This is a genomic window from Lysobacter sp. Root667 (assembly GCF_001427715.1).
GTDB lineage: Bacteria > Pseudomonadota > Gammaproteobacteria > Xanthomonadales > Xanthomonadaceae > Lysobacter.
This window is the reverse complement of record NZ_LMHF01000003.1, coordinates 1-48,413: the sequence shown is the minus strand read 5'-3', so window position 1 is coordinate 48,413 and position 48,413 is coordinate 1. Positions and strand designations below refer to the sequence as shown.

Below are 48,413 nucleotides of genomic sequence, written 5' to 3'. Positions count from 1 at the left end.
GATGGAGCGAGAGCTGCGCCCTCGCCTTGGGGTAGGAGCGGCGTGAGCCGCGACCTGCGCCGTTGCCGGAGTGGCGTGGTCGCGACTCACGTCGCTCCTACCCCACGGCCGCGCTGCGCTCACAATTCCTTCGAGGAATGCGGATCGATCTCGTACGGATACCGCTGGGCCAGATGCCCCGGCTGACTCTGCACGCGATCGACCCAGGCGCGGAACTGCGGGTAGGGCGCCAGCTCGATACCCGCATCCTCGGCGCGACTTGCATAGGCGTACAAAGCGATGTCGGCGATGGTGTACTCCTCGCCGGCCGCGAACGGACGCAGGGCGAATTCCGATTCCAGGATCTTGAGCGCCCGCAAGGCCGCGCCGCGCTTGGCGTCGATCAAGGCCGGGTGGCGCTGCGGCAGCTTGCCGGTCAGGGTCCAGTAGCGCAGCGAGCCGATGACCGGCTCCACGTACTGCTGCTCGAACGACAGCCACTGCCGCACCTTGGCCTGGGCGAAGGCGTCGCCGGGCAGATAGGGCGAGCCCTGGGCGAGGTAGTCGAGGATCGCGTTGGATTCGGCCAGCGCGCGTCCGTCTTCGAGTTCGATCGCCGGCACCGCGCCGGTCGGGTTGATGCGGCGGTAGTCGTCGCGGCGGCCCTCGCCTTCGAAGATGCTGACGATGCGGGTGCGATAGGGCCGCTGCAGGTGCTGCAGCAGCTGGCGGATCTTCCAGCCGTTCTGCGAGGGCAGGTAGTCGTAGAGAGTGAGCATGGTCGGGCTTCCGGGAGGCGATGGGGCCAGTCTCGGCCAGCGCCCACGGCCGCGATATCCGTTTCTTGCCTTGGCGGCGGGCGCTGCGCGACAAGCGGGTAAAATGCCCGCATGACCCAGGAACTCCCTCTCGGCCGCCACGTCGACTACCCGCGCGAGTACGACCCCGCGCTGCTGTTCCCGATCGCGCGCGCGCTCGGCCGCTCGCAGATCGGCCTGTCCGACGGCGCCCTGCCCTTCGTCGGCCTGGACCGCTGGCACGCCTACGAACTGAGCTGGCTGGACGCGCGCGGCAAGCCGCACATGGCCACTGCGACCCTGACCGTGCCGGCCGACTCGCCCCATCTGATCGAGTCCAAGTCGCTCAAGCTCTACCTCAACTCCTACAACGCCTCGCGTTTCGACGCCGCCGAAGCGGTGCGTGCGCGCATCGCCGCCGATCTGAGCCAGGCCGCCGGCGCCGGGGTCGAGGTCGCCTTCGGCCTGCCGCCGATGCGCGACTCCGCGGCCGAATCGCTGGACGGGCTGGAGGTGGCGATCGACGACTACGGCCCGCCCAACGCCGCTCATCTGGCCGCCGACCCGGCCATGGTCGTCGAGGAGACCCTGTCCAGCGCCCTGCTCAAGTCCAACTGCCCGGTCACCGGCCAGCCCGACTGGGCGCGCGTGGACATCGCCTATCGCGGCCCGCGCCTGGACCGCGCCGGGCTGCTGCGCTACTTGGTCTCGTTCCGCGACCACGCCGAGTTCCACGAGCAATGCGTCGAGCGGATCTTCGCCGACCTGCTCCGCGCGGCGGCCCCGCAGGCCCTGTCGGTGGAGGCGCGCTACACCCGCCGCGGCGGCCTGGACATCAATCCCTGGCGGGCCACGGCAGGCTTTTCGCGCCCGGCGGCACAACGCGACGAACGCCAGTAGGCCCCCGCCCCGGCGTTCACACGGGCGCAATATGTTCTTAACAACTGCCGTGTCATCGTGCTTCCGCCAATTCGGCAGGAGCACGCAAACCCATGACTACCCCGGATAAGAAAGCCGATTTCTCCGACGTGCAAAGCAGCGTCGACAGCACCGAGCAGGTAACCCAGCGGGCTGACTTCAGCGACGTCCAATCCTCGGTCAGCTCCACCGAAGACATTACGTCGTCGACGGCGCCCTCGGACCAGACCTACACGGTGGAAAAAGGCGACACGCTGTCGCACATCGCCAAGCAGTTCTACGGCAAGGCGAACAAGTGGAACGCGATCTTCGAAGCCAATCGCGACCAGCTCGACGATCCCGACAAGATCAAGCCCGGACAGGTGCTGAAGATCCCCGCGATCAACGATTGACCCTCAACGATCCGATCCGCCGGAGCCCTCGGGCTCCGGACGCGCCCGAATGCTTGTTCGCACCTATTCCAGGAGAAACACCATGATGATCCGCAATCGCACGCACTACGCTCTGGCCGCCGCCCTGGTGGCCTCGCTGGCCCTGGCCGGCTGCAAGAAGAAGGAAGAACCCGTCGCCGTAACCCCGCCGCCGGCCGCCGAGCCGGTCGCGCCGGCTCCGGCGCCCGTCGCCGCGACCGCCAGCGTCGCCAGCGTCGACCTGGGCAGCGCCGTAGGCGCCGACAAGAAGGTCACCGCGCCGGCGACCACCTTCAAGCCGAAGGACACGATCTACGTCGCGATTTCCACCAACACCTCCGATCCGGCCGCGACCGTGCCGGCGAAGCTGGGCGCGAAGTGGACCTTCCAGGACGGCCAGACCGTGAAGGACGACAGCGCCGACGCGCAGCTGATGGGCCCCGGCGTGACCAACTTCAGCATCAACAGCCCGAAGGGCTTCCCGACCGGCAAGTACAAGGTCGAGGTGTCGCTGGACGGCGCCGTGGTCCAGTCCAAGGACTTCGAAGTCAAGTAACTCTCTCCCCGCCTGATGGGCGGGCAAGCCCGGGCGCGGTTCGATCAGGACCGCGCCCTTTTTTTGTCCGCGGCTTGCGCGATCAACTGCCAGGGAACTCGCCGTCCAGGTAATACCAGCGGCCGTCCTCGCGCAGGAAACGGCTGCGTTCGTGCAATCGCACCGCCGAAGCGCCGCCGACCTTGTAGCGGGCCACGAACTCGACCATGCCGGTATCGCCCTGCGCGCCGTGCCGCTTCACCTCCAGCCCCAGCCAGCGGGTCGCCGCCGGATCGCCCAGTTCCAGCGCCTGCGGTCGCGTGCTCGGGTGCCAGGTCGCCAGCAGATAGTCGTGCAGGCCCAGCACGTAGGCGCTGTAGCGCGAGCGCATCAGCGCCTGCGGATCGGCGGCCGGCGCGCCCGCGTGCAGGGGGCCGCAGCAGTCGGCGTACGGGCGTGCGGGGTCGCAGGGACAGGCGGTCATGGGACGGTTTCCGGGGTGGCGGGGCGGCGAAAACGCCGGCCGGGAAGCGAATTCTCGGCGAGCGCACGCCGCTGCGACTACCATGCGCGTCCCGGACCCCACCGTGCGACCTGCCATGAAACCGCCCGCCTACCTCGACGACGCCCAGATCGAACGCCTCGCCGACCTGCTCGACCAACGCGCCGTTCCGTTCAAGGGCTTCAATCTCGAGGCGCTGGACGGCTTCCTGTCGGCGCTGGTGGTCGCGCCCGAGACCGTGCCGGCGCCCGAATGGCAGCCCGTGGTCTGGGGAGGCAATCCGCCGCGCTGGAGCAACGAGGCCGAAGCGCTGGAGATCGACGCCCTGCTGCTGGGTCACTGGAACATGGCCTCCGCGCGCGTGCGCCACAACGACGACGACCTGCCCGACCACCTCGCGCCGCTGCTGTGGCTGCCCGAGGACGTCGAAGTCGACCAGGGCGACGACCTCGACGTCGGCCGCGACTGGGCTTTCGGCTTCTTCCGCGGCGTCGAATTGCGCGAAGCCGCGTGGGAAGCCTGGCTGGACGAGAACGAGTGGATCGACGAGATCTTCGTGCTGTTCGACCGCCTCGCCAGCGGCGAAGTGCTGGGCGAAGACCCGGAAGCGCCGGGCACGCCGATCAGTTACCGCGAGCGCCTGGAGATCGTTTCCAGCCTGCCCGGCATGCTCGCCGACCTGCACCACCACCGCATCGAAGCGCTGACCCCGCGCGAACCGCTGCGCCGCGTGGAAACGCCGGACCGCAACGCCGCCTGCCCCTGCGGCAGCGGCAAGAAATACAAGAAGTGCTGCGGGGCCGCCGCCTAAGCCGGAGCGAACCCGCCGCATGCGGCCCCATCCCTGCCTGAGCTGCGGCGCCTGCTGCGCCCACTACCGCGTCGCCTTCCACTGGAGCGAGACCGACGCCTGCAGCGCCGACGGCACGCCCGCGGCGCTGACCGAAGCCGTCGATCCGCACCGGGTCGCGATGCGCGGCACCTACGCCGGCGCGATCCGCTGCACCGCGCTGCGCGGCGAGGTCGGCCGCGACGCCCACTGCACGATCTACGCGCAACGGCCCTCGCCCTGCCGCGAACTGCACGCGGCCTGGGAAGACGGACGGCCGAGCCCGCAGTGCGACAAGGCGCGGGCGGCGTATGGATTGGCGCCGTTGGCGCCGGAGACGTGGGCGTCGGCGAGCGAGGCGTGACCTCGCAATCGCCGCATCGCTGCTCCTTTAGAACGACCGCTGCGGGATTCACGCCCAAGCCGTGCTTTGGGGGAACTGCGTGAACCGCGACCGACGTCATCGCCGCAGTCGCGCGATCGCGGCTTACGCCGCTCCCACAGGAGGCGGTGGCGTTCCCGTCACGTGCGCAGCGGCCTTTGCGCGACGAACCGCCCAGCGACCCAAGTCGCGCTGCCTGCGTGCGGGCCTGGAAAACATCATTCCATCTCGACGGCGCCCGATAGCCCGCCGGCCTTTGCCACACCCCGCCCGAACCGCGACAATGGCGGGCCGGATCGCAGCACCGTCGCGACCCGCCAGAACCCTGCTTCGCCCCTGCGCCCGCGCACGGGACTGGCCCCACTGGAGATCGTAATGACCGAGTTCGTAGCGACGCCGCCCGCTGGCGGCGCCAAGATCACCAAGACCCCGACCGGCCTGAACGTGCCGGACCGCCCGATCGTCCCCTTCATCGAAGGCGACGGCACCGGCCCGGACATCTGGCGCGCCTCGGTGCGCGTGCTCGACGCAGCCGTGGCCAAGGCCTACGGCGGCCAGAAGAAGATCGAGTGGCTCGAAGTCTATGCCGGCGAGAAGGCCAACAACACCTACGGCACCTGGCTGCCCGACGGCACCGTGCAGGCCTGCCGCGATTACCTGGTCAGCATCAAGGGCCCGCTGACCACGCCGGTCGGCGGCGGCATCCGCTCGCTCAACGTCGCGCTGCGCCAGATGCTCGACCTGTACGTCTGCCTGCGCCCGGTGCGCTGGTTCGAAGGCGTGCCCTCGCCGGTCAAGAAGCCGGGCGACGTCGACATGGTGATCTTCCGCGAGAACACCGAGGACATCTACGCCGGTATCGAATGGGCCGGCGGCAGCAAGGACGCGCAGAAGGTGCTGGACTTCCTGCAGAAGGAATTCCCGCAGGCCTTCGACAAGATCCGTTTCGGCACCGCCGACAAGAACGGCGCCTGGCTGAAGGAACTCGAAGCCATCGGCGCGCCGGCGCGCGAGCTGCCGGTCGAAGTCGGCCTGGGCATCAAGCCGGTCAGCCGTCTGGGCACCGAGCGCCTGGTCCATAGCGCGATCTCCTACGCGATCGAGAACAAGCGCAAGTCGGTGACCCTGGTCCACAAGGGCAACATCATGAAGTACACCGAAGGTGGCTTCCGTGATTGGGGCTACCAGGTGGCGCGCGACTTCTTCGGCGCGGTCGAGCTCGACGGCGGTCCCTGGCACGTGATTCCGGAAGGCAAGCCGGGCGCGGGCCTGGTCATCAAGGACGCGATCGCCGACGCCTTCCTGCAGCAGATCCTGCTGCGTCCGAAGGAGTACGACGTCTCGGCCACGCTGAACCTCAACGGCGACTACCTGTCCGACGCGCTCGCCGCGCAGGTCGGCGGCATCGGCATCGCGCCGGGCGCCAACATCAACTACGTCACCGGCCATGCCGTGTTCGAGGCGACCCACGGCACCGCGCCGAAGTACGCCGACCTGGACAAGGTCAACCCGGGCTCGGTGATCCTGTCGGGCGAAATGATGCTGCGCTACATGGGTTGGACCGAAGCCGCCGACGCGATCATCGCGGCGATGGACAAGGCCATCGCCAGCAAGCGCGTCACCTACGATTTCGCCCGCCTGATGGACGGCGCGACCGAGGTGAAGTGCTCGGAGTTCGCGGACGAGATCATCAAGCATCTCTGACGCGACGACGTTCGCATCGGTACACGACAAAGGGCGCTTCGGCGCCCTTTGTTTTTGGGGCACTGCCGCGCCGCGCGTTCAGGCAGGTGAAATGCGGAACCCCGCCGGCCTTCACTTGATAGGCCCGTCGAAAGCTGGCAGTTTCGACGCGACGAGCCCCGCCTCGCGCCCGCACAGGAAAGGATTTCCGATGGCCGACCCGACTGCATCCAACCCGGTTTTACCCAGCCCGGTTCTACCCAGCCCGGTTCTACCCAACCCGGTCCTACCCAACCCGATCCTGCCTTACGACGCGTCCCACCCCGACCACGCCCGTTACCAGAAGGTCTTCGACGGCGTGAAAGCCACGGGGCAGTGGAACGACGCCGAATCGCGCAATGTCGCCGCAGGCCTGTACGACCAGCTCAAGCGCAATCCGCAGATGGGCGACTTCGACCGCATCGTGGTCGGCAAGCCCGACGCCGCGGTGCCGTCGGTGTTCGCGATGAAGGGCAGCAGCGGCGATCCGCCCGGCGCCCAGCCCTGGGTCAGCGTGCCCACGGCGATGAGCAAGACCGACGCCGCGCAAACCTTGAGCGCCTATGCGCACACGCCCCAGGTCGGCAAGGACGGTTACCTCACCGATCCCGGCATCACCAAGCAGCCGATCGCGGCGCTGGAAAAGGGCCCGCTCAAGGACATCCACGCGGTGGTCATGCACCGCACCGAGGGCTCGACCGCGCAAAGCGCGCTCAATTCGTTCAAGACCGGCACCGGCGCCCACTTCCTGATCGACAAGGACGGCACGATCTACCAGACCGCCAGCCTAAACGAGCAGACCCAGCACGTCGGCAAGGTCAGGGGCCGCTGCGTGGAGGAAGGCAATTGCTCGGCGCAGGAGCAGGCCTTCTTCGACAAGACCGGCTGGAACCCCAAGGCCATCCACGACCACGAGAAGGCCAAGCCCTACCCCGACCGCTTTCCGGTGAATGCCGACAGCGTCGGCATCGAAGTGGTCGGCAGCTACAACAGCAAGACCAAAACCTGGGACGCGCCGACGCCCGAGCAGACCGCGTCGATCAACAAGCTGGTGGGTACGCTGCAGAAGGAATACGGGCTCAATGACAAAGACGTCTACAAACACGATGCCATCTCGTACAAGACCCTGGGCGAAGGCGCTGACCTGTACGTGCCTGGCAACCGCACTCCCGCTGCTCCTGTCGTGCAGCCATCCGGGCCCAGTCGATAAGTCCGCCGCCGGCACCGCCGCCGGGATCACGGTCACCCGCGTCGACGGCGCGGTGTTCGACGCCGCGTCCGGCAAGGACGCCAATCTCGAACCGACCTGCAAGGCGTGGAACCTGAGCAAGCAGCAGGTCGCGAACTTCTTCGCCGCCAGCCGCGAGTATCCCGACGGCACCCACGATGCGTTCTATTGGTTGCCCTGTTCGATCAAGGGCCGTTTGACCGCGCAAGGCAGGGAGTGGGAGTTCGAGATCAATGCCGCGGCCACGGCAACCTGGAAGAGCGGAGACACGATCCGCCAGTGGGGCTGCGATGCGAAGGCCTGCGAATCGTTGGTGCTGATGATGCCGGATGGCAACGCGTCCTGACCCGATACGCGGCTCGCGAATCTTCTTCGGCAGAGCACTATCGGAGCAGGACGCAAGCTTTGAAGTAACCGACGGTCAGTTCTCGATCACCGACGGATCACCGACATTCACTTTGCCGGAACCTCCGGCGCTGCCACCGCCGCCTCCACCGCCGTTGTAGCCCGGGTTGTAGCCGCCGCCGTTGCCGCCTGTTTCGCAACCCCCGCCGCCACCGCCAGCACTCCCGCCTTCGATGGCGCGACGATTCGAGCCTTCATAATTGCCGCTGACATTGACTACGTAGTCGGCGCACACGGTTGCATTGCACACAACCCACGTGCGATCGATGAATGGTATTTCCAACGGAGCTCTGAGTTTATCGATAAATGCCTTGGTTGCATCATCGATAATTGGGGTTCTAATGGCGCAGGCCGCGCATTCGTATGGCCCATAACGCTGATCAAGATCGATGCCTGCCAAGCAGGTCGCTGCCACAACAAGCGACAATGCACCGACGACCAAAGCTTTCTTAGTTCTTCCGTCCATAGATTCTCTCTGCCAGTTGGTTAGCTGCTGCGATTTCGCTCGGCGACATCTGCGATTCGAGCGCATTGATATTTCTTTCCGAGAACGTAGCGGGGTCGGCCAGACGTGCGGCCTTGTAGTACGCCAACGCATAGGTGAAGTTCTTTTGCGCTATCACCCCATATACGTACACATTGCTCAGCTGGCTCCATGCATCGATGCTGCCCTTTGCCGCATTGGCAGTCAGGTAAGCCATCGATTTCCGCTTGTATTTTTCCAGCTGTTCCGGGTGCCTGACCCACTCTTCGTATGGGCCCACCACACCATTGATGCTGGGCGCATACAGGAACTGCGCCGTCACGTTTCCGGAGTCGGCCGACTTTTCCAGCCATTGAGCGGCTTCCCTGTATGCCTCAGGCGTGAGGCTTCGGCACTCCGGCGGGGCCAACGAAGCGGGATCGGTGTTCGGCGCATTGCGTCTCGCCATTTCTTGCCGTAAACGGCATTCATTGGCTTTGACATAGATCATCAATGCGGCCGCCATATCCCCGGATTCGGCCATTGGACGCAATCGGGAAAACGCTGCGGCCGCGTCTTCCGTCGTGGGCTCGAAACTTTCTATGTTCGAGTAATGCGGTTTGGCGCTTTGCTCGACTCGAATGCCGACCTGAGCTTGTGTGCCGCTGAGTTGCGGACTTGCTTCGTCATGCTCCGCACTCGATGCGACCTGGCGATCCGGCAAGGGCTCGGTCTTTTTCCCGGCTCTTTGAGCGTGCAGGAAAACATACGATGCGATCACGACGGCGACGATCAACGCTGTGACCGCGATTTTCCCTAGCCTCTTCCTGGCTGCACTGCCCTCTTCCATGACTTCCTCAGACGCCGTGTTATCGCTGTGGAAAGTCTCAACACAGGTCGGAATAATATCTAGACGGAAATGCAGTGCATTTTCCACGCCCCCGGGCATGGCATCGTCGCGTCAACTTTTCGCAGGATCGAAAGGGTAGTCGTTGGCGTCGGCTTGGACCAATGCGCAAGCGTCGTACCCAAGCGATTTATGACCGCCGCTGCCAGGACCGTAGGGTGCGGTGAGCCGCAGGCGAACCGCGCCATCGCGTCGGGCCGGACGTTCGCGTCGGTGCGGTTATCACCGCACCCTGCTCGCGCTGCGCCGTATCGGCTGGCCGCAAATACGAAGGGCGCCCATCGGCGCCCTTCGTGTCCTACACGGTGCGGATCGATCCCGCGTTACTTCGCCTTCGCCGGCGCGGCGGACGCCGCCGGCGCCGCCACCGGCGGTGCGCCGGTCAGCACCTGCGCATCGCCATACGGACCGCGGCCGAGCTTGCCGGTCTTGATCCAGTCCAGCTGCATGCGGAAGTAGCCGTCGGCGATGCGGGTTTCGCTGCGCTCGCCGTTGGCGGCGGTTTCGAACTTGAGGATGCCGTGGTCGGTCTCGGGGAAGATCGCCAAGGTCAGCGGGCGGCCTTCGGCGGCGACCGACAGCAGGCGCTCGCGGGTTTCCTCCGGCGGCGCTTCGCGGTCGGCGCCGGCCAGCATCCACAGCTGCGGCTGCTTGAGCTCGCGCAGCACCGGCATCGGGTCGTAGTTCCAGCTGGTGCCCTTGTCGAGTTCGGGCTCCATCGCCTTGAGCTGCTGCGGCGTGTGGCTGACGACCAGGCCGGTGTACTCGCCCTTCATCGCGCCCCACCACTTCTCCTGGCCGTACTTGTTGCGCGCCACGGTCAGCGCGTCCCAGCCGTCCTTGCCGTGCGAGGCGACGATGGTGCCGGTGGCGTCGGTGACTTCGCGCGCCTTGGCGACGACGTCGTCGCCGTAGCCGGCGTTCCTGAGGTCGAGCGCGACCTGGCCGGCGTCCTCGCCCAGCGGGCTGATCGCCATGCCGTAGCCGACCGCGACGAAGGCCGCTTCCGGCGTCTTGCTGGCGGCCAGCGGAGCGATCCAGCCGGCCTGGCTGCCGCCGTGGAAACCGATCCGGCCGGCGCGCTTGCCGGCCATGCGCTTGGCTTCGCGCAGCGCGGCGCGGGCGTCGTCGGCGAGCAGGTAGAAGTCCTGGGTGTACTTGCCGCCGGACTCGCCGGTGCCGCGCTTGTCGTAGACGAACACGCCGATGCCGTTGGCCGGGAACAGGTTCTGGACGTGGTAGCGGTCGACGCCGGAGTAGTCCTCCGAGCCGTGCACGGTGACGATGATCGGCACCGGGCCGTTGCCGGGCGGCAGCACCAGGCGGCCGCGCAGGTTGACGTCGTTGCCTTCGAAGCGGGTCTCGCTGATGTCGAACTTCAGCTTGCGGCCGTTTTTGCCTTCGAACGCGATCTTGCCCTGCTCGCATTCGCCGAAGCTCACCCGCACGTTGTCGGGGCGGCCGGTCCAGCCCAGGGTGCTGGTCCACTGGCCGTCGTTCTCGCTGAGGCGGCCGCTGCGGCCGTCGATCAGGCGCCAGCGCAACGCGCCTTTGTCGGCATTGGCGACGTCGACGATGCTGCCGTCGTCGAGACGGTAGGCGCCGGCGTGGCAGCTGTTGGTGTCGGTGGCGTTGCTGGCGAACGCGGCCGGGCTGATCAGCAGCGCGGCCAGGGCCAGGGCGAGCGGAATGCGGGCATGGGACATGATGCGGTCTCGTTGGGCGGCGCGGGCGCCGGATCGATGTTCGGGATCGACGTTCGATGGGTGGGATGCGATAACGCGGGTGCGGGTTGCATCGCTGTGTCGGAATTGTGTCGCATGCGGCGAAGTCGCGCTGCGCGCGGCGCCTTCAGCGGTCGTCGTGGTCATGCGCCAGTACGGCGCCCGCGGGCGAGCCGGCGCAGCGCGCGGCTACCCAGTCCGTGGCGGTGTTGGATCATGACGGTGCCCTCCCTGTTCCGCGTCGGCGGGCAGCATGCCATAAGCGCCGCCGACCTTAGGCCGCGGCGGGGGACGGTTCGCGCTGCCTAGCGCGTGGCGGCGGTCGGCACGGCGTCCGGCGCGGCCTGGCGCGCGGCGGCGAAGCGGCGCATCTCGCGTTCCATCACCGCCAAGGGCACCGAGCCCAGGTTCAACAACGCGTCGTGGAATTTGGCCTCGTCGAAGCGACCACCCAGTTGCGTCTCCGCCTCGCTGCGCAGCTGGCGGATGCTGCGATAACCCAGGTAGTAGGCCAGGGCCTGGCCGGGCCAGCTGATGTAGCGATCGACCTCGGTGCGGATATCGTGCGGCGCCAGCGCGGTGTGCTGCGACAGGTAGTCGATCGCCTGCTGGCGGGTCCAGCCGTACTCGTGCAGCCCCGTATCGATGACCAGGCGCGCGGCGCGCCACATCTCGAAGCTCAGCCGGCCGAAGTCCTCGTAGGGCGTCTCGTACACGCCCAGTTCGATACCCAGCCATTCGGTGTACAGCCCCCAGCCTTCGCCGTAGCCGGAGAAATAGGTCTGGCGACGGAAGTCCGGGCGGTCCGGGGCCTCCAGCGCCATCGCCGCCTGGTGGCTGTGCCCGGGCACGCATTCGTGCAGGGTCAGCGCGGCCAGGGTGTACAGCGGCCGCGACGGCAGGTCGTAGGTGTTCATCAGACACGAATCCAGCCCGCCGCGCCCAGAGGTATAGACGGGTGCGATATCGTTCGGCACCGGCAGGATCGCGAAACGCTTGCGCGGCAGCTGGGTGAACAGGTCCTCAAGCCGGCCGTCGACCTTCTTGGTCACGTAGGCCGAATACGACAGCAACTCGCGCGGGGTCTTGGCGTAGAACTGCGGGTCGCTGCGCAGGAACACCAGGAACTCCGCGAAGCTGCCTTTGAAGCCGGTCTTGCGCATCACTTCGTGCATCTCGGCGGAGATGCGCGCGACCTCCTGCTTGCCGATCTCGTGGATCTGCGCGGGCGTCAGCGCGGTGGTGGTGTATTCGAGGATCTGGCTGCGGTAGAAGGCCCGGCCGTCGGGCAGCTCGCTCGCGGCGGTGCTGGTGCGCGTGCGCGGCAGGTATTCCTCGCGCATGAAGCGCAGCAGCTTGGCGTAGGCCGGCGCCACCTCGTCGCGGATCGCGCGCTCGCCTTCGGCCTGCAGGGCGCGCCGGGCGTCCTGGCCCAGGTGCGCGGGGATCGCGGCGAACGTGGCCGAGAACGGATTGTCGGGACCGTCCTTGGCATAGGGTTCGATGGTGCGGTCGCGGCCCTCGATCGCGACCCGCGGCACGCTGTAGCCGCGCGCCAGGCCCGCGCGCATGTTGGCGATGTTCTCGTCGAAATAGCGCGGCAGATCGTGCAGGCGACCGAGCAGGCGCCGATATTCTTCGGCCTTCTGGTAAGGGCGGCGCGGGTTCAGGTCGCCCCAGAAGAAGGTGTCGCTGTTGAACGGCGCTTCGTAGGTGCGGTAGCGCGCGTTGTTGAGCAGTGCGGCGACCGAGGTGCGGAACACGGCGGCATTGATCCGCTCCTCGTCCGACAGCTGCGCCTCGGGCACCGTATCGAGCTGGGCCAGGGCCTTTTCCCAGTAGGCCACGCGGCGCTGCCAGGCCTGCGGCGTGACGCTGGGCATGCGGTCGCCGTCCACCCAGCGGCCGTCCGGCTCGCGTACCTGCACGAACTCCTGCTGGCGCCAAAGCCATTCGGCCTCGTACAGGTCGCGCAGGCGGCGCGTGGCCTCGTTGGCGGCGGCCGTGCCTGCGGATTCGGCGGCGCTGGCCGGGGCCACGCTCGCCAGCGACAGCACGGCGAGCAACAGGGACGGACACAGCAGGCGAACGATCATGCGCGGACCCTTGGCGGCAGCGAAAGAAGGCGGAACACGAAGGCGCGCATCGGACCGATTCCGCCGCCTCGTGCGGCGGAGCCGGTATCGGCGATGGTCCCGGTTCCGTGGGTGCAAGCTTGCCTGCCGCCGGGGTTGGCGTCACGCGGTTCGGGTGACGGGCGGCGCTGGCGCAGGCGGTCGCTGCTGCGCGATGCGGCACAGCGACGGATCGCCGCGGGCCTGCCGATCGGGGTGAAGCCGGAGCTGCGCATGTTCGACATGGTCCCGCCGACGGCGCGCGCGGGTCTAGCGGGCTGGCGCCGTCCCGGATGCGGAAATCGGCACAAAATATGGTGCGCGCCGCAGCATCGGAGCATGCCTTCTGCGGCGCGGCCGCGGGTGGGTCCCGCCCCTTGCGCGCTTGTTCGATCGTCGTCCGATCCGGTGTCCTTCATCGCGTTTCTGCCCGGGCGATCCGCATGCGCCTGGCCGCACTGGCACCGCCTTACACTGCGGCCATGCCCATCGATCCCATCGCCCTGGTCGAAGCCGAATCCGTCGCCGCGCAGATCCGCGAGGCGTTCGCCGACTATCACGCGCGCTTCGCCGCGATCACCCGCCGCGCCAAGGGCCGTTTCGAGCGCTGCGACTGGAACGGCGCGCGCGACGATGCGGTGGAACGCATCGCGCTGTACGACCGCTGCGTCGCCGAGGCCAGCGAAGCGCTGGACGCACACCTGGGCGCCCAGGCCCACGACCGCGCATTGTGGTCAGCGGTGCACGCCCGCTACGCCGGCCAGATCGAGCCGCTGCTGGACCGCGAGCTCTACAAGACCTTCTTCAACACCCTCACCCGGCGCTTCTTCAAGACCCGCGGCGTCGACGCGGCGATCGAGTTCGTGGCGCTGGACATCGAACCCACCGACGCCATCACCCACCCGGTCGCGCGCCACAGCTACGCAGTGTCGGAGGATCGGCTCACCGAAACCCTGATGCGGGTGCTGGACGACTACCCGTTCGAGGTGCCCTACGCCCACCGCACGCGCTGCGCGGCCGGCATCGCGGTGCGGCTGCAGGACGATCTGCTCCACTGGGGCCCGAATCCGGTGCGCGCGATCGAGCTGCTGGACGCGGTGTTCTACCGCGAGCGTCGCGCCTACCTGGTCGGACGCGTGTTCGGCGAACGCGCGTTTTCGCCTTGCGTGATCGCGCTGGTCAACGACGGCGGCGCGCTGCGCGTCGACGCGGTGCTGACCCTGCGCGCCGACGTGGTCCAGCTTTTCAGTTATTCGCGCAGCTATTTCCATGCCGACCTGACCACGGTCGGCGATGCGGTGGTGTTCCTGCGCACCTTGCTGCCGGGCAAACCTATCGACGAGCTCTATACCGTGCTCGGCCGTGCCAAACAGGGCAAGACCGAGCGCTACCGTACCTTCTTCCGTCAGTTCGCGGCCCAGGCCGGCGAGCGCCTGGTACGTGCCGACGGCGAGCTCGGCATGGTCATGGCGGTGTTCACCCTGCCCAGCTATCCGCTGGTGTTCAAACTGATCCGCGACCGCTTCGCCTACCCGAAGGACATCGCGCGCGCCGAGGTCGAGGCCAAGTACGCGCTGGTGTTCCACCACGATCGCGTCGGCCGCCTGGTCGATGCGCAGCCGTTCCGCTTCCTGCGCTTCCCGCGCGCGCGCTTCGCGCCGGAGCTGCTGGAAGAACTGCTGGGCACCTGCGCCGGCAGCATCACCCAGGACGGCGACGACCTGGTCCTGCACCTGTGCTACGTCGAACGCCGGCTGCGCCCGCTCAATCTCTATCTGCGCGAGCAACCGCTTGAGACCGCGCGCGCGGCCGCGATCGACTACGGCCAGGCGATCAAGGACCTGGCCCTGGCCAACATCTTCCCCGGCGATCTGCTGCTGAAGAACTTCGGCGTCTCGCGCCACGGCCGCGCGGTGTTCTACGACTACGACGAGCTGTGCCTGGTCACCGATTGCCGTTTTCGCGCCGTGCCCGAGGCGCGCAATCACGAAGACGAGATGGAAGCCGGCGCCTGGTTCTACGCGGCCGGCAACGACGTGTTTCCGGAACAGTTTCCGCGTTTCCTGGGGCTGCCGCCGCCGCTGCTGGGCGCGCTGCTGCACGCGCATCCCGAGATCTTCCAGGTGCAGTGGTGGCAGAACGTGCAAGCCGCGCTGCGCGAAGGCCGCTACACCGATGTCGCGCCGTATCCGCTGGATCGGCGCCTGCCTTAGGGACTCAGCGCCAGCTCGACGGATCGATCGGCAGGTCCATGCGTGGGTCGTGCACCAGCAGGTGATCGTCGGCGCCGAGCAGGTCGGGGTAGATCACCAGGTTCAAACCACCGATGCGGCGCGTGGACGGAAACACCACCGCCGCCAGTCCGGCGGCGCGCACGTCGTCGGCGATCACCCAGCTCGGCGGCTCGATCTCGTCCAGGAACGCCTGCCGCTTCCAGTTGCACGACAGTTCCTGCCACAGCGGCGGCCAGTGCTCGGGGTCGTAGCCGGCGCGGAAATCGGCGGCGCGCGCGATCGTGGCGCGGTAGGCGACCAGGGTGCCGGGGCGCACCAGCGGATCGTCCTGGCGGAATTCCTCGATCGCGGTTTCCGGTTCCAGCGCCAGGTACAGGGCATCGATGCCGGGCCGGTTGAGGCGGCCGCCGGCCATGGCCGCGCCGGCGCCGCTGAGCGGCTGGTACGACCAGCGCGGGGTGTGCATGCGGTACGCCGGGAGATCCGGTCCCAGTGCCGCGACGATCATCCGCTCGCGCCGCCTTCCAGCGTCGCCAGGTAGCGGATCACGGCCTCGGATTTGCCGTCGCGGACCAGGTCGGCCGCGGTCAGATAGCCGAACTCGGCGATCGGGTGGTTGATGAACCAGAACAAGGTGCGTTCGCGGTCGTCGTTGACCCGGTACGCGGCGGCCAGCACTTTGACGATGTCGCGCAAGGCGCCCTGCAGCTGCGCCGATTCCGGGTTGCCGGTGACCGTGTTGCGATGCACGCGGGCGAGCCCGGCAATCTCGCTCACGCCCATGTGCAGGGCCTGGGCCATGCGCACCGGCGACAAGGTCGGGCGCGAGGGCTCGCGCAGGGTTTCCAGGAAGGTGTCGAAGGCGGCGGCGGACACGGGCGGCGCTCCAGGTCGGGACCAGGACCATAGTACGCCTATATTTTGCACAATCAATGCCCCGGATGCGCGGGCCAGGCAAAAAGAAGGCCCGGATCGACCGGGCCTTCAGGGAAAGGGGCTGCGGACTGCTGCTGCCATCAGCTGCAGCCGGCGACGGCGCCCTGGGCGCAGCAGGCCGCGGCGGCGGTGCGGCTGTCGGCGGCCAGGATCGGCTTGGGGGCGACCTGCTTGGCGTCCTTCGCCGGGGCCGGCTCGGATCGGCCGTAGTAGCGGTCGTCGGTCAGGTAGCCCTGCATGAACAGGAGGTCGGTATAGATGCTCATGGCTTGCTCCGGTCAGTTCCAACGCCGGTCCGGAATGGACTGGCTTCTTGAGTAGCTCGCAAGTTACTCTTGGCCTTAGCGTTGAAAAAGCGACATTTCTGCAAGCCAGACTTGAGCAGCATTCAATATGAGCCGCCCCCCTCTGCACGCCCTGCTGGGCTTCGCCGCCGCCGCCCGCAGCAGCAATCTGACCCGCGCCGCGGAGTCCATGCACCTCACCGTGAGTGCGCTGAGCCACCAGATCCGTGCACTCGAGGAGCGCCTGGGCCGGCGCCTGTTCGACCGCGGACCGCGCGGGGTCAAGCTGACCGCCGACGGCGAGCGCTTGATGAACCGCATCGCCCCGCACCTGGAGGCGCTGGATCACGCCCTGCGCCCGTACGCGCCCTGCCGCGACGACGTGCTGACCCTGAGCCTGATGGCCTCGATGGCCTCGGCCTGGCTGGTGCCGCGGCTTGCCGATTTCCTGGCCCTGCACCCGCAGTTGGAACTCAACCTGCAATCCAGCACCCGCCTGGTCGACTTCGAGCGCGAGGCCAACGTCGACGCCGCGCTGCGCGGCGGCTACGGCGGTTGGCCGGGAGTGGTGATCGAGCACCTGTTCGACGAAACCCTGACCCCGGTCGCCAGCCCCAAGCTGATCGAGCGCATGGGCGGACTGCCGGCGCTGGAGGACTTGCAGCGCTGGCCGCTGCTCGGCGATCCGGCCGATCACTGGCGCGACTGGTTCGAGCACTACGGCGGGCGCGAACCGGCCCGCTACGTCGCCCACTTCGACGATTCCGAAACCATGCACCGGGCCGCGGTCGAAGGCATGGGCGTGGCGCTGGCGCGCATGGCGCGCACCCGCTTGCTGATCGAGAACGGCCAACTGGTGTCGTTGCGCCCCGAACGCCTGCGCACCGACTACGCCCACTACCTGGTGTACCCGCAACGTTCGGCCGACCACGCCGGCCTGCTCGCGTTTCGCGGCTGGGTGCACGAACAGGCCCAGGCCTACGTGACGCGCATGGAAGCGACCCTGCCCAGCGACGAGGCCTACACCCGCAAGGTGCGCAAGCACTCGCAGACCTGAGGCGCGCGCCCCGCAGCTGCGCTTGCTGAAGGTGCCGATGTTGAAGGTGCCGATGTTGAAGATACCGATCCTGAAGGTGCCGATCCCGGACCTCCGGCACTGGGCGCAGGCACGCGCTGGGGTAGATTGATCGCCCCACCGCCCCGAGGCCGACGCATGACCGCCCCTACCCTGCACCGTTCCTTGCTGGTCGCCACCATCGCCGCCGCGCTCGGCCTTTGCGCCATGACGGTCGAAGCCAAGCAGCCGCCCGCCGCCAAGACCGCGGCCGCGAAGACCGCCAGCTTCGACAGTGTGCTCGCCGGCGACTGGCGCAGCGAAAAGAACCGCGCCCGCGACGTCTACCGCCACCCGGCCCAGACCCTGGGCTTCTTCGGCGTCAAACCGAACCAGACCGTCATCGAGATCACCCCCGGCGGCGGCTGGTACAGCGAAGTGCTCGCGCCCTACCTCAAGGACGACGGCCGTTACGTCGCCGCGGTGTGGGACGACGCGATTCCGGGCCAGCCCCAGTACCGCTACGGCCTCAACACTTCGCTGCGCGCGCGCTTCGCCGACAACGCCGCGGTCTACGGCAAGCCGGACGTGCGCGTGTTCGACCCCAAGGCCCCGAACTTCGGCCCGGCCGGCGCCGCCGACGTCGTGCTGACCTTCCGCAACGCCCATAACTGGGTCGAGGAAGGCACCGCCGCGGCTTACTTCAAGGCGTTCTTCGATGCGCTCAAGCCCGGCGGCGTGCTCGGCGTGGTCGATCACCGCGCCAAGCCCGGCACCGATCTGGAAACGATGAAGAAGTCCGGCTACCTCACCGAGGCGCTGGTGATCGAACTGGCCCAGGGCGCCGGCTTCGTGCTCGACGAGAAGAGCGAGATCAACGCCAACCCGAAGGACAACACCGGCCACCCCAACGGCGTGTGGACCCTGCCGCCCAGCAACAAGCACGACGCCCAGGACGATGCCAAGTACCAGGCGATCGGCGAAAGCGACCGGATGACGCTGCGCTTCAAGAAGCCGGGCTGAGGACGCGCCGACCCGCGCGCTTGCGGCAGGGCCGCGGGCGCGCTGGCGCGGATCGGCCGTTGGAATCGGGATCGCCTGTCGGGAGCCGGCGATCCCGCTGTCGTTAGCGTCGCCTGCCGCGCAGCCCTCGCACGACGCGTATTGGCTGCGCATGCGCGGCGCATGATCGACCGGCACTCGCGCGCGACATCGCAATGGCCCGCAACGCGCCGCGACGACGGACCTCGCGGCACGACCGCCTTGAAGTACAGTGCGCAAACGGACACAGGGGATGGGCTGGATGGCTGGACGAAGTACGACGCGACTGTTGGTCGCGGGCCTGATAGCCGCACTGGTCCTTGGTGCCGCCTTACTGATCTGGGTACCCAACCTGCGCGACGCCGCGTATTGGAGCGGCCTGCGCGATGCCGTGCTGGGCAGACGGACGGCCGAAGTCGCGGCACCCGAGCGAGCCGCCGAGGTGCCCGCCGAGGCCACCGCTCCCGTTGCCGCTGCCACCGCCGCTGCCGTCGATCCGGAGCCGGAAGCGCAGACCGGCGCGGCCACCGTCCCCGAGGACACCAGCAAGCTCGACGTGCTGCCCGGCCCGTATCGCAATTTGCCGACCGCGGCGCCGCCGTTCGCGCTGCAGCCCGACATTCGCTACCTGGGCCGGCTGGGTCTGGAAGATCTGCCGCCGGACGTGCTGCCGTCTTCGGTGGAGGAAGCGCTGCAACACGCCGTGGATTCGGCGCAAGGCGACGAAAGCCTGGCCGAAGCCGAGGCGGAAGCCGCAGGACCGATGCGGCGCGAAAACAAGATCGGCGCCGAAGTCTGCGCATCCGAAGCCTTGCAGGCCGGCCAGCGCGCGCTGATGCGCCGGCGCCAATTCCTGCTGCCCTGGGTACGCCGCGGCGACCTGGTGATGATCCAGGGCGAGTTTCCGGACAACGCCTTCCAACGCGCGAAGTTGAGCGGCAAGCCGCTGAAGACCAAGGCCGAGGTATCGATGTCGGTGCACGGTCCGCTGGGTGCGTATTTCCATTCCAGTCTCGACGGCAACAACAGCCTGCTGCCCAAGGACAAAGAGCAGCTGTCGCTGGTGTTCAAGGCCGAGCAGGGCGGCGTCTACAAGCTCACCGTCGACCTCGACGATTGCACCGCGGCCGTGTCCGTCCCTTACCGCTTGCAGGTAAGCCGGCGCGGCGCCGCCACGCCGGCGGCGGCGAGCGCGGAAGCCGTGGCGCCCGAGCGCAGCCAGACCCTGCCGATGGCGAGCCTGCCGCAGGTCGATCTGGGCCATACCTACCAGGGCGCGTTGTTGCTGGACGAGCCGCTCAAGGGCGCGTACTCGCCATCGGGCCTCTACTCGACCTTGTTCCAGGACATGCACATCGGGCCCTTGGTCAAAGGCAAGCGCTACCTGATCGAAGTCACCAGCCCGGACGCCGATCCGGCCTTGCAGCTGTTCCAGCGCGGTCCGCTGGTCGGCGACACGGCGCCGCAGCAGGACTCCGACGGCGGCGCGCACGGCAACGCCATGCTGATCTACCAGCCCAAGCTGGACGGTCCCTACATCTTGCGCGTGGTCGGCACCGATCCGCGCGATATCGAGCGTGCGAATGCGCGCTTCGGCTACCAGGTGCGGGTGAGCGAATGGACGCCGTGACCTCGGATCGCACAGGCGCGTACCGCCTTATCGGAATCGCCGCATGAGCCGCGCACGCAAGTTTCTGTGGATCCTGGTCGCCGCGTTGCTGGTGCCGGCGCTGGGCCTGCTCGCGTTGCGGTCGCTGCTGCCGGCGCAGTACCACGCCTTGGGCTACGGCCTGCAGCGCTACTTCGACGCGGACAGCCAGGCAGAAGTGCCCGCAGTCTATTCGTCCGACGACACCCCCGTCGTCGGTGCCGACGGCGCCGTGGCCAGCGCCGCCGACGCTGCGAGCATCGCGGTCGACGCGGCCGCCCGACCGATGCTGGGCCCGAACGCGCAAGCGCTCGTGCACGAGATCGTGCCGGCGCCGCTGCAACCGGGCGTGCAGTACCGCGGCCGCTACAGTCTGTTCGACGCGCCCTGGCAGGGCGCGCCAGCGCCCCGAGCGGTGCGGCCGGATGAAGAGCTCGAAGCGGACGACTCGTCGGAGGAGCAGGCCGACGAGCCATCCGATGACGCGCAGAGCGAGCAACCGCCAGGTGCGTGCAACCCGGGCCTGGCCGCCGCCGGTTTCCAGGCCTTGCAGAAGCGTCGCTACTTCGCCCTGCCCTGGGTCGAAAGCGGCGACCTGGTGCAGATCGAAGCCGAGTACCGCGGCGGCTTGCTGCCGCGCGCGTTCGAGCTGACGGTGAGCGGCCCCAGGCGCGACTCCGGCGAAAGCTCCGACCCCAAGACGCGCGAAGACCATAGCCGCGACGGCAGCCGCCGCTCGCTCGCGTTCCGGGCGCCGCACAGCGGCAACTACCTGCTGACCCTGGACCTGGACGCCTGCGTGCCCAAACAGGATGCGCCGTTCGCGATCCGGGTCGAGCGCAACGGACGCGACGGCAAACCCGCAGCGACAGGCGAGGCGAGCGCACGCGAACTTCCGGCGCCCGCGCTGGATCGATTGCGCTTCGGCCAGGTCTATACCAACCCGCCGCAGCGCCGCAACGACGAGGCGAGCCTGCGCGCGCCCCTGCTGCGCAAGGAAGACGAGTTCCGCCAGTACGCGCTGATCGGCCCGCTGCAGGCCGGCAAGCATTACGTGATCGAAGCCGCGAGTCGCGAGTTCGACCCCTACCTGGAGGTCTACGGCAACGGCCTGTCCTCGCTCGGCCGGCTCGCCAGCGACGACGACGGCGGCGAAGACAACAACGCCCTGCTGGTGTTCGCCCCGCCGCAGGACGGCGATTACGTGATCGGCGTATCCAGCCGGGGTTCGCTCGATCCGGGCCGGGCCCGCAGCATGCGCCTGGAGTTGCGCATAGGCGACTGGAAGTAAGCGCGCCGCGGTCCCGCATCGCCGCGTGCGTTTGGCGCGGCGCGCCGGCCTGCGCGATCATGCACGCATGCTGATCGCGTTCAACAAGCCGTTCGGGGTGCTCTGCCAGTTCACCGACCGCAGCCAGCCGCCGCGGCCGACCCTGGCCGGCTTCGGGCTGCCGCCGCAGGTGTACGCCGCCGGCCGGCTCGACCACGACAGCGAAGGCCTGCTGCTGCTCACCGACGACGGCGGCCTCGCCCACCGGCTCACCGATCCGCGCCATAAGCAGAGCAAGACCTATTGGGTGCAGGTCGAAGGCGAGCCGTCCGAGCAACAACTGCGCGCCTTGCGCGAGGGCGTCGAACTCAACGACGGCCGCACCCGTCCGGCTCAGGCGATGCGCATCGATACGCCGGCGCTGTGGCCGCGCGATCCGCCGGTGCGTTTCCGCAAGACCGTGCCGGATGCCTGGCTGGAGCTGAGCATCGGAGAAGGCCGCAACCGTCAGGTGCGGCGCATGACCGCCGCGGTCGGTCTGCCTACGCTGCGGCTGGTGCGTGTCGCGATCGGCGAGCACCGCGTCGATGGTTTGGCGCCGGGGGAGTGGCGGGTGGTCTAGTGCGGTGAGGGTTCGTCGTGGTTCGCGTTGGCGCGATCGCGGCTTACGCCGCTCCCACAGGCAGCGTGCGGGTTGCGTCGTGTTTGTGGTGGCGTGGTCGCGGCTTACGCCGCTCCTACCCCAAAGCGGCGAAGGGCTTCCTGTAGGAGCGGCGTAAGCCGCGACCGCGACAGCAAAGCCACGACGCAACGATCGAAGCGCGCGCATCAGCCCGGCCGCACCTACCGCAGCCCGCACCGCCCGCTTACTCCCGCGCTGCCACCGGCGGCGCCACCGGCACCGAGTTCGCACCGGGGCGGGTCAGGATCAGCACCCCGCCCAGCACCACCGCGGTGCCGACGATCTGCACCGGCGTGATCGCCTCGCCCAGTACCCAGCCGCCCAAAAACACCAGCGACACCGGCCCCAGCACCGACAGCTGCGCCGCCGTGCCCGCGCCCAGGCGCGCGACCGCGGCCATGGTGAAAGTGACCGGCAGGAAGGTGCAGAACAGCGCGTTGGCCGCGGCCAGGCCGTAGACCTGCCAGGGCAGTTGCAGCAGATGCGCGGGATCGCGCGCGATCAGGTAGTGGATCAAGGTCGCCGCGGTCGACACCACCATCGCGTAGGCGACCAGGCGCAATGAGCCCACGCGCTTGATGACCTGTCCCGACATCGCCAGGTACAGCGCGTAACAGAACGCCGCCATCAGCACGAGCGCGCTGCCCAGCAGCACGTGATCGCCTTCCACGCGCAGATTCTCGGCCATCACCAGGGCCACGCCGGCGTAGCTCACCGCCATCGCGATCCACTCCTTGCGCGCGACCTTGCGTCCGAACGCGAACACGCTCATCAGCAGCACGAAGGTCGGATTGAGGAACAGGATCAGCCGCTCCAGCGACACCGGCACGTACTCCAGGCCCCAGAAATCGAACAGGCTGGACAGGTAATAGCCGAGCACGCCCAGCACCACGATCAGGCCCAGGTCGCGCCGGCTCAGGCCGTCGCCGCGCGCGCGGGCGCGGCCGGTTTCGCGCAGGCCGAGCAGGACGAACAGGGGCAGCGACAGCGACATGCGCAAGGCCATCACGTCCAGCGCGTCGATTCCGTAGCGGTACTGCAGCTTGGCCAGGATCGCCTTGGCGGAAAACAGGATCGCGCCGGCGGCGGCGAGGCTCAGGCCGAGGCGCCGCGCGGCGGGGTCGTGGGTCGGGGTCACGGCGGAATCGCGAAGACGAAGCGCCGCCATGATAGCGGCCGCGGCCCGGGGATTCGGTGCCGGCCGTGGCCGGAGCGCGCCACCGCAGCAGGCACCGCATCCTGCGCCGGTGGGCACATTCGATCCGCCAGGCTCCGGGCCGAAGCCGAGCCGACGGCCCGCCTGGCCGTGCGGGAAGGCGTCGGCCGGGCCGGCGCCCCGGCCCGGCGACCCAGCCGAGCGGCCGAGCCCGCGCCCCGCGGGTCCGGCCTCCGAAAGGCCCCCGAATGCCGCCCAGCGACGCCGCCAGGAGGCTCCCGCCGCCCTTCACAAACCTCCCTGTTCCCCCGCATTGCCAACGCCAATGAATGGTTCAGACTGTGCGGGGACGCGCGTCGCATCGACGCGAAAGATTCTGTTAACTTGCGACCGAAATGCGCATCGAAGACGTGTCAAAGGCGCGGCTGGAATCGCCGCAAACAACGCCGGCTCCGGCCCGCGGCGAGCACCTTTTGTCCGACCTCGCGCAAGCCACGCAAGCCCTGGGGAGCGACACCGGACGTATGACCATCGCCGCCACGTCCATGGGCCGCATCCTGGTCGTCGACGACCAGGCCGCCAATCTGCGCGTGGTCGGCATGCTGCTGCAGCGCCAGGGCTACGAAGTGATCCCGGCCTCCAGCGGCGACGAGGCGCTGGCCCGCTACGCCGAATCCGAACCCGACCTGATCCTGCTCGACGTGATGATGCCGGGCATGGACGGTTTCGACGTCATGAACGCGCTGCGCGCGAACGGGCCGCTGAAGGTGCCGGTGGTGTTCGTCACCGCGGCCCACGACCGCGATCTGCTGCTGCGCGCCTTCGATGCCGGCGTGGTCGACTACGTGACCAAGCCCTTCCTGCCCGAGGAACTGCTGGCGCGGGTCAACGCCCACATCGGCCTCAAGCTCGCCCGCGACCGCCTGGAGCGGGTGGCGCGCGAGCGCGAGGAGCTGGTCAACCTGGTCGCGCACGACCTCAAGAACCCGCTCACCAGCGTGCTGTTCGCCAGCGACCTGCTGCGCGCCGGCGGCTGCCGGCCCGAGCGCGTGCCGCGCTACCTGCAGATGATCCACGAGAGCGCCGACGACGCCCTGGGCTACATCCGCCATTACCTGGAAAGCAGCAGCGCCGGCAAGCGCGAAGCCGGCGGCGACGAGCGCGCCGACCTGGGCCAGACCCTGCAATGGCTGGTGCACCGCTACGAGATGCAACTTGAGGCGCGCGGCATCCGCATCGAGGTCGTGCCGCCGCCGGGTCCGGCCGAAGTCGCGATCGACCCGCGCGTGCTGCGCCAGGTCAGCGAAAACCTGGTCACCAACGCCATGAAGTACGCGCCCGGCAGCGAACTGCTGCTGGCCGCGCGTCCGGGCGCGCCGGGGTTCTGGCAATTGATCGTGGCCGACCGCGGCCCCGGCATCCCCGCGGCGCGTCAGCGCGAACTGTTCAAACCCTTCGTGCGCCTGCACGAGGACGCCGTCGACGACGGCCTGTCCAACGGCCTGGGCCTGTCGCTGGCGCGGCAGATCGTCGCCAACTTCGGCGGCCAGCTCTGGTACGAGGATCGCCGCCACGGCGGCGCGCGCTTCATCGTCGAATTGCCGGAAGCGCCCTGATACCGGCGCGGCGGTCGCCGCGCCCCCGGTTACGGCCCTCCGCCGGGCGGATTACTCGGTCGCCGCGCTTTCGTCGCCCGCCTTGCGGGTGCTGCGGCTGCGCCGGCGCGTGCCGGCTTCGCCGCGACGCGCCTCGATGCGCTTGGCGCTGCCTTCGATCGGCTCGTCGCGGTTGCGCTTGGCCCGGTGCCGCGCGGCCAGCCAGAGCAGGCCGGCGCCGGCCACCGCAGCGACCGCGATCGCCGGATTGCGGCGTACGAAACCGCCGGCCACGCGCGCGCCGGTCTTGACCGCGCCCAGCACGACCCCGGCTTCGAGCAGCTTGCCGGCGCTGCCGGGAACCTGTTTGAGACTCTCGCCGACCGTGGCGACGAGTTCCATTGCGCGGTCGGGCAGCGAATTGAGCTTGCTCATCGGATCGGATCCTGGGGCTGGAATGCGGGGTCCAGTCTCCTGCTCGGATCGTTGACATGGCGTGATCGGGGTCGCGTATTGCCCGCCCGCGGCTGAATGCCGATCATGGCCGCACCCGGTCGCCCGATCCGGGACCGACCCCGATGCGAGCCGCCATGATCCGAGTGCTGCCCAACGTGCTCAACGCCGCCGAACTCCAGGCCGTGCGCGAGCTGCTGCCGCAGGTGCGTTTCGGCGACGGCCGCATCACCAACCCCGACTCCACGGTCAAGCAGAACATGCAGGCGCCGCAGGAGGACCCGGCCAATGCGCGCATCGCCCAGATCGCACGCGACGCCTTCATGCGCCATCCCGACGTGCGCGTGTTCGCGCATCCGCGCCAGATGGCGCGGACCACGGTGGTGCGCTACGAGCCGGGCATGAATTACGGCTGGCACGTCGACGAGGCGCTGTTCCCGTCGACGCCGCCGCTGCGCAGCGACCTGTCGTGCACCATCTTCCTCAATGCCCCGACCGAGTACGACGGCGGCGAGCTGACCATCGAACTGGGCGCCCAGCACCTGGCCTACAAACTCGAAGCCGGCAGCGCGATCCTGTATCCGTCCACCACCATCCACCGCGTCACTCCGGTCACCCGCGGCGTGCGCCTGGCTGCGATCACCTGGCTGCAGAGCTGGGTCGCCGATGTGTCCAAGCGCGAACTGCTGGTGCAGCTGGACGAAGCGCGCGCGATCGTCGCCGCCCGCCCCGGCGGCCCGGAGCCGCGCTTGCAGGTGCTGCTGGAATCGCTGCGGACCAACCTGTTCCGGATGTGGGCGGACACCTGAGCCCGGTTTCGCGCTCGCGCGCTGTCCTCGCCGCCGGCTTGTGCGCGGCCCTGCCCGCGACCGCGTCGGCGGCCGATTTCTCCGGCCTCACGACGATCATGTTCGGCATCCCGTTTATGGGTTTCAGCCTGCTGACGTTCGTCGTGATGCTCCGCCTCGGCCGACCGTCCCACGCCTGGTTCGCCGGCGCCGGCGTGCTGCTGTGCATGCTCTTGCTGATCGGCGTGTTCCTGTTCCGCGACGCCTGGTCGCTGTTGGGCAACCGCCACTCTTTCTTCTTCGGCGTGGTCTATTTCGCGCTGTTCGTCGGCTGCATCGCCAGCTTCTTCGCGCTTGCGCGAAAGAAGGACGGTGACGGCGATAGCCGGGATGGCGGGAACGCCAACGACGGCGCAGCCGAAGAACGCTGACGCCGGCGCTTGCCATAGGGTGCGGTGGCCGCCGCGGCATCGCGATCGATCCATTCCGACGCGGCGATGCGCAAGATAACGAAGCCATCGCAGAACCTCGGAGTTCGCGATCGCGGCTTACGCCGCTCCCACAGGAGGCAGGGGCCGGCCTGGAACGGAACCTCCGCCGGCAGACGGGGTTCGCGGTCGCGGCTTACGCCGCTCCTACCCCAGAGCAAGGCGAGAGCGAAGCGGGCGACCCACGCAGCGTGGGTCAGCCGGCGACGGCCTGAGCCAACGACGGCTCGCGCCGCACGGCGGCCTCGACCCAAGCCACGCCTTCGGCGATCTCGGACGCATGCCGCTGCATCGCCAACGCCAGGTCGTGGGCACGATCGTCGGCGCCGTAACCGTGCGTCTGTGCTTTCGAATAACGTCCCCAGGCAGGCGAAGCCAGCGCGCGCGATACGCCCTGCGCCTCCAGATCCAGATGCGCCGCCACGCGCTGCAAGCTGGCTTCCGGCTGCGCGAGCAAGGTTTCGAAGTCCACGCGCAGCACGCGCGCGGCGTGCTCGCCGTGGGCGTGCGCGGCGAAGCGCACGCGTTCGGCCAGCCAGCCCATCGCGCATTGCTGCGGCAGCGACAAGGCATGCAGCGCCGCATCGGCGGCATGGCCACGCGCCTGCAGATCGCGCAGGCGTTCGCCCGCGGCGCTGGCGGCGTCGAGCACCGAGGCCGGCGATTTCAGCAGTGTCGCCAGGTACGGTCGCAACGGCATGTCCAGCAGCACCGCGCGCGTATCGGCGCAGGCCGCCAACAGCGACGCGATCAGGCCGTTGCAGCCGCTGGTGGCCTTGACCACGCTGCGCGTCTGCGGCGGCAGGGCGCGGCTCCAGTTCGACCACAGCGCGCGCAGCAGTTGCGGCGCTTCGCCGTCGGACAGGCGCGATTCGGGCCGGCCCAGTTGCGGCCAGGCCTCGGCCAGGGTGCGCAGCGGCAGCGGTTCGCGCAGGCCCTGCACTTGCGGCCAGGCGCCGAGCACGCGGCTGAGCAGGGTCGAGCCGCAGTGGCCGATATGGAAGATCGCGTCGGCATGGCGCGCGGCCGGCGCGCCGGCCGGCGGCAACGACACCAAGGGCATCCAGCCGCCCTCGGGATTGGCGGGCAGCGCGCGGTCGTCCAGGAAGGCGGCCTCGGCGCGCTGGTCCGCGCTCAGGCGCAGCCACAGCACGCGGCGGCCGACCAGGTCGAGCTTGAACGGCAGGAACTCGGGCAGGTCGGCGGGACTGGCGCTCATGCGCGGCAAAGGACGGCGAAAGGAAGGTGAGTGTAGGCGATGGCTCGCTGCGCGCTCAGGTGCCGCGCGGCTTGGCGCGATGGGTCGCGGTCGCGGTCCAGGGATCGTCGGGCCAGGGGTGTTTGGGGTAGCGGCCCTTCATTTCCTTCTTCACCTCCGGGTAGGTGCGCTCCCAGAAGCCCTTGAGGTCCTGGGTGACCTGCAGCGGCCGACCCGCCGGCGACAGCAGGTGCAGGGTCAGCGGCACCCGGCCGTCGGCGATGCGCGGGGTGTCGGCCAGGCCGAACAGTTCCTGCAGCTTGACCGCCAGCACCGGTGCGGCGGCGCCGCCTTCCTCGTCGTAGGCGTAGTCGATGCCGCGCTCCATGCCGGAGGGCACGACGATGCGGGTCGGCGCGAGCGCGTCGATGCGCTGCCGCAGCGACCAGTCCAGGCGCGAGCGCAGCGCTTCGCCGAGTTCGCTTTCGCTGAGCGCGTCGAGCCGGGTCTTGCCGCTGAGCGCAGGCTTGAGCCAGTCGTCCAGCGTGGCCGTCAGCGCATCGTCGGACAGGTCCGGCAGCTCGCCGGCGAGCTCGGGCAACCAGGCGCGCAGGCAGCGCACGCGCGCGCGCCATTGCCGGAGCGATTCGGTCCAGGGCAGCGCGTCCAGGCCGAGCTGGCGCACCGCATCGACCAGGGCATCGGCGTAGCGCGAAGGATCCGGTCGCGCCAGCGGCCGGCTGTCGATCACGATGCGGTCGTAGCGGCGCTCGCGCACCGCGGCGATGCCGCGCGCGGCCGCGTCCCAGACCACCCGGTCCTCGCTGACGAAGCGCTGCGGGAATTCGCGCTCCAGGCGCGCTTCGTCCAGCGGCGCGGCGCGCAGCACGCGCGCATCGCGCGGATCGTCGCGCAGCTCGCTGATCACCAGCCAGGGCTCGCCGTAGACCGCGCTGTCGTCGAACAGTTTCGCGCTGCGGCCGTTGGCGAGCTGGTAGCGGTAGGGATCGGACGGATGCTGGCGCGCGATGCGGTCGGGAAACGCATGCAGCAGCAGATCGCCGAGCGCGTGCGCGGGCACCTGCGACGGCGGCGCGCGATCCACGCGCAGGCGCCGGCGCCATTGCTTGCTGGCCTGATCGAGCGCGGCCAAAGCGGAGCGCGACGCCTCGGCCGGCGCGCGGCCGGCGCGGAACGCCGCCAAGGCCTGCCAGCGCGCCGCCAGCGCATCGCCGCCGCTGCGCAGCGGATCGCGCGCTTCGATCAGCGCGGCCAGGTCGCAGGCCAGCGCGCGTTCGCCGGCATCGCTGGGCGCCAGCAGCATCGCCGCCAGACGCGGATGCGTGCCCAGCGCGAGCATGCGCCGGCCGAAGGCGGTGATCGCACGGCCGTCGAGCGCGCCCAGGCGCTGCAGCAGTTCGCGCGCGGCGGCCAGGGCGCCGCCGGGCGGCGGATCGAGGAAGCGCAACGAGGCGTCGCCCCACGCGGCCAGTTCCAGCGCCAGTCCGGCCAGTTCGACCTGGGCGATCTCGGGCCGGCGTTGCGGCTCCAGGCGCTGCGATTCCGGCCATAAGCGGTAGGCCCAGCCTTCAGCGACGCGGCCGGCGCGACCGGCGCGCTGGTCGGCCGAGGCCTGCGCGATCGCCACCACGTCCAGGCGCGCGAAGCCGCTGTTGGGGTCGTAGCGCGGCTCGCGCGCCAGGCCCGCGTCGATCACCACGCGCACGCCGGGCAAGGTCACGCTGGACTCGGCGACGTTGGTCGCCAGCACCACGCGGCGGCGGCCGTCGGGATCGGGCTGCAGCACGCGCGATTGCTGTTCGACCGGCAGTTCGCCGTGCAGCGCCAGCACATCGACGCCGCGCACCGCCTCGCTCGCCTGCAAGGCCGCATCGACGCGCGCGATCTCGCGCTGGCCAGGCAGGAACACCAGCACGTCGCCGGGATGCTGGACCAGCGCCTGTTCGACCGCGCGCCGGGTCTGGTGTTCGAGCTTCTCGTCGCGGCGCGCGGGATGGTGGGCGATGCTCACCGGATAGCTGCGGCCGGCGCTGCTCAGGCGCGGCGCGTCGAGGAACTGGGCCAGGCGTTCGCCGTCCAGGGTCGCCGACATCACCACGATGCGCAGGTCCTCGCGCAGCGCGGCCTGCACGTCCAGAGCCAGGGCCAGGCCGAAGTCGGCGGCGAGGTGGCGTTCGTGGAATTCGTCGAACAGCAGGGCGCCGACGCCGTCCAGGGTCGGGTCGTCCTGGATCATGCGGGTGAGGATGCCCTCGGTGACGACCTCGATCCGGGTCCGCGCCGACACCTGGTTCTCGAAGCGGATGCGGTAGCCGACGGTCTCGCCCGCGGCTTCGCCGCGCTGGCGCGCCATGAACTGCGCGGCCGCGCGCGCCGCGACCCGGCGCGGTTCCAGCATCACGATCTTGCGGCCCTGCAGCCAGGGCGCATCGAGCAGCGCCGGCGGCACCTGGGTGGTCTTGCCCGCCCCCGGCGGCGCTTCCAGCACCAGACGCGGATGGGCGGCGAGGCTGTCGCGGATCTGCGGCAGCAGCGGGTCGATGGGGAAGCCAGGCGCGGTCACGCGCGCAAGGATACGCGGGGGCGGCGCGCTTGCCTGCGGCGGAGCGGCGAACGCCGCGAGGGTTCCACGGCGAGATCGCCCAGAGCGTCCTCCGTCCAACCCAATCGCGGCTCACGCCGCTCCCACAGGGGCGGGTGTGCGCCTGCTTCCTGTGGGAGCGGCGTAAGCCGCGATGGCTCCACGACGAGATCGCCCAGAACGTCCTCCGTCCAACCCAATCGCGGCTCACGCCGCTCCCACAGGGGCGGGTGCGCGCCTGCTTTCTGTGGGAGCGACGTAAGCCGCGATGGCTCTGTCCGCCCGGACCACCCACTGCGTCCCCTATCCAACCCAATCGCGGCTTACGCCGCTCCCACAGAGAGCCGCACGCCCGCATTGCTAAACTGCGCGCTTTGCGAAGACCGCGATCCCCATGCAACTGCTCGACATCGGCGCCAACCTCACCCACGACAGCTTCGATCCCGACCGCGACGCGGTGCTGCAGCGCGCGCGCGACGCCGGGGTCGCTCAGATGGTGGTGACCGGCGCCAGCCGCGAGCATTCGCCCAAGGCCCTGGCGCTGGCGCGCAAGCACCCGGGCGAGCTGTACGCGACCGCCGGCGTGCACCCGCATCACGCCAGCGAATACACCGCCGAATGCGACGCCGAGATGCGCGCCCTGCTCGCCCATGCCGAGGTGGTCGCGGTCGGCGAATGCGGGCTGGACTACTTCCGCGATTTCTCGCCGCGCCCGGCGCAGCGGCGCGCGTTCGAGCAGCAGCTGCAGATCGCGGTCGATACCCGGAAGCCGCTGTTCCTGCACCAGCGCGACGCCCACGCCGATTTCATGGCGACGATGCGCAACTTCGACGGCCGCCTAGGCGCGGCGGTGGTGCATTGCTTTACCGGCACGCGCGAGGAGCTGTTCGACTACCTCGATCAGGACTGGCACATCGGCATCACCGGCTGGCTCTGCGACGAGCGCCGTGGCCAGCATCTGCGCGAGCTGGTCAGGAACATCCCGGCGAATCGCCTGATGATCGAGACCGACGCGCCCTATCTGCTGCCGCGCACGGTCAAGCCCGCGCCCTCGCACCGCCGCAACGAGCCCATGTACCTGGCGCACATCGTCGAAGAACTGGCGCGCGATCGCGGCGAGGAGGTGGCGGTCACCGCCGCCAACAGCACCGCGACCGCACGCGAGTTCTTCCGCCTGTCGCCGGCGTGAGCGGCCGCACGCGACGCTTCCGTCCAAGGCAGAAGCGCACCAATCCCGCTTTGGGGTAGGAGCGGCGTAAGCCGCGACCACGCCACCGGAACCTCAACGCCACCCGCCGCCCGCATCGCCCGCCGACGCGAACAACACCGCCGCCGTTTCCCCGCAAACCCCGGCCTGGGCCGCCGCCGTCGCTTCCATCGCCACACAGTCCACGGCTGTGTCGCGGGCGATCGGGCGCTGGCCGGCGGCGCCCGTCGCCGGCGCCGGAGGCAGGCCCAGGCCGGCGAGCACGAACGCGAGCAGCCCCAGCCATGGGACGCGGCGCCCGCGACCGCGCTCATTGCGCGCTGAAGTCGCCACAGCCGTACCAGTTGGCCGTTTGCGCCGCGCCGACGATCACCGCATAGGGATGCGCCTTGCCGGCGCTATCCAGGCAGCTCTTGCCGACGCCGGCCTTGTTGATCCGCACCACCAGCTCGCGCAGCTGGTTGTTGATGTTGACGCGGCCGACCAGGGCGTAGCGGCCGGGCTGCGACGGCACCTGCGGGTCCTGGATCAGGCTGCCATGGGCGACGCCGGCCAGCTGCGGCACCACCAGGCCGTAACGCAGCGGCTTGGCGCCGCTGTCGAAGATCAGGCCCCAGCCCTGGTTGCCGCCGCGGAACACCGGCGCCGGGAAATGGGGAGTGGCCGGATCGGCCGAGCGCACCGGCGCCGGCCACAGGCTGAGCGCGGCGGCCAAGAGCAGACCGGCGACCGCAACGACGGGGACACGCATGGACGACTCCTGGGACGGCGACGGCGGTCTTGCCGTCTACCGTCTCCAACGTCCGGCGGGGACGCGCGTGAATCCGTGCACGCGCTCAGACGATGGCCGGCGCGTCCAGGGCGGCGAGCTTGTCCGGGTTGCGCATGATGTAGATGCGGGTCGCGCGGCCGTCCTCGTCGTAGGCGAAGGACAGCGAAGCGGCGACGTGGCCCTCGTGTTCCAGGATCACGCCGCGCGCGCCGTTGAGGTCGGACACGGTCCAGCGGTACTCGCCCCAGTACTGGCGCAGCGAGCCGAGCACGAAGTCCAGCACCTGCTCGCGGCCGATCATCACGTCCAGGCGCGTGGGCACCTTGCCGCCGCTGTCGGCGCGCAGCTCGATGTCGTCGGCCAGCAGCGCGGCGAAGGCGTCGGTGCGGCCGCTGACGATGGCGCCCTCGAACGCGGCCAGCAGCTGATCCTGGCGCTGCAAGGGGGTGACGTGGCGCACCCCGCCCTGCTCGACGTGCGCCTTGGCGCGTGAGACCAGCTTGCGGCACGCCGCCTCCTGCAGCTCCAGGGTGCGCGCGATCTGCGGATACGGCACGTCGAAGATCTCGTACAGCAGGTAGGCCGCGCGCTCCTTGGGCGTCAGCCGTTCCAGCAGCAACAGGAAGGCGGTGCTCAAGGACGAGGCCAGCGACAGCGCGGCCTCGGGCTGGTCGTCGCCGGCGCTGTGGATGGGCTCGGGCAGCCAGGAGCCGACGTAGTCCACACGGGTGCGGTGCGCGGCGCGCAGCAGGTCGATGCAGCGGCGGGTGCAGATCGTGGTCAGCCACGAGGCCGGGTTGTCGATCGCGGCGCGGTCGGCGTCCTGCCACTTCAGGTAGGTGTCCTGAACCGCGTCCTCGGCGTCGGCGCGCGTGCCGAGGATGCGGTAGGCCAGGCCGGTCAGCAGGCGGCGATGGGTTTCGAACGCGAGGCCGGCGTCGTCGTTGCGGCTGCCTGCCTGCATCAGTGCCTCGACACCTGGATCCGGTTCCACAGATTGATCATCGCCACGCTCGAGGTCAGCACGCCGATCTCATTGTCGCTGAAGTGCTCGCGCAGCCGCGCGCGCAGCGGTCCCAGTTCGGCGCCGGGTTCGAGCCGGGTCAGGGCCTCCGCCCAGGCCAACGCGGCGCATTCGCGTGCGCTGAAATCAGCGGCCTGGCTCCAGTCGGCGAGGCGCTCCAGGCGCGCGCCGGTTTCGCCGTCCTCCAGCGCCTCGCGGGTGTGCAGCTTGATGCAGTAGTCGCAGCGGTTGATCTGCGACGCGCGCAGTTGCACCAGATGATGCAGGCCGCGCTCCAGGCCGTAGCCGTCCATGGCGCGATGCACGCTGCCCATGGCCTGCAGGACATCGGGGATTTCGCGCTGGTAGTTGATCGGGCGTGCGGCGGCGGTGTCGTTCATGGGGCGCTCCAGGGATGACGGATCATTCCGTCTTAACTGGAACGACGATCCAGCCCCCGGCCCTGTGACATGCCTGTGCGAGCGACCGCGATCAGTACACCGCGAGGTCGCCGCAGCCCTGCATCGGGTCCATGCCCTCGACACGCACGCGTACGCTGTGCTGGTGCGGACGGTCGCCGTCGTCGGTGCAGTCCTGGCGCAAAATCTCGATGGTCATGGGCTTGGCGCCCTGGGCGGTGGCCAGATCGCCGCTGAGCACGATCGGCGAGTCCGGCGCGCCGGCGGTCGGCTTTTGATAGCGCGCGTGGCCGGTCGCGTTATAGCTGCCCGAGCCCCAGGTCAGGGCCACGGTGTGGTCGAAGTCGTCGCCGCTGGCCTGGATGTCGACCGACCAGTGCTCGCCGATACCCTTGAACGCCGGCACCGGGCTGACCTTGCCGACCTGGTCGGCGGCGATCTTGGCGGCCGGGCGCCCGGCGGGCGCGGCGGTCTCCGTCGTGGCCGTGGCCGGTTGCGCCGGTGCCGCGGTCTTGCCGGCGTCGGTGCCGGCGCAACCGGCCAGGGCGGCGCTCAGGGACGCCGCGCCCAGAACAGCGGCGGACAGAAAGGACAGGCGCATGCGGTGGCTCCGGATCATTCGAGGTCGCCAGTAGAACGCATGCGGCGTGCGCGCGGGGTTAACGTTAACGGGCGGCGGCGAACCGGCGCGCATCGCCGGCCTGCGGCGCGAGCACCAGGCGCACCTGCCGCGCGCCGTCGCGGTTGCAGGCGCGACTGGCGTCGGCCATCAGCCGCGCTCGCACCGCGTAGGCCTGACTGAGGTTGTCGATGCCGGTCAGGCGTGCGACCGCCTGCTGGTCGGGCAGTGCCGGACGTTCGCAGTCGATCAGCAACGACGTGGCTTGCGGCGGTGCGGCGGCGGCGGGCACGGCGATGAGCGCGAGCGCGGCGGCCAGGGACAGGGTGGCGAGGTTCATGGCGTGGGGTCCTGAGGCGCCGGACGACCCGGCCCGCACAGGCTCGCGCCGCGCGCCCTCACGGTCTTGAGGGCGGTATGAGGAAGGTCGCTGGGAAGCCTGAGGGCGCGGACCTAAGCTTGGGAAAAGCTTAGGCCGGGTCATCGCCGCCTCCGCGTAAACGTTAATGGCCCGTCCCCCGATGGCCCGCCCGCACTCCATGAGCCCAACCGACCCACCGCCGTCCGACCTGGCCCCGTTGATCTTCGACGACATCGTGATCGACCGCAGCGGCCACCGGCTGTTGCGTGGCGGCGAAGCCCAGGCGCTGGAACCCAAGGCGTTCGCGGTGCTGGCCTTGCTGGCCGGCTCGCCCGGGCGGGTGTACGCGCGCGACGAGATCCTCGACGCCGTCTGGGGCCACCGCCACGTCACCCCGGGCGTGCTGAACCGGGTCATGACCCTGCTGCGCCATGCCCTGGGCGAGGACGCGCAGGCGCCGCGGTACCTGCACACCGTGCACGGCTACGGTTATCGCTTCGATCTGCCGGCGGCGGCTCGCGCTGCCGACACCGGGGTGGTCGCCGTGCCGCCGGTCGAGATCGAGCCCGACGCGGAACCGCGGCTGCGTCGCGCCGGCGATCATCCGCCCGCCGCGCAGCGCCGGCCACCGAGGCGCATCGCCGTACTGGCGGTGATGGCCCTGCTGCTCGCCGCCGGCGCCGGCGTCTGGTGGCGTTACGGCGGCGACCGCGGCGGCGGCGCCCCGCCCACCGACGCCGTCGCCGCCCACCACGAAACCGCGCCGGTACTCGCGGTGCTGCCGTTGCGCGCGTTCGGCGACGACCCGCGCAGCCGCGACTTCGCCGACGGCCTCAGCGAGGAGCTGATCGGCCTGCTCGCGCGCATCGACGGCCTGCGCGTGACCTCGCACACCTCCTCGGTCCAGTTCCGCGACACGCAACTGCCGCTGGCCGAGATCGCGCGCCGCCTGCGCGCCACCCACGTGCTCGAAGGCAGCGTGCGCCAGGACGGCGAACGCCTGCGCATCAGCCTGCGCCTGGTCGAGGCCGCCAGCGACCGCACCCTGTGGACGCAGGACCTGGACCGCGAGTTCCGCGACATCTTCGTGATCCAGCGCAATATCGCCTACGCGATCGGCAACGCGATGCAGCGCCAGCTCAGCCAGAAGCCGCCGGCGCCGCCCAAGGACGAGGACCCGGCGCTGTATCAGCGCTATCTGATCGCGCGCAACGCCTCGCCGGGCGGGCTGCGCAACACCAATTCCGCCGGCCTGCCGTCCGAAGCCGCATTGCGCGAATTGCTGCGCGAACACCCCGGCTACGCGCGCGCCTGGGGGTCGCTGTCGGCCAAGCTGTGGCTGCGCTCGCTGGCGCCGGAGCCCGGCCGCAACGAACTGCGCAGCGAAGCCGAACAAGCCGCCGCCACCGCCCTGAAGCTGGACCCGCAACAACCCGAAGCGCTGGGCGTGCTGGCCAACCGCGCCTGCCGCGAACAGCAGTGGCAGGAATGCCTGTCGCTGTCGCAGCGTTCGATCGCACTGACGCCTTCGGACACCGCATGGCGTGGCGCGCATGCGCAACGCCTGGCGTCGATGGGCTACGTCGACCAGGCCCTGCGCGAGATCGACGACATCCTGCTGATCGCGCCCTACGACCCGGCGCTGCATTTCTGGCGCGGACGGATGCTCGACACCCTGGGCCGTCACGACGAAGCGCAGTCGCATCTGGCGATGGCCGACCCGGTCCAGTCGCAGACCGCGCGCTACTTCAACGCGATCTGGCGCCGCGACTACGCCACCGCCGCGCGCATCGCCAGCGCCCTGCCCTCGGACCAGCCCTGGCGCAACTCCGAAATCGCCGCCGCGGCGGCGCTGCAGGATCCTTCGCGCTGGCCGGCGGTGCTGCCGGCGATCGAGTACTCCGAACGCAATCCGCGCTACGGTCAGGTCCACTACGACTTCACCCGGCTATTGCTGCCGGTGCGCGATTACCCGCGCGACATCGACAGCCTGGATGCGGTGCAGCGCGCGGGCTACGCCTCGTACCAGTGGGTGCTGTGGCAGCCCGAGTCGCGCACGCTGCGCCAGGATCCGGCGTTCCAGGCCTACCTGCGGCGCAGCGGGCTGATCGCCTTGTGGCGCGAACATGGCTGGCCGCAGATGTGCCGTTCCGATGGCGCCGATGGGGCGGTGTGCGATTGAAAGGCCGGTGCGTCGCGGCGGCGGGAAAACGCGGCGACCCGGCTTGGCGCGATGCCGCGCTTGAGCGTCCTTACGGCGTAGCCGGGGCCGTCCCGGCCAGCAGCGCGTCGATCTCGCTGCGCACCTGCGCGCAATGCGTCGCGCGATAGCGCTGCATGTCTTCGACCTGCTCCGACGGCAGTTGCAGCAACTGGCTCATGGCCCGCTGCATGCCGGCATAGAAGCCGGCGTCGTAAGCGCTCTGGTCGAACTCGCGCCCGGCCGCGCGAAAGCGCGCCTCGGCCGCGACGCGCAAAATTTCATTCAAGCGCTCCAGCTCGGGGTCCACGTAACCGCACAACGAGGCCCGGGTCAGGCGCGTGCCGTCGTCCATGGCGCGCTCGTGCAGGGCGCTTTCGCCGGCATCGGACGCCGGTGCGGCAAACGCGGTGGTGCACACGCCCGCGCTCAGGATCGAAGCGAGCGCGATCCTGCGCCAACTCAACTGCGCAGGCCCACGCCACGCTTGAGCAGCCACAGGCCCAGCGTCGCCAGCGCGGCGACGAAGCCCAGCATCAGCGCATACGCCACCCACAGCGGCACGTCGCTGCTGCCGAGCAGGCCGTAGCGGAAGGCATTGACCATGTAGAAGATCGGATTGGCGTGGGTCATGGCTTCGGCCCACGGCGGCAGCAGCTTGACCGAATAGAACACGCCGCCCAGATAGGTCAGCGGGGTCAGGATGAAGGTCGGCACGATCGCGACGTCGTCGAACTTCTTGGCGTACACCGCGTTGATGAAGCCCGCCAGCGAGAAGATGGTCGCGCCCAGCAGCACGGTGGTGAGGGTTACCAACGGATGCGGCACGCTCACCTTGGTGAAGCACATCGCGATCAGCAGCACGATCGTGCCGACCATCAGCCCGCGCAGCACCGCGCCGGCGACGTAGCCGGCCAGGATCACCCAGTTCGGCATCGGGCTGACCAGCAGCTCCTCGACGTGGCGGCCGAACTTGGCGCCGAAGAAGCTGGACGAGATGTTGCCGTAGCTGTTCTGGATCACGCTCATCATCACCAGGCCGGGGACGATGAACTCCATGTAGCTGTAGCCGCCCATGTCGCGGATCTGCGAGCCGATCAGGCCGCCGAAGATCAGGAAGTACAGCGCCATCGTGATCGCCGGCGGCACCAGGGTCTGGCCCCAGATGCGCAGGATGCGCGCGACTTCGCGCCGCACGATGGTGCCCAGCGCGGTCAGGTTGCGCTGCGCGTTGGTGGGCTGGGCGTTCGGAGCCAGGTCGTTCATGCGCTCTGCTCCGGTTGTGCGGGCACGCCGTTGCCGAGCGGGCCCTTGTCGAGGTTGTCGCTGGTCAGGCGCACGAACAGTTCTTCCAGGCGGTTGGACTTGGTGCGCATCGAACGCACGCGGATGCCGGCCCCGCCCAGGGTCGCGAACACGCGGTTGAGGTCCATGGCGCGCGGCATTTCCAGGTCCAGGGTGTGGTCGTCGACCGCGCTCAGGGTCGCGCCTTCGATCTCAGGCAAGGCCGCCGGCAGCACGCCGTCGATGTCGAACAGGAAACCTTCGACGTCGAGCTTGGCCAACAGCGCCTTCATCGGACCCTGCTCGACGATGCGGCCGTGGTCGATGATCGCCAGGTTCCGGCACAGGCTCTCGGCCTCTTCCAGGTAATGCGTGGTCAGGATGATGGTGGTGCCGGAGGCGTTGATCTCGCGCAGCGTCTTCCACATGCCGCGGCGGATCTCGATGTCGACGCCGGCGGTGGGCTCGTCGAGGATCAGCAGCTGCGGCCGGGTCATCATCGCCCGCGCGATCATCAGCCGGCGCTTCATGCCGCCCGACAGGGTCCGGCTCATCATCTGCGCCTTGTCCCACAGCTGGGCGCGCTTGAGTTCCTCTTCGGCGCGCTCGATCGCGATCTGGCGCGGCACGCCGTAGAAGCCGGCGTAGTTGACCAGGATGTCGAGCGGCTTCTCGAACATGTTGAAGTTGAGTTCCTGCGGCACCAGGCCGATCAGGCGCATCGCCGCGCTGCGGTTGCGGGCCAGGTCGGTGCCGAAGATCTCCACCGAGCCCTCGCTGAGGTTGACCAGCGAGCTGACGATGCCGATCAGGGTCGACTTGCCGGCGCCGTTGGGGCCGAGCAGGGCGAAGAAATCGCCGGGGGCGACGTCGAGCGAGACGCCCTTCAGGGCCTCGACGCGGTTGTCGTAGGTCTTGCGCAGCGCGCGCACGGACAGCGCGGGCGCCCCGGGGGCGCCGCCGGCCGCCGTGGACGCGGAGGCCGTACCAGCTTGGTTTTGGGTCATTTCGGGAAGCCTGCACCGCGAGCCGCGCGGCGATAACCGGTAGTATAGGCGCCCCCGTGGTCGCGCTCCGGCCACAGACTGTTGCAGGTTTGTCGGTAGCCGTGGCCATCCAGCATTTCCCCCTCAAGCTCGTCTCGCGCCGCATGCTGGCCCCCACCGTGGGCCACTACACCTTCGTCCGCGACGACGGCCAGCCGCTGGATTACATCCCCGGCCAGTTCATCCAGGTCCACTTCCAGTACGCCGACGGCACCGCGACCAAGCGCAGCTACTCGCTGGCGACCATCCACGACCACGCGCTGGGACCGGGCGAGGCGGTGGAGATCGCGGTGAGCTACGTGCCCGGCGGCGCGGCGACCGCGCTGTTCGAAGGCCTGGACGAAGGCGGCACGATCGACGCCAGCGGTCCGTTCGGGCGCTTCTGCCTGATGCCGGCCGACGCCAACCGGCGTTACCTGCTGATCGCCACCGGCACCGGCGTGACCCCGTACCGGGCGATGCTGCCGCAGCTGGAAACCCTGATCCGCGAACGCGGTATCGAGGTGGTGCTGATGTTCGGCGCGCGCACCCCGGACGAGCTGCTGTACGGCGACGAGTTCGGCGCCTTCGCCGACCGCCAGCCGAACTTCCGCTTCGTGCCCTGCTATTCGCGCGAGCTGCCGGTCGACCGGCATCCGGACACCCGCCACGGTTACGTGCAGCAGTTCCTCGACGAGTTCGCGCCCAACGGCGAGTCCGACATCGCCTACCTGTGCGGCAATCCGAACATGGTCGATACCTGCTTCGAGGCGCTGAAGACGCACGGCCTGCCGATTCCGCACATCCGTCGCGAGAAGTACGTCAGCAGCAAGTAAGCCGACGCGGCCGAACGTCCGCCGCGACTGCCGCCCAGCCAACACCCGGGCTGCACGCCCGACCCGCCACGATGGCCGCCTCTCCCAGCGGAGTCGGTCATGCGCAATCACGGCGGATTCACCAAGATCGCCAAATGGGCGGCCCGGTTCACCGGGCGGCCGCTGTGTTTCGGCCTGGCCGCCGGCCTGATCCTGGTCTGGCTGGTGTCCGGCCCCCTGTTCGGCTTCAGTGACACCTGGCAGCTGGTGATCAACACCAGCACCACCATCATCACCTTCCTGATGGTGTTCCTGATCCAGAACACCCAGAACCGCGACACCGAGGCGATGCAGATCAAGCTCGACGAGCTGATCCGGGCGACCCGCGAAGCCCACAACGCCCTGCTGGATCTGGAAGAACTGGACGAGGCCGCGCTGGACCGCTATCGCAGCCGCTACCAGGAGCTGGCGAAGTCCGCGCGGGCCGGCGGCGAAAGCGACGAGATCGAGGAACGGCGGGCGGGTTCGGCGCCGGCCCCGTAACCGCCGTTGCTTGCTGTGGGAGCGGCGTGAGCCGCGGGGTCGCTGCGGTGCGCGAGGTATCGCCCAGCGATGCTTCGGCTCCGGTGCCGGGTCACACCTGCCGGGTCCACGCCTGCCGGGCCCATGCCTGCTCGGACCACGCCCATGACGCGGCCTGCGCCGGCCGCCCCTGGTCGAAATCGCGGCTTACGCCGCTCCCACAGCTGCGGGCGGGAGCCCGCGTCGGGGCTATCAGTATCGGTTCCGCCGCCGGGCCATCTCTTCGGTCACATTTTTCCGCTGGCGCCAGTCTGTCATTCTGAAGGCGTATCGCCTTAGGACGAGAGGGATCCATGCGTATCACCCATTATCTGACGGCCGCGCTCGCGGCCGCCACGCTGCTGTCCGGCTGCGGCCAGGGTCCGGCCGCGCAGAAGCAGATCCAGGCCGAAGCCGGCCAGCGCCTCTACGGCCGGATCGCGTTCCGGCCCTGCTCGCTGACCAGCCCGTTCACCGCCGACAGCATTGCCGCGCAGTGCGCGCGCTACGCCGTGCCTGAAAACCCGGCGCTGCCCAAGGGCCGCCAGGTCCAGCTCAACATCGCCTGGCTGCCGGCCACCGACGAATCCGACGTCGCCGCCGATCCGGTGTTCTTCCTCGCCGGCGGCCCCGGCCAGGCCGCGACCGAAGTCTGGCCGACGATGGACGCGGCGTTCCGCGAAGTGCGCAAGCACCGCCACGTGGTGTTGGTCGACCAGCGCGGCACCGGCAAGTCGAATCCCCTGATCTGCCGCAACGCCCAGGGCGACAGCGCGGTAATGGAGGACGACAGCGCCGGCGTGCAGGATGCAGTCAAGTTCGCCGGCGACTGCGCGGCCAAGCTGCAGGCCGACCCGCGCTACTACACCACCACCGACGCGGTGCGCGACCTGGACAATGTGCGCGCGGCGCTGGGCGTGGCCAAGATCGACGTGGTCGGCGGTTCCTACGGCACCCGCGTGGCGCAGCAGTACGCGATGCGCCATCCGCAGCACACCCGCGCGGTGGTGATCGACGGCGTGGTGCCGAACGAGCTGGTGCTGGGTTCCGAGCACGCGCGCAATCTGGACGTCTCGCTGGCGCTGCAGTTCGAGCAGTGCCGCAAGACCCCGGCCTGCCGCCAGCGCTTCGGCGACGATCCGCGCGCGCAGCTGCGCGAATTGATGACGCGCCTGAAGGACAAGCCGGTCGAGGTCGAGTACCGCGACCCGACCACCGGCGAGCTCAAGCGCGACCAGGCCACCGCCGGCGCGGTCGCCGGCCTGACCCGCATGTTCGCCTACGCGCCGCAGGCCGCCGCGCTGCTGCCGCTGGTGCTCAACGAGGCCGATCAGGGCCGCTACGCGCCGCTGATGTCGCTGACCCAGATGATCCAGGGCCAGGTCAGCGAGCAGATCATGCACGGCATGCAGCTGTCGGTGATCTGCGCCGAGGATGCGGACCTGCTGAAGGACGATCCGGCCGACGCCGAGACCGTGATGGGCAGCGATCTGTCCACGGTGCTGGTGGCGCAGTGCAAGGTCTGGCCGACCGGCAAGCGTCCGGCCGATTTCCACGCACCGTTCAAGTCTTCGCTGCCGACGCTGTTGCTGTCGGGCGAGTTCGATCCGGTGACGCCGCCGCGCTATGGCGAGCAGGTGCTCAAGGGTCTGCCCAACGGTCGCCACCTGGTGCTGCGCGGCCAGGGCCACGGCAGCTTCGCTTCGGGCTGCATGCCCAAGCTCATGGGCCAGTTCCTGGAAAGCGCCGACGCCAAGCAGCTCGACGCCAAGTGCCTGGACTCGCTGGGCTACGTGCCGCCGTTCGTCTCGTTCAACGGGTGGGAGCCGTAGCGCGCCGCGCGCTGCGATCCACCGCGTTCCCACTTTCCAGGCTCTCATCGATGATCATCGCTAACGATCTGCACAAGAGTTTCAAGACCAAGACCGGCGTGGTCCACGCCGTCGAGGGCGTCGACTTCGAGGCGCGCGACGGCCAGATCACCGGCCTGCTCGGCCCCAACGGCGCCGGCAAGACCACCACCCTGCGCATGCTCTACACCCTGATGCAGCCCGACCGCGGCGACATCCAGGTCGACGGCGTCGACGCGCGCCGCGATCCGGCGACCGTGCGGCGCGCGCTGGGCGTGCTGCCCGATGCGCGCGGCGTGTACAAGCGCCTGACCGCGCGCGAGAACATCGCCTACTTCGGCGAGTTGCACGGTATGTCGCGTTCGGCGATCGCCGAACGCACGCGCACGCTCGCCGCCGCTCTGGACATGGACGATATCCTCGACCGCCAGACCGAAGGCTTCTCGCAGGGCCAGCGCACCAAGACCGCGATCGCGCGCGCCCTGGTCCACGACCCGCGCAACGTGATCCTGGACGAACCCACCAACGGCCTGGACGTGATGACCACGCGCGCGATGCGTGGCTTCCTCAAGCAGCTGCGCGACGAGGGCCGCTGCGTGATCTTCTCCAGCCACATCATGCAGGAGGTGGCCGCGCTGTGCGATCGCATCGTGATCGTGGCCAAGGGCAAGGTGGTCGCGTCCGGCACCGCCGACGAACTGCGCGCGCAGACCGGCGAACCCAATCTCGAAGACGCGTTCGTGCGCGCCATCGGCAGCGACGAGGGCCTGCACGCATGAAGACTTCCTGGTTCTCCGCAACCTCGGCCGTGGTGCGCAAGGAATTGCGCGACATCGGCCGCGACCGCCGCACCCTCGCCCTGGCCCTGCTGCTGGGCCCGCTGCTGTATCCGGTGCTGATGCTGGGTATGGGTTCGCTGGCCGAGAAGCGCGCCAAGACCCAGCTCGACAAGACCCTGGAGGTGCCGGTGCTCGGCGCCGAGCGTGCGCCCAACCTGATCGCGTACCTGGCCACGCGCGGCATCGTCGCGACCAAGCCGCCGGCCGACCTGGACCAGGCGATCGCGCGACAGGACGTGGACGTCGCGCTGCAGATCGGCAGCGAATACGGCAAGCAGTGGAAGGACGGCCAGCCGGCCCTGGTCGAGATCGTGCAGGACAGCACGCGTCGCGACGCCGAGATTCCCAGCGCGCGCCTGCGCAACGCCCTGGAGGGCTACAGCCAACAGGTCGGCGCGCTGCGACTGCTCGCACGCGGCTTGTCGCCGACCATCGCGCGTCCGGTCAACGTCGGCACCCGCGATCTCGCCACGCCGGAAGCCAAGCGCGGCCTGATGCTGTCGTTCATGCTGCCCTATCTGTTGATCTTCTCGTCCTTCATCGGCGGCGCGGCCTTGATCCTGGACGCCACCGCCGGCGAACGCGAACGCCAGTCGCTGGAACCGCTGCTGGCCACGCCTGCTTCGCGCGGCGCCATCGTCAGCGGCAAGATCGCGGCCGCCTGCATCCTGGGCTTCACTTCGCTGCTGCTGACCTTGCTCGCGTTCAAGCTCAGCGCGCAGATGGGCACCGGCAGCACGCGCATGCTCGATGTGAGCTTCATGGCGATCGGCAAGATGCTGTTGATCCTGCTGCCGATGCTGTTCATCGGCACCGCGCTGCTGACCTACCTGGCCGCCGGCGCCAAGAGCATCAAGGAAGCGCAGAGCCACATGACCTGGCTGATGCTGATGCCGATGGTGCCGACGATCATCCTGATGGTGAATCCGCTCAAGACCCAGCTGTGGCAGTTCGCGGTGCCGTTCCTGGCCCAGAACCAGCTGCTGCTGAAGGTGATCCGCGGCGAGTTCATCGCCCCGCAGGTGTGGATGGTCTATCTGGCCGCGGGCTTCGCGCTGGCCGCACTGCTGTGGTTCGCCGCAGTGCATCGTTACCACAACGAGCGCCTGGCGATTTCGGGCTGAGGTTCGCAGCCAAGCGCGCGTGTGCAGGAAGCCCGGCCTTGTGCCGGGCTTTTTGTTTTTCCGCATCCGATGAATGCCGGGCGATCGCGGCGGCGATGCGGTTCGCCTGCGGCTCACCGCATCCTACAAACCACCGTTGTTGCTGTTGTCGTTGCATTGAAATCCATTGACCCGCACCACGACGAACAACCGTAGACCCGAAGGGCGGCGCGCAGGACGCGCGCCGTTTTTCGAGGAACAGGATGTTCCTTCGAAAAATCCCTGCGCCACCTCCGATCTCGCACGGGAGGGTTGTCTAGGCAAGCCCTTCTCTTTGGTTACTTTCTCTTGGGCTAGCAAGAGAAAGTGACCCGCACGCGCAGCGGGCGGAAGCTGTTGCTTAAGAACGAAAGCAACGCAGCAAACGGAATTCGCAATCGCGGCTCACGCCGCTCCCACAGAAAGCAGAAAGCGAAGCCGATCCGAATCGAAGCCAGCGCGGTAGCCGAAGGCCGCGGTCGCGGCTCACGCCGCTCCTACCCCAAGGCGAGTGGCAAGAGAAAGTGACCGGCATGCGCCGCAGGCGGAAGCTGTTGCTTTAGAACGAAACCGGCAAAGCAGCCGGAATTCGCGATCGCGGCTCACGCCGCTCCCACAGAAAGCAGAAAGCGAAGCGAATCCGAATCGAAGCCAGCGCGGTAGCCGAAGGGCGCGGTCGCGGCTTACGCCGCTCCTACCCCAAAGCGAGTGACAAGAGAAAGTGACCCGTATGCGCCGCAAGCGGAAGCTGTTGCTTTAGAACGAAACCGGCAAAGCAGCCGGAATTCGCGATCGCGGCTCGCGCCGCTCCCACAGAAAGCGAAGTCGATCCACATCGGAGCCTGCGCAGTAGCCAGAGGTCGCGGTCGCGGCTCAAGCCGCTTCTGCCCCAGGGCGGAAGGCTGTCTGCGCAGACCGGGTACGCAGACCTCAAACGCGAAAAACAACGCCCGGCCGAAGCCGGGCGTTGCGGGTACTGCGTGCGGGTCTCCCGTGCATTGCCGCACTCCCGCCTTTGGATCGCTTAGCCGCCCGGGTTGAACCCGATCGTGCGACGGGTCGTGACCGGCGCCCCCACCGGCTGGAACCGCCACTTGCGCACCGCATTGACCGCTTCGCGGTCGAAGATGCGCGCCGGGTTGGAACGGACCACGCGGGCGGCGGTGACCGAGCCGTCGGTGCCGACGGTGAACTCGACCTGCACTTCGCCCGACTGACCGGCACGCAGCGCTTCCGGCGGATAACGCGGAGCCGGCGTCGACACCGCACGCAGGTCGGCGCCTGCGGACGGCGTGGCGGAGGCGGTCTGACGCGCTTCGGCCGCACGCTGTTCGCTGGCGCGTTGCTCGGCGGCGCGCTGGTCGGCGGCGCGTTGCTCGGCTTCGCGAGTGGCGGTGGCTTCGCGGGTCGCCGCGGCCTGACGCTCGGCGGCCTGGCTGGCGGCGAGCTGGGTCGCGGCCTGCTTCTGCTGCGCTTCCTGCTGGGCCAGACGCTGCTTCTCGAGGTCGGCCTGCTTCTTGGCCTGCTCTTCGGCGGTCAGCACCTGCTGTTCGGCGCGCTTGGCGACTTCGGCCTGCTTGGCGCCGATGCTGGCCTTCAGGCGCGCGAGCGCCGGATGCTGGGCGTCGGCTTTTTCCAACAGCGCCGACAGGCGCTGGGCTTCGGCGAAGTCCTCGCGGCTGACGCTTTGCTCGGTCGCGATCACGGTCATCGGCAGCAGGTCGGTGAGCGCGCTGGAGACGGCGGCGTCGGCCGGCGCCTTGTCGCGCAACGCCAGGTAGTACTCGACCGCGTTGTCTTCGGCCGGTGCGTACAGGCGGTTTTCCGCATAGGCCTTGCGGGCCGCTTCGCGGAGCTGGTCGGCGGTCAAGGCGGAGACCTTGGCCGAGACCGCTGTTTCCGGCGTGACGGCCGGAGCCGTGGTCGCCGCGGTGGGCGCCGCCCCTTCCTGGGCGGGTTGATCCTTGCCGCAGGCGGCCAGCGCGCAGGCCAGGGCCAGCGCGATGCTCACATGCGATACGACGGACAGCCGGCGTGAACGCCGGTCATTTTGGTTCACAGTCATTGGCAAAACTCCCCTGAAGTGCGCCGTAGCGAGCACACACCGGATAGGACGCGCTAGCAGGCCGCGTTTGTCAAGCGCCTGGGGCCCAAAAACCGGCCCCGGCAAGGCATGAATCGGTGATTGTGACCGATCCCGGGGCGCCGGGTTCCGCGCCTGTTGGAAGCGCGGCTATTTGCCGATGCAGAAGCTGGAAAAAATGTGCCCGAGCAGGTCATCGGCGCGAACCCGGCCGGTGATTTCGCCCAAAGCATCGTGGGCCTGGCGCAGCGACTCGGCGGCCAGGTCCAGCACCTCGCGTTCGATCTGGACCCGGGCGTCGGCGAGTTCGGCCTGCGCACGCAGCAGGGCTTCGACGTGGCGGGCGCGGGCGGTGAACGCCCCCTCGGCCGCGTCGGCGCCGTCGCCCTGGGCCAGCGTGCGCAGGCGCGCATGCAGGGCGTCCAGGCCGCGGCCGGTGCGGGCCGAAACCTGAATGCGGTCGTCCGCGTCGACGACCCCGGTGCCTTCCTCGAGCAGGTCGGCCTTGTTGTACAGCCACAGCCGCGCCGGCACCCCGGCGATGGCATCGGCGACCGCGAGACGGCCGGACTCGGGATCGCGCGCGTCCAGCACCACGATCGCCAGGTCGGCGCGCGCGAGTTCGTCGCGAGCGCGGCGCATGCCCTCGCGCTCGATCGCGTCGCCGCCCTCGCGCAGGCCGGCGGTGTCGACCAGGGTCAGTTCGACGCCGTCGCTGCGGATGGTCTCGTGCAACAGGTCGCGGGTGGTGCCGGCGATGTCGGTGACGATGGCGCGGTCGCTGCCGGCCAGGGCGTTCAGCAATGAGCTCTTACCGGCATTCGGCGGCCCGACGATGACCGCGTGCAGGCCGTCGCGCAGACGGCGGCCGCGTTCGGCCGCAGCCAGCAGGGAGTCCAGGGCGACCGACAGGGCCTCGAAACGCTGGCGCAAGGCGGCGCCGCCGAGGGTGTCCAGCGGTTCGTCGGCGAAATCGATCGCGGCCTCGACGTGCACGCGCACCGCGAGCAGGTCGTCGGCCAGGGCATCGACGCGGCGCGAGAACTCGCCGTCCAGCGCACGTCGCGCCGCGCGCGCCGCGCGTTCGTCGGCGGCGGCGATCAGATCGGCGACGGCCTCGGCCTGGGCCAGGTCGAGCCGGCCTTCGAGAAAGGCACGCTCGCTGAACTCGCCCGGCCGGGCGCGGCGCGCACCCAGCGCGCCGCAACGTTCGGCCAGCGCCTGCAGCACGGCCGGGCTGCCGTGCGCCTGCAGTTCGACCACGTCCTCGCCGGTGTAGCTGGCGGGTGCGGCGAAGTACAGGGCGATGCCGTCGTCGATCACCGCGCCGTCGCCGTCGACGAAGCGCACGTGGTGCGCGCACCGCGGCTGCAGCCGACGCGCCGCCAGACTTTCGCCGATCGCCCGTGCCCGCGGACCCGACAGACGCACGATCCCGACCCCACCGGCACCGGGCGCGGTGGCGATCGCGGCAATGGTGTCGCGGTCGTTGGGGGGCGTGGCGGTCATGCGGTTTCGGCGGTGAGTCTGGGTGCATCAGGGTAGCGCGTTGGGGGTGGGGAGCAGTTGCGGGAGATGGAAGCGGGCGTTCCGGCCGTATTGGCTGCAGCGAGCTTGCTCTGATCTGGGAAGGCAGCGAAGCACGCTGCGGTGGTGCTATGGCGCCTCGTCGAGCCGTAGCTGTGGCCGCTGCTGTTGTTGTTGCTGTTGCTGTTGCTGTTGCTGTTGCTGTTGCTGTTGCTGTTGCCGCAGCATTGAAATCCATAGCACCGCACCACGACGAACAACCGTAGACCCGAAGGGCGGCGCGCAGGACGCGCGCCGTTTTTCGAGGAACAGGATGTTCCTTCGAAAAATCACCGCGCCAGCACCGAACCCGCACGGGAGGG

48 protein-coding genes are annotated in these 48,413 nt (G+C 69.2%); 24 read left to right on the top strand and 24 right to left on the bottom strand.

Annotation, left to right across the window (positions count from 1 at the left end):
• Window positions 1-119 precede the first annotated feature (119 nt).
• A complete protein-coding gene (locus tag ASD78_RS02870) occupies window positions 120-758 on the bottom strand; it encodes a glutathione S-transferase family protein (protein WP_056098296.1) in 639 nt (212 codons plus the stop codon).
• A 111-nt stretch (window positions 759-869) separates the two neighbouring features.
• Between ASD78_RS02870 and queF the strand changes: the two genes are divergently transcribed.
• The 3 genes from queF to ASD78_RS02855 all read left to right on the top strand — a co-directional run bounded on the left by queF (window position 870) and on the right by ASD78_RS02855 (window position 2,660).
• Window positions 870-1,676, top strand: a complete 807-nt coding sequence (gene queF / locus ASD78_RS02865; protein ID WP_055905744.1) for an NADPH-dependent 7-cyano-7-deazaguanine reductase QueF — start codon at window positions 870-872, stop codon at window positions 1,674-1,676.
• Between the two features lie 92 nt (window positions 1,677-1,768).
• On the top strand, window positions 1,769-2,086 hold the full coding sequence (locus ASD78_RS02860; protein ID WP_055905741.1) for a LysM peptidoglycan-binding domain-containing protein: 318 nt from the start codon (window positions 1,769-1,771) through the stop codon (window positions 2,084-2,086).
• An 82-nt stretch (window positions 2,087-2,168) separates the two neighbouring features.
• On the top strand, window positions 2,169-2,660 hold the full coding sequence (locus ASD78_RS02855; protein WP_055905738.1) for a hypothetical protein: 492 nt from the start codon (window positions 2,169-2,171) through the stop codon (window positions 2,658-2,660).
• Window positions 2,661-2,742: 82 nt separating this feature from the next.
• Here the strand turns inward: ASD78_RS02855 and ASD78_RS02850 are convergent, their stop codons facing one another.
• Window positions 2,743-3,123: a YchJ family protein gene (locus tag ASD78_RS02850; protein ID WP_056098293.1), complete on the bottom strand. Its 381-nt coding sequence runs from the start codon at window positions 3,121-3,123 to the stop codon at window positions 2,743-2,745.
• A 115-nt stretch (window positions 3,124-3,238) separates the two neighbouring features.
• On the opposite strand from ASD78_RS02850, the gene ASD78_RS02845 reads away from it, so the two are divergent.
• The 5 genes from ASD78_RS02845 (at window position 3,239) to ASD78_RS02825 (ending at window position 7,648) form a co-directional block, all read left to right on the top strand.
• Window positions 3,239-3,952, top strand: a complete 714-nt coding sequence (locus ASD78_RS02845; RefSeq protein ID WP_055905732.1) for a UPF0149 family protein — start codon at window positions 3,239-3,241, stop codon at window positions 3,950-3,952.
• Between the two features lie 19 nt (window positions 3,953-3,971).
• Window positions 3,972-4,334, top strand: a complete 363-nt coding sequence (locus ASD78_RS02840; RefSeq protein ID WP_056098292.1) for a YkgJ family cysteine cluster protein — start codon at window positions 3,972-3,974, stop codon at window positions 4,332-4,334.
• Between the two features lie 393 nt (window positions 4,335-4,727).
• Complete coding sequence (gene icd / locus ASD78_RS02835; RefSeq protein WP_056098291.1) at window positions 4,728-6,056, top strand: NADP-dependent isocitrate dehydrogenase; 1,329 nt, start codon at window positions 4,728-4,730, stop codon at window positions 6,054-6,056.
• 190 nt (window positions 6,057-6,246) lie between these two features.
• Complete coding sequence (locus ASD78_RS02830; protein ID WP_162250121.1) at window positions 6,247-7,284, top strand: peptidoglycan recognition family protein; 1,038 nt, start codon at window positions 6,247-6,249, stop codon at window positions 7,282-7,284.
• Between the two features lie 52 nt (window positions 7,285-7,336).
• Complete coding sequence (locus ASD78_RS02825) at window positions 7,337-7,648, top strand: hypothetical protein (protein WP_056098286.1); 312 nt, start codon at window positions 7,337-7,339, stop codon at window positions 7,646-7,648.
• A 75-nt stretch (window positions 7,649-7,723) separates the two neighbouring features.
• Here the strand turns inward: ASD78_RS02825 and ASD78_RS20450 are convergent, their stop codons facing one another.
• The 4 genes from ASD78_RS20450 to ASD78_RS02810 all read right to left on the bottom strand — a co-directional run bounded on the left by ASD78_RS20450 (window position 7,724) and on the right by ASD78_RS02810 (window position 12,897).
• Window positions 7,724-8,173: a hypothetical protein gene (locus tag ASD78_RS20450; protein WP_156087554.1), complete on the bottom strand. Its 450-nt coding sequence runs from the start codon at window positions 8,171-8,173 to the stop codon at window positions 7,724-7,726.
• Window positions 8,157-9,119, bottom strand: a complete 963-nt coding sequence (locus ASD78_RS02820) for a sel1 repeat family protein (RefSeq protein ID WP_056098284.1) — start codon at window positions 9,117-9,119, stop codon at window positions 8,157-8,159. The genes ASD78_RS20450 and ASD78_RS02820 overlap by 17 nt, the downstream gene beginning before the upstream one ends.
• A gap of 281 nt (window positions 9,120-9,400) precedes the next feature.
• The gene (locus ASD78_RS02815; RefSeq protein WP_055905712.1) at window positions 9,401-10,783 is read right to left on the bottom strand and encodes an alpha/beta hydrolase; all 1,383 of its coding nucleotides are present in this window, start codon (window positions 10,781-10,783) and stop codon (window positions 9,401-9,403) included.
• 323 nt (window positions 10,784-11,106) lie between these two features.
• Window positions 11,107-12,897 carry a DUF885 family protein gene (locus ASD78_RS02810; RefSeq protein ID WP_056098282.1) on the bottom strand — a complete coding sequence of 597 codons (1,791 nt, stop codon included), beginning with the start codon at window positions 12,895-12,897 and terminating at the stop codon, window positions 11,107-11,109.
• A gap of 500 nt (window positions 12,898-13,397) precedes the next feature.
• Here ASD78_RS02810 and aceK point away from each other — a divergent pair, with 500 nt between their 5' ends.
• Window positions 13,398-15,128: a bifunctional isocitrate dehydrogenase kinase/phosphatase gene (gene aceK, locus ASD78_RS02805; protein WP_055905837.1), complete on the top strand. Its 1,731-nt coding sequence runs from the start codon at window positions 13,398-13,400 to the stop codon at window positions 15,126-15,128.
• A 4-nt stretch (window positions 15,129-15,132) separates the two neighbouring features.
• Here aceK and ASD78_RS02800 read toward each other — a convergent pair whose 3' ends face one another.
• From ASD78_RS02800 to ASD78_RS02790, 3 genes are all read right to left on the bottom strand, one after another.
• Window positions 15,133-15,615 carry an RES family NAD+ phosphorylase gene (locus ASD78_RS02800; protein ID WP_200944118.1) on the bottom strand — a complete coding sequence of 161 codons (483 nt, stop codon included), beginning with the start codon at window positions 15,613-15,615 and terminating at the stop codon, window positions 15,133-15,135.
• Window positions 15,616-15,653: 38 nt separating this feature from the next.
• Window positions 15,654-16,025 (bottom strand): hypothetical protein, encoded by a 372-nt coding sequence (locus ASD78_RS02795; protein ID WP_055905703.1) that lies wholly within the window; start codon window positions 16,023-16,025, stop codon window positions 15,654-15,656.
• A gap of 140 nt (window positions 16,026-16,165) precedes the next feature.
• Window positions 16,166-16,351, bottom strand: a complete 186-nt coding sequence (locus ASD78_RS02790) for a hypothetical protein (RefSeq protein ID WP_055905700.1) — start codon at window positions 16,349-16,351, stop codon at window positions 16,166-16,168.
• Between the two features lie 127 nt (window positions 16,352-16,478).
• On the opposite strand from ASD78_RS02790, the gene ASD78_RS02785 reads away from it, so the two are divergent.
• From ASD78_RS02785 to ASD78_RS02765, 5 genes are all read left to right on the top strand, one after another.
• A complete protein-coding gene (locus tag ASD78_RS02785; RefSeq protein ID WP_056098280.1) occupies window positions 16,479-17,426 on the top strand; it encodes a LysR substrate-binding domain-containing protein in 948 nt (315 codons plus the stop codon).
• 156 nt (window positions 17,427-17,582) lie between these two features.
• The gene (locus ASD78_RS02780) at window positions 17,583-18,446 is read left to right on the top strand and encodes a class I SAM-dependent methyltransferase (RefSeq protein ID WP_056098278.1); all 864 of its coding nucleotides are present in this window, start codon (window positions 17,583-17,585) and stop codon (window positions 18,444-18,446) included.
• Window positions 18,447-18,726: 280 nt separating this feature from the next.
• Window positions 18,727-20,094, top strand: a complete 1,368-nt coding sequence (locus ASD78_RS02775; protein WP_156087553.1) for a hypothetical protein — start codon at window positions 18,727-18,729, stop codon at window positions 20,092-20,094.
• Window positions 20,095-20,137: 43 nt separating this feature from the next.
• On the top strand, window positions 20,138-21,403 hold the full coding sequence (locus tag ASD78_RS02770; protein ID WP_056098273.1) for a hypothetical protein: 1,266 nt from the start codon (window positions 20,138-20,140) through the stop codon (window positions 21,401-21,403).
• A gap of 67 nt (window positions 21,404-21,470) precedes the next feature.
• Window positions 21,471-22,004, top strand: coding sequence for a pseudouridine synthase (locus tag ASD78_RS02765; RefSeq protein ID WP_056098314.1), 534 nt, complete (start codon window positions 21,471-21,473; stop codon window positions 22,002-22,004).
• Between the two features lie 244 nt (window positions 22,005-22,248).
• Here the strand turns inward: ASD78_RS02765 and ASD78_RS02760 are convergent, their stop codons facing one another.
• Window positions 22,249-23,202 (bottom strand): DMT family transporter, encoded by a 954-nt coding sequence (locus ASD78_RS02760; protein WP_055905831.1) that lies wholly within the window; start codon window positions 23,200-23,202, stop codon window positions 22,249-22,251.
• 542 nt (window positions 23,203-23,744) lie between these two features.
• Here ASD78_RS02760 and ASD78_RS02755 point away from each other — a divergent pair.
• Window positions 23,745-24,836 (top strand): hybrid sensor histidine kinase/response regulator, encoded by a 1,092-nt coding sequence (locus ASD78_RS02755; protein WP_162250120.1) that lies wholly within the window; start codon window positions 23,745-23,747, stop codon window positions 24,834-24,836.
• A gap of 51 nt (window positions 24,837-24,887) precedes the next feature.
• Here the strand turns inward: ASD78_RS02755 and ASD78_RS02750 are convergent, their stop codons facing one another.
• On the bottom strand, window positions 24,888-25,250 hold the full coding sequence (locus ASD78_RS02750) for a hypothetical protein (protein ID WP_055905683.1): 363 nt from the start codon (window positions 25,248-25,250) through the stop codon (window positions 24,888-24,890).
• A gap of 155 nt (window positions 25,251-25,405) precedes the next feature.
• On the opposite strand from ASD78_RS02750, the gene ASD78_RS02745 reads away from it, so the two are divergent.
• Both ASD78_RS02745 and ASD78_RS02740 read left to right on the top strand, forming a co-directional pair.
• A complete protein-coding gene (locus tag ASD78_RS02745) occupies window positions 25,406-26,077 on the top strand; it encodes a Fe2+-dependent dioxygenase (protein ID WP_055905680.1) in 672 nt (223 codons plus the stop codon).
• Entirely contained in the window at window positions 26,062-26,487 is a 426-nt protein-coding gene (locus tag ASD78_RS02740) for a hypothetical protein (protein WP_056098271.1), read from the top strand. Before ASD78_RS02745 ends, ASD78_RS02740 begins: the two co-directional genes overlap by 16 nt.
• A gap of 253 nt (window positions 26,488-26,740) precedes the next feature.
• Here ASD78_RS02740 and ASD78_RS02735 read toward each other — a convergent pair whose 3' ends face one another.
• Together ASD78_RS02735 and hrpB are read right to left on the bottom strand one after the other, a co-directional pair.
• Window positions 26,741-27,763, bottom strand: coding sequence for a hypothetical protein (locus ASD78_RS02735; RefSeq protein ID WP_056098268.1), 1,023 nt, complete (start codon window positions 27,761-27,763; stop codon window positions 26,741-26,743).
• 55 nt (window positions 27,764-27,818) lie between these two features.
• The gene (gene hrpB, locus ASD78_RS02730; protein WP_056098266.1) at window positions 27,819-30,326 is read right to left on the bottom strand and encodes an ATP-dependent helicase HrpB; all 2,508 of its coding nucleotides are present in this window, start codon (window positions 30,324-30,326) and stop codon (window positions 27,819-27,821) included.
• A 412-nt stretch (window positions 30,327-30,738) separates the two neighbouring features.
• Here hrpB and ASD78_RS02725 point away from each other — a divergent pair, with 412 nt between their 5' ends.
• A complete protein-coding gene (locus ASD78_RS02725; RefSeq protein ID WP_055905670.1) occupies window positions 30,739-31,533 on the top strand; it encodes a TatD family hydrolase in 795 nt (264 codons plus the stop codon).
• A 328-nt stretch (window positions 31,534-31,861) separates the two neighbouring features.
• On the opposite strand, the gene ASD78_RS02715 is transcribed toward ASD78_RS02725, so the two are convergent.
• From ASD78_RS02715 to ASD78_RS02695, 5 genes are all read right to left on the bottom strand, one after another.
• Complete coding sequence (locus tag ASD78_RS02715; protein ID WP_156087552.1) at window positions 31,862-32,302, bottom strand: hypothetical protein; 441 nt, start codon at window positions 32,300-32,302, stop codon at window positions 31,862-31,864.
• An 85-nt stretch (window positions 32,303-32,387) separates the two neighbouring features.
• Window positions 32,388-33,287: an RNA polymerase sigma factor SigJ gene (sigJ, locus tag ASD78_RS02710; protein ID WP_056098262.1), complete on the bottom strand. Its 900-nt coding sequence runs from the start codon at window positions 33,285-33,287 to the stop codon at window positions 32,388-32,390.
• Window positions 33,287-33,727 (bottom strand): carboxymuconolactone decarboxylase family protein, encoded by a 441-nt coding sequence (locus ASD78_RS02705; RefSeq protein ID WP_056098260.1) that lies wholly within the window; start codon window positions 33,725-33,727, stop codon window positions 33,287-33,289. Before ASD78_RS02705 ends, sigJ begins: the two co-directional genes overlap by 1 nt.
• 91 nt (window positions 33,728-33,818) lie before the next feature.
• The gene (locus ASD78_RS02700; RefSeq protein WP_056098258.1) at window positions 33,819-34,346 is read right to left on the bottom strand and encodes a hypothetical protein; all 528 of its coding nucleotides are present in this window, start codon (window positions 34,344-34,346) and stop codon (window positions 33,819-33,821) included.
• 64 nt (window positions 34,347-34,410) lie between these two features.
• Entirely contained in the window at window positions 34,411-34,704 is a 294-nt protein-coding gene (locus ASD78_RS02695) for a hypothetical protein (protein ID WP_056098255.1), read from the bottom strand.
• 199 nt (window positions 34,705-34,903) lie between these two features.
• On the opposite strand from ASD78_RS02695, the gene ASD78_RS02690 reads away from it, so the two are divergent.
• Complete coding sequence (locus ASD78_RS02690; RefSeq protein WP_162250119.1) at window positions 34,904-36,907, top strand: winged helix-turn-helix domain-containing protein; 2,004 nt, start codon at window positions 34,904-34,906, stop codon at window positions 36,905-36,907.
• Window positions 36,908-36,977: 70 nt separating this feature from the next.
• Here ASD78_RS02690 and ASD78_RS02685 read toward each other — a convergent pair whose 3' ends face one another.
• The 3 genes from ASD78_RS02685 to ASD78_RS02675 all read right to left on the bottom strand — a co-directional run bounded on the left by ASD78_RS02685 (window position 36,978) and on the right by ASD78_RS02675 (window position 39,216).
• The gene (locus ASD78_RS02685; protein ID WP_156087551.1) at window positions 36,978-37,280 is read right to left on the bottom strand and encodes a hypothetical protein; all 303 of its coding nucleotides are present in this window, start codon (window positions 37,278-37,280) and stop codon (window positions 36,978-36,980) included.
• 107 nt (window positions 37,281-37,387) lie between these two features.
• Window positions 37,388-38,191 carry an ABC transporter permease gene (locus ASD78_RS02680; RefSeq protein ID WP_055905642.1) on the bottom strand — a complete coding sequence of 268 codons (804 nt, stop codon included), beginning with the start codon at window positions 38,189-38,191 and terminating at the stop codon, window positions 37,388-37,390.
• Complete coding sequence (locus tag ASD78_RS02675; RefSeq protein ID WP_055905639.1) at window positions 38,188-39,216, bottom strand: ABC transporter ATP-binding protein; 1,029 nt, start codon at window positions 39,214-39,216, stop codon at window positions 38,188-38,190. Before ASD78_RS02675 ends, ASD78_RS02680 begins: the two co-directional genes overlap by 4 nt.
• Before the next feature lie 143 nt (window positions 39,217-39,359).
• Here ASD78_RS02675 and ASD78_RS02670 point away from each other — a divergent pair, with 143 nt between their 5' ends.
• The 5 genes from ASD78_RS02670 to ASD78_RS02650 all read left to right on the top strand — a co-directional run bounded on the left by ASD78_RS02670 (window position 39,360) and on the right by ASD78_RS02650 (window position 44,423).
• Entirely contained in the window at window positions 39,360-40,070 is a 711-nt protein-coding gene (locus ASD78_RS02670; protein WP_056098312.1) for an FAD-binding oxidoreductase, read from the top strand.
• A gap of 99 nt (window positions 40,071-40,169) precedes the next feature.
• Window positions 40,170-40,592 carry a low affinity iron permease family protein gene (locus ASD78_RS02665; RefSeq protein ID WP_056098249.1) on the top strand — a complete coding sequence of 141 codons (423 nt, stop codon included), beginning with the start codon at window positions 40,170-40,172 and terminating at the stop codon, window positions 40,590-40,592.
• A gap of 332 nt (window positions 40,593-40,924) precedes the next feature.
• Entirely contained in the window at window positions 40,925-42,442 is a 1,518-nt protein-coding gene (locus ASD78_RS02660; protein WP_056098247.1) for an alpha/beta hydrolase, read from the top strand.
• Between the two features lie 50 nt (window positions 42,443-42,492).
• A complete protein-coding gene (locus ASD78_RS02655; protein WP_055905627.1) occupies window positions 42,493-43,239 on the top strand; it encodes an ATP-binding cassette domain-containing protein in 747 nt (248 codons plus the stop codon).
• The gene (locus tag ASD78_RS02650) at window positions 43,236-44,423 is read left to right on the top strand and encodes an ABC transporter permease (RefSeq protein ID WP_055905625.1); all 1,188 of its coding nucleotides are present in this window, start codon (window positions 43,236-43,238) and stop codon (window positions 44,421-44,423) included. Before ASD78_RS02655 ends, ASD78_RS02650 begins: the two co-directional genes overlap by 4 nt.
• A 1,042-nt stretch (window positions 44,424-45,465) precedes the next feature.
• Here ASD78_RS02650 and ASD78_RS02645 read toward each other — a convergent pair.
• The 3 genes from ASD78_RS02645 to ASD78_RS21360 form a co-directional block, all read right to left on the bottom strand.
• Window positions 45,466-46,452: an energy transducer TonB gene (locus ASD78_RS02645; RefSeq protein ID WP_235565852.1), complete on the bottom strand. Its 987-nt coding sequence runs from the start codon at window positions 46,450-46,452 to the stop codon at window positions 45,466-45,468.
• 222 nt (window positions 46,453-46,674) lie between these two features.
• Window positions 46,675-48,033 (bottom strand): tRNA uridine-5-carboxymethylaminomethyl(34) synthesis GTPase MnmE, encoded by a 1,359-nt coding sequence (gene mnmE / locus ASD78_RS02640; RefSeq protein ID WP_056098245.1) that lies wholly within the window; start codon window positions 48,031-48,033, stop codon window positions 46,675-46,677.
• 147 nt (window positions 48,034-48,180) lie between these two features.
• Window positions 48,181-48,413: hypothetical protein (locus ASD78_RS21360; protein WP_235566432.1), on the bottom strand; the 233-nt coding region annotated here is incomplete at its 5' end.

Excerpts from the sequence above, each read along its gene's own strand:
- ASD78_RS02870 (WP_056098296.1), bottom strand. The coding sequence starts at position 758 with ATGCTCACTCTCTACGACTACCTGCCCTCGCAGAACGGCTGGAAGATC.
- queF (WP_055905744.1), top strand. The coding sequence starts at position 870 with ATGACCCAGGAACTCCCTCTCGGCCGCCACGTCGACTACCCGCGCGAG.
- ASD78_RS02860 (WP_055905741.1), top strand. The coding sequence starts at position 1,769 with ATGACTACCCCGGATAAGAAAGCCGATTTCTCCGACGTGCAAAGCAGC.
- ASD78_RS02855 (WP_055905738.1), top strand. The coding sequence starts at position 2,169 with ATGATGATCCGCAATCGCACGCACTACGCTCTGGCCGCCGCCCTGGTG.
- ASD78_RS02850 (WP_056098293.1), bottom strand. The coding sequence starts at position 3,123 with ATGACCGCCTGTCCCTGCGACCCCGCACGCCCGTACGCCGACTGCTGC.
- ASD78_RS02845 (WP_055905732.1), top strand. The coding sequence starts at position 3,239 with ATGAAACCGCCCGCCTACCTCGACGACGCCCAGATCGAACGCCTCGCC.
- ASD78_RS02840 (WP_056098292.1), top strand. The coding sequence starts at position 3,972 with ATGCGGCCCCATCCCTGCCTGAGCTGCGGCGCCTGCTGCGCCCACTAC.
- icd (WP_056098291.1), top strand. The coding sequence starts at position 4,728 with ATGACCGAGTTCGTAGCGACGCCGCCCGCTGGCGGCGCCAAGATCACC.
- ASD78_RS02830 (WP_162250121.1), top strand. The coding sequence starts at position 6,247 with ATGGCCGACCCGACTGCATCCAACCCGGTTTTACCCAGCCCGGTTCTA.
- ASD78_RS20450 (WP_156087554.1), bottom strand. The coding sequence starts at position 8,173 with ATGGACGGAAGAACTAAGAAAGCTTTGGTCGTCGGTGCATTGTCGCTT.
- ASD78_RS02820 (WP_056098284.1), bottom strand. The coding sequence starts at position 9,119 with ATGCCCGGGGGCGTGGAAAATGCACTGCATTTCCGTCTAGATATTATT.
- ASD78_RS02815 (WP_055905712.1), bottom strand. The coding sequence starts at position 10,783 with ATGTCCCATGCCCGCATTCCGCTCGCCCTGGCCCTGGCCGCGCTGCTG.
- ASD78_RS02810 (WP_056098282.1), bottom strand. The coding sequence starts at position 12,897 with ATGATCGTTCGCCTGCTGTGTCCGTCCCTGTTGCTCGCCGTGCTGTCG.
- aceK (WP_055905837.1), top strand. The coding sequence starts at position 13,398 with ATGCCCATCGATCCCATCGCCCTGGTCGAAGCCGAATCCGTCGCCGCG.
- ASD78_RS02800 (WP_200944118.1), bottom strand. The coding sequence starts at position 15,615 with ATGCACACCCCGCGCTGGTCGTACCAGCCGCTCAGCGGCGCCGGCGCG.
- ASD78_RS02790 (WP_055905700.1), bottom strand. The coding sequence starts at position 16,351 with ATGAGCATCTATACCGACCTCCTGTTCATGCAGGGCTACCTGACCGAC.
- ASD78_RS02785 (WP_056098280.1), top strand. The coding sequence starts at position 16,479 with ATGAGCCGCCCCCCTCTGCACGCCCTGCTGGGCTTCGCCGCCGCCGCC.
- ASD78_RS02780 (WP_056098278.1), top strand. The coding sequence starts at position 17,583 with ATGACCGCCCCTACCCTGCACCGTTCCTTGCTGGTCGCCACCATCGCC.
- ASD78_RS02775 (WP_156087553.1), top strand. The coding sequence starts at position 18,727 with ATGGCTGGACGAAGTACGACGCGACTGTTGGTCGCGGGCCTGATAGCC.
- ASD78_RS02770 (WP_056098273.1), top strand. The coding sequence starts at position 20,138 with ATGAGCCGCGCACGCAAGTTTCTGTGGATCCTGGTCGCCGCGTTGCTG.
- ASD78_RS02765 (WP_056098314.1), top strand. The coding sequence starts at position 21,471 with ATGCTGATCGCGTTCAACAAGCCGTTCGGGGTGCTCTGCCAGTTCACC.
- ASD78_RS02755 (WP_162250120.1), top strand. The coding sequence starts at position 23,745 with ATGACCATCGCCGCCACGTCCATGGGCCGCATCCTGGTCGTCGACGAC.
- ASD78_RS02750 (WP_055905683.1), bottom strand. The coding sequence starts at position 25,250 with ATGAGCAAGCTCAATTCGCTGCCCGACCGCGCAATGGAACTCGTCGCC.
- ASD78_RS02745 (WP_055905680.1), top strand. The coding sequence starts at position 25,406 with ATGATCCGAGTGCTGCCCAACGTGCTCAACGCCGCCGAACTCCAGGCC.
- ASD78_RS02735 (WP_056098268.1), bottom strand. The coding sequence starts at position 27,763 with ATGAGCGCCAGTCCCGCCGACCTGCCCGAGTTCCTGCCGTTCAAGCTC.
- ASD78_RS02725 (WP_055905670.1), top strand. The coding sequence starts at position 30,739 with ATGCAACTGCTCGACATCGGCGCCAACCTCACCCACGACAGCTTCGAT.
- ASD78_RS02715 (WP_156087552.1), bottom strand. The coding sequence starts at position 32,302 with ATGCGTGTCCCCGTCGTTGCGGTCGCCGGTCTGCTCTTGGCCGCCGCG.
- sigJ (WP_056098262.1), bottom strand. The coding sequence starts at position 33,287 with ATGCAGGCAGGCAGCCGCAACGACGACGCCGGCCTCGCGTTCGAAACC.
- ASD78_RS02705 (WP_056098260.1), bottom strand. The coding sequence starts at position 33,727 with ATGAACGACACCGCCGCCGCACGCCCGATCAACTACCAGCGCGAAATC.
- ASD78_RS02700 (WP_056098258.1), bottom strand. The coding sequence starts at position 34,346 with ATGCGCCTGTCCTTTCTGTCCGCCGCTGTTCTGGGCGCGGCGTCCCTG.
- ASD78_RS02695 (WP_056098255.1), bottom strand. The coding sequence starts at position 34,704 with ATGAACCTCGCCACCCTGTCCCTGGCCGCCGCGCTCGCGCTCATCGCC.
- ASD78_RS02690 (WP_162250119.1), top strand. The coding sequence starts at position 34,904 with ATGAGCCCAACCGACCCACCGCCGTCCGACCTGGCCCCGTTGATCTTC.
- ASD78_RS02685 (WP_156087551.1), bottom strand. The coding sequence starts at position 37,280 with ATGGACGACGGCACGCGCCTGACCCGGGCCTCGTTGTGCGGTTACGTG.
- ASD78_RS02680 (WP_055905642.1), bottom strand. The coding sequence starts at position 38,191 with ATGAACGACCTGGCTCCGAACGCCCAGCCCACCAACGCGCAGCGCAAC.
- ASD78_RS02675 (WP_055905639.1), bottom strand. The coding sequence starts at position 39,216 with ATGACCCAAAACCAAGCTGGTACGGCCTCCGCGTCCACGGCGGCCGGC.
- ASD78_RS02670 (WP_056098312.1), top strand. The coding sequence starts at position 39,360 with ATGCTGGCCCCCACCGTGGGCCACTACACCTTCGTCCGCGACGACGGC.
- ASD78_RS02665 (WP_056098249.1), top strand. The coding sequence starts at position 40,170 with ATGCGCAATCACGGCGGATTCACCAAGATCGCCAAATGGGCGGCCCGG.
- ASD78_RS02660 (WP_056098247.1), top strand. The coding sequence starts at position 40,925 with ATGCGTATCACCCATTATCTGACGGCCGCGCTCGCGGCCGCCACGCTG.
- ASD78_RS02655 (WP_055905627.1), top strand. The coding sequence starts at position 42,493 with ATGATCATCGCTAACGATCTGCACAAGAGTTTCAAGACCAAGACCGGC.
- ASD78_RS02650 (WP_055905625.1), top strand. The coding sequence starts at position 43,236 with ATGAAGACTTCCTGGTTCTCCGCAACCTCGGCCGTGGTGCGCAAGGAA.
- mnmE (WP_056098245.1), bottom strand. The coding sequence starts at position 48,033 with ATGACCGCCACGCCCCCCAACGACCGCGACACCATTGCCGCGATCGCC.